The sequence below is a fragment of the Streptomyces sp. Ru62 genome (genome assembly GCF_002920615.1).
Taxonomy (GTDB): Bacteria; Actinomycetota; Actinomycetes; order Streptomycetales; family Streptomycetaceae; genus Streptomyces.
On sequence record NZ_PQSU01000019.1, the window covers coordinates 1 to 57,671 of the forward strand.

The window sequence follows — 57,671 nt, forward strand, 5'->3', positions numbered from 1 at the left end:
CGCGACCAGCCACGGACGCACCCGCGGACGCCGACGGACCCGACACCAGCCCCCCGGCACCGCGAACGGCCCCACACCCCGCACCGAGCGGGCCCGGCACCACGGAAACGGGGACTCATGGAGCGGGTGCTGCGCCGCGGGCTCTGACAGGTCGCCCTGGCCGACCCCGAAGGGGCGCGGGGAACTGCGCGACCAGCCACGACGCACCCGCGGACGCCGACGGACCCACACCAGCCCCCCGGCACCGCGAAGGGCCCCCACACCCCCGCACTCGGAGGCCCCTCCCGACCCCCCAGTAATATGCCAAGCCCGCACCCACCCCAAGCACCCCCCGGCGTGCGGCGCAGGAGGCATCATGCGACCGCGACCGCGACCCCCGGTCAACGGCCGAGGCATATTCAGCGGCACCGGCCTCATCGTCACCGCTCTGGCGGCGACGGTCGTCGCGCTGCTCGTCCCGCTGTGGTCGTACGCCGACCGGCAGGACGACCCGGCGAGCGCGAGCGTGCTCAGCGCGCAGACGGTGACGACGCCGTACGGCCCGCTGTCCGCGCAGGACCGGGACTTCGTCACCAAGGTCCGGCTGGCCGGGCTGTGGGAGCTGCCCGCCGGGGAGCTGGCGCAGCGGAAGGGGACCACGCCCACCGTCCGCACGGCCGGCCGGCACCTCGTCGACGGCCACACCTCCCTCGACGCGCACGTCCGGACGGTTGCCACCCAGCTCGGCATCGCCCTGCCCAACGAGCCGAACGAGCAGCAGAAGCAGTGGCTCGCCACCCTGGACACGGCCGGGGGCCAGGACTTCGACCGCCAGTTCGCCGGCCTGCTCCGGCTCGCCCACGGCCGGGTGTTCTCCCTGGTCGCGCAGATCCGGGCCGGCACCCAGAACTCCCTGGTCCGCGATCTCGCCGACGACGCCAACGCGACCGTCCTGGACCACATCAAGGTCCTGGAGGCGACCGGGTACGTCGACTTCGGCGCACTGGCCAGGGATCTGGCGGCCTCCGCCTCCCCGGTGCCGACACCGTCGGAGGTCGATCCGAGCGCGGCCGTACCGGTCCAGCCGTCACCGGCCGAGCCGACAGCCGGCCAGGCATCGCAGAGCCAGGCGTCACAGGACCAGGCACCGCAGGCCCAGGCGTCACAGGGCCGGACCTCGCCCGGCGAGACCGTCTCGCTTCCGCCGGCCACGAGCAGCCCGCCGCCGGCCACGCACAGCCCCTGACCAGCCCGGAAAGCGGAACGTCACAGACCGGCAACACTCCGTCCGGATCGTGGAAAGGGCATGGCGTCGGCCCAGTCCTCTGGCATAGAAACACGTCATGTTCTGGGTCCTTCTCCTGCTCCTGGCCTGGGGTTTCGCCGGTACGGCCTGCACCCGGCTGTGCCTGGCGGCCGTCCGCGCGGCAGCCGCGGACGGGCGTGACGCGCCGACGGACGGGGCGCGTGATCTGACGCTGTACGAGGCGGCCTTCCTCTCCGGCGGCCCCGCGCGGGTCGCCGATGTGACCCTGGTCTCCATGGCCCGGCAGCGCCGGCTGCTGCTCGCGCACACCGGCTGGGCCACCGTCGTGGACCCGCGCGGGCGCGATGAGATGGAGCGGTCCGTCATAGGGGCCATAGGGCCGGAGGGGCAGTCGCGACTCGCGCCGGTACGGGCCCGGGCGGCCGGCGCGGAGGCCGTGCGACGGCTGGCCGACGGCCTGGTCCGCGCGGGTCTCGCGGTGCCCGAGGGCACGGGGACGACCGTGGGGTCCGCCGTCCGCCAGGTGCGGGCCTCCGTGCTCGTCGCGGCCGCGCTGGGCGTGACCGCGCTGCTGCTGCCCGTCCAGACCGGGACGCCCCGGCTGCTGGTGGGCCTGTGGTTCACCCTGCCCGTCATCCTGGCGCTGAGCTGTCTGGCCATCGCCCGGTTCGAGGTGCACCCGTACTCGCGCTGGGCCTCGCCGGCCGGGCAGCGGCTGCTGAGCGCGCTGGCCGGGAAGCCGGCCGGTGACGAGCGGTCGTTCCTGACCTCCGTCGCCGTACGCGGCGTCCGCGCGATAGGCGAACCGGAGTTGCGCGCGGCCTTCACCCACCGCGACCAGCCCTGGCGGGAGTGAGGCACCGCGAAGGAACCCGCGGAGCGGGGGCGGCTTCCGGGGGCGCACAGGGGGCATTGGGGCCGACACCGGCCCGACGGTGCTTGCCTTCCCCTACGGCCGACCGAAATATCCCTTCTGTCGTCGCCGGGCCGTGGCAGCCGTGCCATCGCCGCCGCGCACCGAAGGGATACGCGATGAAAGCTGCCGCCCTCTACTCGGCCGCCGGTTCCTTGCTCCTGACCACCCTGGCCGCGGCCCCGGCGGGCGGCGCCCCCGGTGCTCCCGGCACGATGGGCGCCCCCGGCACGGCCGAACTGCGCGGTACCGCGGTGGCCGTGGCCCGCGCCCGGGCGGCCGGGATCGACTTCGGTCCGTGCTCCGCCGCCGACGTCCCGGAGGCGCCGGCCGGCGTGCGGTGCGGCACGGTGAGCGTCCCGCTGGACTACGCGCACCCGAACGGCAAGCAGATCCGACTGACCGTCAGCCGTGCCGAGGCCACCCACAAGGACCCGCGCAACAGCAAGCGGAGGGTTCCCCGGCAGGGCGCCCTGGTCTTCAACCCGGGCGGCCCCGGCGCCTCCGGCATGTACTTCCCGCTCATCGGCACGATCCCGGCGTGGCAGCGGATCGCCGCCGCCTACGACCTCGTCGGCTACGCCCCGCGCGGAGTGGGCCGGTCGGCGCCGCTGTCCTGCGAGGACCCGAAGCGCTTCTTCAAGGCGCCCACGGCGTCACCCACGCATCCGTCACAGGCGTACAAGCGGCAGCGCATCGCGCAGGCGAAGGCGTACGCGCGCGGCTGCGCCCAGCGGTCCGGGAGCGGGCTGCGGTTCTACAACTCGCTCAACAACGCCCGTGACCTGGACGTCCTGCGGGCCGCGCTGGGCGAGGACCGGCTGACCTTCATGGGGGCGTCGTACGGCACCTACTTCGGTGCGCTGTACGCGACGATGTTCCCCTCCCACGTGCGGCGCATGGTGCTGGACTCGGCGGTGAACCCGGACCCGCAGAAGATCTGGTACCGCAGCAACCTGGACCAGTCGGTGGCGTTCGAGGAGCGCTGGGCGGACTTCCGTGCCTGGATCGCCCGGCACGACGACGTCTACGGGCTCGGTGCCACGCCCGCGCGGGTGCAGCGCAGCTACGACACCGCGCGCGAACGGCTGGCCGGGAAGGCGGCTGGCGGGACGGTCGGTCCCGGCCAGTTGCAGAACGTCTTCCTGGCGGCCGGGTACTACGACGACTTCTGGCCGAGCCGCGCGGCGGCGCTCTCGGCGTACCTGCACGGTGACCCGAAGCCGCTGGTCCGGCTGGCCACGCCGAGCCGGGAGAGCGCCGCCGAGGCGGAGAACGGCAGCGCGGTGTACACGGCAGTGGAGTGCAACGACGCGCCCTGGCCGACGGACTGGGCGGTGTGGGACCGGGACAACACGCGGCTGGCCCGGGTCGCCCCGTTCGAGACCTGGGACAACGCGTGGATGAACCTGCCGTGCGCCTACTGGCCGGCACCCCGGCAACGGCCGCTGGACGTGCGGACCGGGCTCGGCGAACTGCCGCCGGTGCTGGTCCTGGCGGCCGAGCGGGACGCCGCCGCGCCGTACCAGGGCGCGCTGGAGATGAACCGGCGGCTGGCCGGCTCGGTGCTGGTGACCGAGCGGGACGCGGGCACGCACGGCGTCGGCGGCGGACCCAACAGGTGCGTCAACGGGTACCTGGAGGCGTACCTGCTGGAGGGCCGCGTCCCGGCGCGGCACGCGTCGTGCGCGCCGCGCCCTGAACCGGTTGCCTCCGGCGGTCCGGCCGACAAGGGGCTTCGGCGGGATGCCCTCAAGGGCAAGGGCATCCGGCGTTAGGCGCGACTGCCAGGGTGCCTGATCGGGTCGTCGGTCGGCCGCGGGCGCCTTGTGCCTGGTCGCGCGCACGCGGCGGAGCCGCATGTCGGCCCCGCGCCCCTGCGGGGCGTCTTACGCCAGGCCCGCCACCAGGTCCGCGACGCTCTTGCGGCGGCCCGTGAAGAACGGGACCTCCTCGCGGACGTGCATGCGGGCCTCGGAGGCGCGCAGGTGGCGCATGAGGTCGACGATGCGGTAGAGCTCGTCGGCCTCGAAGGCCAGGATCCACTCGTAGTCGCCGAGGGAGAACGAAGCGACCGTGTTGGCGCGGACGTCCGGGTAGCCACGGGCCATCTTGCCGTGGTCGGCGAGCATCCGGCGCCGGTCCTCGTCGGGCAGCAGGTACCAGTCGTAGGAGCGGACGAACGGGTAGACGCTGACGTAGTTGCGGGGCGTCTCGTCGGCGAGGAACGCCGGGATGTGCGAGCGGTTGAACTCGGCGGGGCGGTGCAGCGCCATGTTCGACCACACCGGCTCCAGCGCACGGCCCAGCCTGGTGCGGCGGAAGAGGTTGTACGCCTCCTGGAGCTGGTCGCTGGTCTCGGCGTGCCACCAGATCATGAGGTCGGCGTCGGCGCGCAGGCCGGAGACGTCGTAGGTGCCGCGGATCGTCACGTCCTTGGCGGCGAGCTGGTCGAACAGCTCCTGGACCTCGTCGGCGTATCCCGCGCGGTCCTCCGGGAGCACGTCCTTCAGCTTGAAGACGGACCAGAGGGTGTAGCGGATGACCTCGTTGAGGTCCTTGGCCAGCTTGCCCTTGTTCGGGATCCTGCCGGACTCGGTGGTGGGGGCGTCGTCACTCATGGTCCCTATTCTCCCGCTCCGCCGTGCAGGCTCTGCACCGGGTTGGCCGTGAGCTCCCGGACCCCGGTGAGGTCGCCGCCGAGCTGGTCCACCGCCGCGTACGCGCTCGCGATGCAGGCCGGGATGCCGACGCCGTCGTACTGCGCGCCGCACACCGCGAGCCCGGGGAGCTTGGCGATGTGCTCCCGGACGCGGGCCACGCGCGCGTGGTGCCCGACCGGGTACTGGGGCAGGCCGTCGGTCCAGCGGGTGACCCGGGTCCGCAGCGGTGCCGCGTCCAGGCCGGTGGCCTCCCGCAGGTCGTGCCGGGAGACCTCCACCAGGTCGGCGTCGTCCCGGCCGAGGACCTCCGTCTCGCCGTGGCGGCCCACGGACGTGCGCAGGACGATCACGTCCGGGTCCTCCTCGGCGATCCAGCCCCACTTCCGGGAGGCGAAGGTGGAGGCCTTGATGGTGCGGCCGTCGACGGGCGGCACCAGGAAGCCGCTGCCCTCGGGCAGGTCCAGGTCGGCGCGCCGGTAGGCGAGGGTGATCAGGGCCATCGAGGCGTACTCGACGGCGGCCAGCTCGGCGGCGGCCCCCGGGGACTCGGCGCGCAGCAGGGCGGCGGCGGCCGGGGCGGGTACGGCGACGATCACGGCGTCGGCGTGCAGCACGCGCTCCCCGGCGGTGATCCGCCAGCCGCCGGCCGCCTCCCGGCGCAGTTCACGCGCGGGCGTACCGGTCAGGATCTCGCCGCCCCGCGCGCGCACCGAGTCGGCGACCGCCAGCGGCAGCCGCCCGACCCCGCCGGCGATGCCCATGAAGACCGGCCCGGTCTGCTGCTGGGCGGCGGCCTTCGCCTGGATCTCCCGGACGCCCTCCGTGAGGGAGGCGTGGGTGCGGGCGGCCTGGAAGAGCTGCGGGACGGCGGAGCGCATCGAGATGCGGTAGGCGTCGCCCGCGTACACCCCGCCGAGCAGGGGTTCGACGAGCCGGTCGACGACCTCGCGGCCGAGCCGGGCCGCCACGTACTCCCCCACGGCCACGTCGTCGCCGATCTCGGTGCGGGGCAGGTCGGCGTCGCGCCCGATGCGGGCCAGGCCCTCGTCCGAGAGGACGCCGGCCAGGGCGGCGGCGGTGCCGGGCACGCCCATCACATGGCCCTTGGGCATGGGCCGCAGGGCGCCCCGGGTCCAGATGGAGGCGGTCGCGGTGGCGGGTGGCTGGAGCAGCTCGCCCAGTCCGGCCTCGCGCGCGAGGGCCACCGCTTCGGGGCGGCGGGCGAGCATGGACTCGGCGCCCAGGTCGACCCGCACGCCGGCGATCTCGCCGGGCAGCAGCTTGCCGCCGACCCGGTCGCCGGCCTCCAGCACGGTCACCCGCGCTCCGCGCCCCAGCAGCCGGTGCGCGGCGGCCAGTCCGGCGATGCCGGCCCCGATGACGACGACATGCCCCGGGCTGCCGCCCGGCGCGCTGCTACCCGTTGTGCTCATGTCCCCACTCTCTCAGACCCCGCTGACACTCCCGCCGGGAGGCGGTGTCCGGGACGAGTCCGGACCGTGACCGCATCGGGACCGGCGCCGTCGAACGTTCCCGCACGGTCCGCCGTCGAAGGACCGTCGCAGCCCACAGCCCTCGGGGGGTACCGCTCATGCGCACACCACACACCGCACGTCGCCACCGGGTCCTGGCCGGTGTCCTGCTCGCCGCCTGCCTCGCGCTCGCCGGGTGCGGCGGCGCCGACGACATGGGCGGCTCCTCGAAGGCCGCCTCGGACAGCAAGGCCGAGGCGGCCGGCGCCCCCGGCGGCAGGGCAGCGGAGAGCGGCAAGGCCGGCAACGGCACGGCCGCGCGCGGGACGCCGAAGCTCATCCCGGACGCGATCATCCGCACCGCGTCCCTCACCGTCGAGGTCAAGGACGTGCCGAGCGCCCTGGAGGCGGCCCGGGCGACCGCCGAGGACGCGGGCGGCTACGTCGGCAACGAGACGACGAGCCGGGACACCGACGGGCACGAGCGGACCCGGGTCGTGCTGCGCGTGCCCACCGGGAAGTACGACGAGGTCCTCACCGGCCTCCAGGGAACGGGCCGGGTGGTCGACCGCACGGCCAAGGCGGTCGACGTCACCGACCAGGTCGTGGACGTGGACAGCCGGGTGGCGTCGCAGCGGGCCGGCGTGGCCAGGATCCGCGCGCTGATGGGGAAGGCGGCCAAGCTGAGCGACGTCGTCGCCCTGGAGGGGGAGCTGAGCAGCCGCCAGGCCGACCTGGAGGCGCTGCTGGCCCGGCAGGCGTCCCTGAAGGACCGGACGAGCCTGGCCACCATCACCCTGTCGCTGTCCGAGACCCCGGTACGGCAGGCGGACGACTCGCCGGGCTTCACGGACGCGCTGGCGGGTGGCTGGCACGTGTTCGTCGACGTGCTGCGCTGGATCGCGCTGGCGCTCGGTGCGGCCCTGCCGTTCGTGGCCCTCGCCGGGCTGCTGGTGCTGCTGTGGCTGCGGGTCGTACGGCCCCGGCTGCCGCGCCGCGCGAAGCCCGCGCCCGCGACGACCGCGCTCGGCCCGCTGCCGTCGGCCCGCCCGGCACCGGACTCCGCCGAGGCGGCCGGGCGGGGTGACAGGGACTGAGCGGGACGGAGCGAGGGAGGGCGGCCGGGGCGGAAGGATCCGCGCCCCGTAGCGTGTTCCCATGAGCATGAGCGGTGGGCGGGGCAGCGGCGGCACGGAACGGCTGGTCGTGATCGGCGGCGACGCCGCGGGCATGTCCGCGGCGTCGCAGGCGCGACGGCTGAAGGGCCCCGAGGAGCTGGAGATCGTGGCCTTCGAACGGGGCCACTTCACCTCCTTCTCGGCGTGCGGCATCCCGTACTGGGTGGGCGGCGAGGTCCCCGAGCGGGACCAGCTCATCGCCCGGACGCCCGAGGAGCACCGGGCGCGCGGGATCGAACTGCGGCTGCGCACGGAGGTCACGGAGATCGACGTGCCGGGACAGCGGGTACGCGCGCGTGACGTCGATTCCGGCGCGGAGTCCTGGACGCCGTACGACCGGCTCGTCATCGCCACCGGGGCCCGCCCGGTCCGTCCGGACCTGCCCGGCGTGGACGCCCCCGGCGTGCACGGCGTGCAGACCCTGGACGACGGGCAGGCCCTGCTGGACACGCTGGCCGGCACGCGCGGTCGCAGGGCGGTGGTCGTCGGGGCCGGCTACATCGGCGTCGAGATGGCCGAGGCGCTGATCAACCGGGGCTTCGAGGTGACGGTCGTCAACCGCGGCAAGGAGCCCATGTCGACGCTCGACCCGGACATGGGCCGGATGGTGCACCGGGCCATGCAGGGCCTCGGCATCACCATGGTGAACAACGCGGAGGTCACCAAGATCCTCACCGGGGACGACGGCCGGGTGCGCGCGGTGGCCACCGAGCACGCCGAGTACCCGGCGGACCTGGTGGTCCTGGGCATCGGCGTCCGCCCGGAGACCTCCCTCGCCCGCGCGGCCGGCCTCCCGCTCGGCGCCCACGGCGGACTGCTCACCGACCTCGCGATGCGGGTGCGCGGGCACGAGAACATCTGGGCGGGCGGCGACTGTGTGGAGGTGCTGAACCTGGTCTCCGGGCAGGAGCAGTACGTCCCGCTCGGCACCCACGCCAACAAGCACGGCCAGGTCATCGGCACCAACGCCGGCGGCGGCTACGCCACGTTCCCCGGTGTCGTCGGCACGGCGGTCAGCAAGGTCTGCGACCTGGAGATCGCCCGCACCGGACTGCGGGAGAAGGACGCCCGCCGGGTGGGTCTGCGCTTCGAGACGGTCACCATCGAGTCCACCAGCCGCGCCGGCTACTACCCCGGTGCCGCCCCCATGACGGTCAAGATGCTCGCCGAGGTCCGCACGGGCCGGTTGCTGGGCGTGCAGATCGTCGGCAGGGAGGGGGCGGCGAAGCGGGTCGACATCGCGGCGGTCGCGCTGACCGCGCAGATGACGGTGGAACAGATGACGGCCCTGGACCTGGGCTACGCCCCGCCGTTCTCACCGGTGTGGGACCCGGTCCTGGTGGCGGCGAGGAAGGCCGCCTCGAAGGTTCGGGCGAGCTGACCGGCGCAAGGGGCGCGGGGAACCGCGGGAGCGGCCACGACGGCGCCGCACCCCCACGGCGCGCCTAGGCCGTGCCGGTGATCCGCGGCAGGGCCGAGACCGCCGCCGGCTGCTCCCCGGAGGGCTTCGCGTGGGACGCCGGCGGCCGGGTGGACCGCAGCCGGTAGCTCACCGCCTCGTCCAGCGTCACGGGCCGCTGCATCTGCGTGGCGAGCCGGCCCGCCTCCTGACCGAGCCGCGCGACGTCCTCCCAGGGGAGCCGTACCACCAGAGAGATCTCCGCCTCACCGTCGGGCAGAGCGTGCATCGCCGAAACCTGCGGAGCGTTCGTCATCGCCTGTTCCTCACGTCGGTTGGGAAGGGATACGCACACGCGCCCGGCGGCGTTCACCGATTCGTACGCCCGATCGCGGGCACTACTCCTGTGTGGTCATCCCCGTCCATGACGTGAATCCGGTGCGCCGCACCCCCTGGGTGACGTACGCCCTCATCGCCGCCAATGTGCTGGTGTTCATCACCACGCCCGGCATAGCCGGTTCCGTGGCCGGCAGCAGCGAGCTCGCGCAGCTCTGCCATCTACAGGCCTTCATGGACCAGTACGCGGCGGTCCCCCGGGAACTGATCCACCATCAGATGCCCCGGGTCGTCCCGACCGGGGACGTCGGCGTGGGCCCGGGCGGCCCGGGCTGCGTCGTCGGGCCGCCCGGCTACGACAAGTCCCCGCCGCTGTCGGTCTTCACGGCGATGTTCCTGCACGGCGGCTGGCTGCACCTGCTGGGCAACATGCTCTTCCTGCTGATCTTCGGCAACAACGTCGAGGACCGGATGGGCCACATCCGCTACTTCCTCTTCTACGTCGTCTGCGGCTACGCGGCCGGCTACGGCTTCGCGCTGCTCAACGACACCTCCTCGGACCCCCTGATCGGCGCGTCCGGCGCGATCGCCGGCGTCCTCGGTGCCTATCTGGTGCTCTATCCGAGGGCCAGGGTGTGGGTCCTGGTGCCGTTCCTGGTCTTCCTGCCGCTCAGGCTGCCCGCCTGGCTGGTGCTGGGCTTCTGGTTCGGGCTCCAGGCGGTGTACTCGTCCGGGCACGGGGTGTCCGGCGCCGGCACGGTGGCGTACGCGGCGCACGTGGTCGGCTTCGTGGCGGGCATGCTGCTGGCCTGGCCGCTCAAGCCCGGCACACCGCCCCCGCCGGAGCCGCCCGGCCTGCTGTTCGGCAGGCGCGCGCGGCCCCACTACTCGTGGTGAGCCCCCGGGGGTTCAGCGCGCGGTGGCGGTGTGGACGTACTCCACGAGCCGGGTCAGCGCGTCCGGGTCGGTGTTCGGCATGACGCCGTGGCCGAGGTTGAAGACGTGCCCCTCCAGGCCCGCGGCGGCGTCGAGCACCTCGCGGGCCTTGGCGGCGACGGTGTCCTTGTCGGTGAACAGCACGGTCGGGTCCAGGTTGCCCTGGAGCGCCTTGCCGGGGCCGACGCGGCGTGCGGCCTCGTCCAGCGGGACGCGCCAGTCGACGCCGACGACGTCCGCGCCGGCCTCGCCCATGAGCTGCAGCAGCTCGCCGGTGCCGACGCCGAAGTGGATGCGCGGGACGCCGTACCCGGCGACCGCGTCGAAGACCTTCGCGGAGGCCGGCATGACCGACTTCCGGTAGTCGGCGGGGGCCAGGGCGCCGGCCCAGGAGTCGAAGAGCTGGACGGCGCCGGCGCCGGCCTCGATCTGGACCTTCAGGAAGGCGGCCGTGATGTCGGCGAGCCGGTCCAGCAGGTCGGCCCACAGCTCGGGGTCGCCGTACATCATCGCCTTGGCGTTCTCGTACGTGCGCGAGGGACCGCCCTCGACCAGGTAGCTCGCGAGGGTGAAAGGCGCGCCCGCGAATCCGATCAGCGGGGTGGCGCCCAGCTCGCGGGTGAGCAGGCCGATGGCCTCGGTGACGTAGGGGACGTCCTCGGGGGTGAGGTCGCGCAGCCGGGCCAGGTCGGCGCGGGTGCGGACCGGCTGCTCGACGACCGGGCCGACGCCGGGCTTGATGTCCAGGTCGAGACCGATCGCCTTCAGCGGGACGACGATGTCGCTGAAGAAGATCGCCGCGTCCACGTCGTGCCGGCGCACCGGCTGGAGCGTGATCTCGGTGACCAGCTCGGGCCGCATGCAGGACTCCAGCATGGGAACGCCCTCGCGCACCTTGCGGTACTCCGGCAGGGACCGGCCTGCCTGGCGCATGAACCACACGGGGGTGTGCGGGACAGGCTCGCGCCTGCACGCCTTGAGGAAGGCACTGTCGTACGTCGCTGTCGGCTGCGGGGTGTCATTGGCGGTCACGAGGCAAGTTTCGCATGCCACCGGACAGGCCGGTGTCCCGCCGGCCGGGGGCAGCCGCGTAGGTCGCAGGGGGTGTCTTGCCCTGCACGACGCCCCGGTTCCCCTTACTCTTCCCCGCATGGCTGCGGCTCACGGACGAATGTCGGACAGCGCTGACGGAACGGACGACGTGAAGGACACCGAGGAGGCGGACGGGCACCCCGGTGCCTCGGGTCCGCCGGCTTTCCGCACCGCGGTCGAGGCCCTGCGCGGCAGCCGGCTGCGGCCGCAGGTCGAGGTGGAGCCGACGCCCGCCCCGCAGCGGCTCGCCCCCTACGCGTACGCGGTGGAGGCGGTGGTGGTCGACGGTGAGCAGGAGCTGGCCGACGGGCGGCTGGTGCTGCTGCACGACCCGGCCGGGCACGACGCCTGGCGGGGCACGTTCCGGCTGGTGACGCTGGTGCGCGCGGAGCTGGAGCCGGAGATGGCGGCCGATCCGCTGTTGCCGGAGGTGTGCTGGTCGTGGCTGACCGGGGCGCTGGCGGCGCGCGGGCTGGGCTACGGCGAACCGAGCGGCACGATCACGCGGGCCAGTTCGCACTACTTCGGCGGGCTGGCCGAGCGGCCGGCCGCCTCGCAGATCGAGATCCGGGCGTCCTGGACGCCCCGTGAGGGCCTGGGCGGGGTGCCGGACACGGCGGCCCACCTGGCCTCCTGGTGCGATCTGCTGGCACAGGTGGCGGGCCTGCCGCCGGCCGGGCCGGGGGACGCCTCGGTGGTGACCCTGCCGCAGCGCAGGGGTCCGCAGTCCCGGTGACCGGTCGCCGCCGGACCCTTCATTGACCGTCTCTTTGTCGATACGGCCATTTTCCGTACTCGAATCGCACCCGCTCGAACCGACTTGATCTTCGGATGATCGATCGCGTGTCCGAATTGCACAGATTGTTACTCACTAGATCGTGATCATTCTCTAAAGGCGGACGAGTTTGCTGCCGAAGACGACTGTGACCTTGAAAGCACGGTTCGTCCCGGCTTCATCCCCACAAGCCGGCCCCGTCCCCCCACCCAGGAGGCCTGGTGTCCGTTCTCCTTGAGCAACCCGCAAGCCTGGTCGCCTACCGCCCGAACAAGCCGACCGCCATGGTGGTCGTGGCCGACCCGCGCGTCCGCTCCACCGTCACCCGCCATCTGTGGGCGCTCGGCGTGCGCGATGTCATCGAGGCCTCGTCCATCGCGGAGGCTCGTCCCCGCATCGGCAACCCGCGCGACATCTGCGTCGCCGACGTCCACCTCCCCGACGGCTCCGGCCTCACCCTGCTGTCCGAGACCCGCGCCGCGGGCTGGCCCAACGGACTCGCCCTCTCCGCCGCCGACGACATCGGCGCCGTCCGCAACGCGCTGGCCGGCGGCGTCAAGGGCTACGTCGTCACCGGCACCCGCACCAACATCGGGCTGCCCGCCCGGCCCGGCGCCGCCCCCCTCGGCGCCGCCGCCCGTATGCACCGCCGTCCCCCGGGTGCCCCGAGCCACCCGGGCGGCTACCGGGAGCTGTCCGGACGCGAGGTCGAGGTGCTGCGGCTGGTCGCGGAGGGCCAGTCGAACAAGGCGATCGGCGTGTCCATGGGCCTGTCCGCCCTGACCGTGAAGAGCCACCTCGCCCGCATCGCCCGCAAGCTGGGCACGGGTGACCGGGCCGGCATGGTGGCCGTGGCCCTGCGCACCGGGATCATCCACTGAGCCCACCGGACGCCCCCCTTCGGCGGATCCGGCCTTCACTCGTGTGAACCAGCCCTTGCCCCGAGCTGACTGGTTTACGCCCCTCTCGCGCCCGTCGACGGAACGTTCCGTCGACGGGCGCGGTCCACACACGGATACCCTTGACAGGTGACCGACGCCCAAGACACCGCAGCAGACAGTTCCCTGCGCACCACCGGGGGCACCCCTCCGGACGACGCAGGTTCTTCTGTGATGGGGGCGCCGACTCCTTTGCTCGAACCCCGCGAGGGCATTCCGCCGGTGATCGCCGACGAGGCGGCCCTCGACCGGGTGATCGCCGCCTTCGCCGCCGGCACCGGCCCGGTCGCCGTGGACGCCGAGCGCGCCTCCGGCTACCGCTACGGGCAGCGCGCCTACCTGGTGCAGCTGCGGCGCGAGGGCGCCGGGACCGCGCTGATCGACCCCGTCGCCTGCCCCGACCTCTCCGGTCTCGGCGAGGCGCTGTCCGGCGTCGAGTGGGTGCTGCACGCGGCCACCCAGGACCTGCCGTGCCTGCGCGAGATAGGCATGGTCCCGAGCCGCCTGTTCGACACCGAGCTGGCAGGCCGGCTCGCGGGCTTCCCCCGGGTCGGTCTCGGCGCCATGGTGGAGGGCGTCCTCGGCTTCGTCCTGGAGAAGGGCCACTCCGCCGTCGACTGGTCGACCCGCCCGCTGCCCGAGCCCTGGCTGCGGTACGCGGCGCTCGACGTCGAACTGCTCGTCGACCTGCGGGACGCCCTGGAGAAGGAGCTGGACCGGCAGGGGAAGCTGGAGTGGGCCCTCCAGGAGTTCGACGCGATCGCGTCGGCGCCGCCGGCCGAGCCGCGCAAGGACCCCTGGCGGCGCACGTCCGGGATGCACAAGGTGCGCCGGCGCCGGCAGCTCGCGGTCGTGCGCGAGCTGTGGCAGACGCGGGACCGGATCGCGCAGCGGCGGGACGTGTCGCCGGGGAAGGTGCTGAGCGACACGGCCATCGTGGAGGCGGCGCTGGCCCTGCCGGGCAATGTGCACGTCCTCGCCGGGCTGAACGGGTTCGGGCACCGGATGGGGCGGCGGCAGCTTGAGCAGTGGCAGGCCGCGGTGGACCGGGCCAAGGCCCTTCCCGACAGTGCGCTGCCGCAGCCGGGCCAGCCGGTGACGGGGCCTCCGCCGCCGCGTGCCTGGGCCGACAAGGATCCGGCCGCCGCGGCCCGGCTGTCCGCCGCCCGGGCGGGGGTGACCGCGCTGGCCGAGCGGCTCACCATGCCTCAGGAGAACGTGATCTCCCCGGACACGGTGCGGCGGATCTGCTGGGAGCCGCCGGCGTCCGTCGACGAGGATTCGGTGGGTGCCGCGCTGGCCGGGTACGGCGCGCGGCCCTGGCAGATCGAACTGGTCACGCCGGTGCTGGTCGACGCGCTCTCGGCGAAGGCCTGAGTCGCCGGGAGCGACGTCGAGATCGCGCCAAGATCCTGGGAAGGCCTGGACCAAGATCCTGGGAAGGCCTGGAGAGGAAGGCGAACGATCGGCGACCGGCGGTTGCGAGGGCCCGACGCCTGTCCGTCAGGAGGATCCACAGCGGCGTCCCGCTTGACCGCCATAAGGGGGTGCGGGGCCGTCGTGGCTGGTCGCGCGGTTCCCCATGCCCGTTGCGGGGCGCTCGACGGGCCGGTGTCGAGGATGTGACCTTCGCCGCTCCGTCCTTCCGGGGTGTGCAGCTACGTTACTCATAAGTAGCATGGTCCTGAGCGCGCGCTCAGCGCAACGCAGCAGTGCCATCCCGCACAGGAGGAGAGCCATCGTGCCTCGTACCGTCAGGGACGTCGTCTTCGTCGACGGCGTCCGTACCCCGTTCGGCAAGGCGGGCCCGAAGGGCATCTACCACGAGACCCGCGCCGACGACCTCGTCGTGAAGGCGATCCGGGAGCTGCTGCGCCGCAACCCCGGCCTGGACCCGAAGAAGATCGACGAGGTCGCCATCGCGGCGACCACCCAGATCGGTGACCAGGGTCTGACCCTGGGGCGTACCGCCGGCATCCTCGCGGGTCTGCCGCAGTCCGTGCCCGGTTACTCCATCGACCGCATGTGCGCCGGCGCGCTGACCGCCGTGACGACCACCGCCGGTTCGATCGCCTTCGGCGCCTACGACGCCGTCATCGCCGGTGGTGTCGAGCACATGGGCCGCCACCCCATGGGCGAGGGCGTCGACCCGAACCCGCGGTTCGTGAGCGAGAAGCTGGTGGACGAGTCGGCCCTGTTCATGGGCATGACCGCGGAGAACCTGCACGACCGCTACCCGCAGATCACCAAGCTGCGCGCCGACGAGTACGCGGTGCGCTCGCAGGAGAAGGCCGCCAAGGCGTACGCCAACGGCAAGATCCAGCAGGACCTGGTGCCGATCTCGGTGCGCCGGACCAACCCGGAGGCCGGTGAGACCGGCTGGGGCCTGGTCACCGCCGACGAGCCGATGCGCCCGGGGACCACGCTGGAGAACCTGGCGAACCTCAAGACGCCGTTCCGTGTGCACGGCCGGGTCACCGCCGGCAACGCGGCCGGTCTGAACGACGGCGCCACCGCATCGATCATCGCGAGCGAGGACTTCGCCCGCGAGAACGGCCTGCCGGTCAAGATGCGCCTGGTGTCGTACGCCTTCGCGGGCGTCGAGCCGGAGGTCATGGGCTACGGCCCGATCCCGGCCACGGAGAAGGCCCTCGCCAAGGCGGGCCTGTCCATCTCCGACATCGGCCTGTTCGAGATCAACGAGGCCTTCGCCGTGCAGGTGCTGGCCTTCCTCGACCACTACGGCATCGCGGACGACGACGAGCGCGTCAACCAGTACGGCGGCGCCATCGCCTTCGGCCACCCGCTGGCCTCCTCCGGCGTCCGCCTGATGACGCAGCTGGCCCGCCAGTTCGAGGAGCAGCCGCACGTCCGCTACGGCCTGACCACCATGTGCGTCGGCTTCGGCATGGGCGCGACGGTCATCTGGGAGAACCCGCACTTCGAGGGGGACAAGTGAGCACCACCGCCGAGCTTCTGAAGCAGGCCTCGGACCTGTTCCCCGACGAGGTCGTCACCAGTGCGCACGTACGCCACTTCGACCTCCCCTTCGGCGCGGGCCGCTTCGCGCTGATCACGCTGGACAACGGCCTGGACCACACCAAGCCGACCACCTTCGGCCCCGCCTCGCTCGCGAACCTCAACACCGCGATCGACCAGGTGGAGAAGGAGGCCGCGGACGGCGGCATCGTCGGTGTCGGCATCACCGGCAAGCCGTTCATCTTCGCGGTCGGCGCCGACCTCAAGGGCGTCGAGCTGCTGAAGGAGCACGAGCACGCGCTCGCCATCGGCAAGGGCGGCCACGAGGTCTTCAAGCGCCTCGCGGGCCTGGCCGTGCCGACCTTCGCCTACTACAACGGTGCCGCCATGGGCGGTGGCGTCGAAGTCGGCCTGCACTGCACCTACCGCACCGTCTCCAAGGCGATCCCGGCGTTCTCGCTGCCCGAGGTCTTCCTCGGCCTGGTGCCCGGCTGGGGCGGCTGCACCCTGCTGCCGAACCTGATCGGCGCCGAGAAGGCCATCTCGGTCGTCATCGAGAACTCGCTCAACCAGAACAAGCAGCTCAAGGGCCAGCAGGTCTTCGACCTCGGGATCGCGGACGCGATCTTCGAGGGCGCCGACTTCCTGGAGCAGTCGCTGATCTGGACCGCGCAGGTGCTCAAGGGCGACGTCAAGGTGGAGCGCCCGGTGATCGACCGCGGCGAGGCCTGGGACCAGGCCGTCGCCAAGGGCCGGTTCATCGCGGACTCCAAGGTGCACGGCGCAGCCCCGGCCGCCTACCGCGCCCTCGACATCATCGCCGCCGCGAAGAACGAGGACCTCCAGCAGGGCTTCGACGCCGAGGACCAGGCCCTCGCCGACCTGATCATGGGCGGTGAACTGCGCGCCGGCATCTACGCGTTCAACCTGGTGCAGAAGCGCGGCAAGCGTCCCGCCGGCGCCCCGGACAAGAACCTGGCGCGCCCGGTCACCAAGGTGGGCGTGGTCGGCGCGGGCCTCATGGCCTCGCAGCTGGCGCTCCTGTTCCTGCGCCGCCTTGAGGTGCCGGTCGTGCTGACCGACATCGACCAGGAGCGGGTCGACAAGGGCGTGGGCTACGTCCACGCCGAGATCGACAAGCTGCTCGGCAAGGGCCGGATCAACCAGGACAAGGCCAACCGCCTCAAGGCGCTGGTGACCGGTGTCCTGGACAAGGCCGAGGGCTTCTCCGACGCGGACTTCGTCATCGAGGCCGTGTTCGAGGAGATCGGTGTCAAGCAGCAGGTGTTCGCGGAGGTCGAGGCGGTCGCCCCGGCGCACGCGATCCTCGCCACCAACACCTCGTCCCTGTCGGTGACGGAGATGGCGTCGAAGCTCAAGCACCCCGAGCGGGTCGTGGGCTTCCACTTCTTCAACCCGGTGGCCGTCCTGCCGCTGCTGGAGATCGTCCGCGGCGAGAAGACCGACGACGCGTCCCTCGCGACCGCGTTCGCCGTCGCCAAGAAGCTGAAGAAGACCGCGGTGCTGGTCAAGGACGCCCCGGCGTTCGTCGTGAACCGCATCCTGACCCGCTTCATGGGCGAGATCCAGAACGTCATCGACGAGGGCACCCCGGTCGAGGTCGCCGAGAAGGCCGTCGAGCCGCTCGGTCTGCCGATGTCCCCGCTGGTGCTGCTGGAACTGGTCGGCCCCGCCATCGGTCTGCACGTCTCCGAGACGCTGCACGGCGCGTTCCCGGACCGCTTCACCGTCTCCCCGAACCTCAAGGCGGTCGTGGAGGCGGGCAAGCGCGGCTTCTACGTCTACGACAGCGGCAAGCCGGAGCTGGACCCGGAGGTCGCCGCGCTGCTGAAGCAGGGCGATGTCGTGCTGACCGAGGAGCAGGTGCGGGCGCGGGTGCTGGACGCGGTGGCGCAGGAGATCGGGCTCATGCTCGACGAGGGCGTCGTCGCGGAGGCCCAGGACATCGACCTGTGCCTGATCACGGGCGCCGGCTGGCCCTTCCACCTGGGCGGCATCACGCCGTACCTGGACCGTGAGGGTGTCAGCGAGCGCGTCAACGGCAAGCGGTTCCTGGCTCCGGGCGTGGCGAGCGTCCCGGCGTGACGCCCCACCGGTGAACGCCGGGTGCCCGCACTCCTGCCGGGGTGCGGGCACCCGGCGTTTCCGGGGGCCGTCCGGGCTAGGTCCTGTCGTCAAACTCCCGTCGTCCGCCCGGAGGGCGGGCCGTGCGGCGTCAGGTGCGTGCTCTCGCCGTGCCGGCCACAGGCCCTCGTACTGGGCGTACTCGGGTCTGGGGCCGGTGCGGCGAGAGTGCGTGCATGGCGTCGCGCGGCAGACGGGAGTTTGACGACAGGGCCTAGGCCCCGGCGGGGCGGCCGTCCTCGACGTGGACGACGTGGAGGTCCCTGCCGTCCCGGTCGCGGCGGGAGCGCCCGAGCATGCCCACGGCCAGGTGCGAGGGGTCCTCGGAGTCCTCCAGGGCGACGAAGGTGACGACGTCCGGATGGTGGCCCGTCACCAGCCAGCCCTCGCCGTTCTTCAGTTCGAGCACCCGGAAGTCGCCCGCCGGACCGCCCACGCTCACGGGGCCGTACGCGCGCAGGATCTCGGTGGCCCGGTCGGCGAGCCCTCCCCCGGGCTCCTCCAGCACCACGCACGTGCCGTGCTCGAACAGCACCCACGGCTTTCCGGATCCGGCGAGGAGACGCCGCCAGGCGTCGATGAGTGTCTCGGTGTCCACGACGGCCATCATGGCGCACTCAGACCTCCCGCCACGCCTCCAGGGCCAGTCCCGGCTCGTCCTTGCGCCGGGTCAGCAGGAGCCGTCCGGTCGACGGGGACAACGTTGCCGCCACCACCCGGCCCTCCTCGTCCGCCGCCAGGGACACCAGCGCGTCCAGCGGGAGTTCGGGGCCCGACTCGGTCCACCAGGCGCCCGCCGACTCCAGCTCGGTCGGATACGCGGCGAAGGCGACACGGCGGCTCTCGGTCCGCTGGACCAGCAGGGTGCAGTCATGGCCGTCCAGGTCGCAGCGGACCGCAGAGACCGGGCCGGGGCCGGCCGCGGGCAGCACGGCGACCGGCTCGTCGCCCGGACGCCAGGCGCACAGGTCGCCGGAGGTGCCGGTGTAGAAGACGGTCGTACGCTCCGGAGAGGTGGCCAGGGCGCGCAGGGTGCCCGGCCGGACCGGTGCCTGCAGCGCCTCCTGGAGCACGGGCTGGGCGCCCGGCTCCTCCTGACGCCAGTACAGCAGGCCCTGCGGGACCGCCGCGTACAGCTCGACCCGGCCGGACTCCCCCGTGACCGCCGCGAGTCCGTCCTGGACCTCCTTGCCCTTCAGGTCCCGCCAGGGGTCCCAGCCGCCCTTCTCCTTCTGGGCGAGCATGCTGACCCCGCCGCCCCTGTTGCGGACGAAGACGTGGGCGCGGCCCTGGGCGTCCACCGCGACGGCGGGCGTGCCGGTGCGGTCGCCCTTCTTGTCCGGGTGACCGACCGGGTGCCAGTCCAGGGCCGCCAGGTGCGGGCGGAAGTGCGTGGAGTGCACCAGCCCGGACTCGCCCTTCACGGTGGGCCGCCAGGAGACCAGGTGGGCGTAGCCGTCGGCGCCCTGGCCGACGGCCAGGACGGTGTGCAGTTTCTGTTCGCCGCCCACCTTGCGCGGGGCGGACCAGGGGCCGCGGGTGCCGCGCTCCGCCCGGCACAGGACGGCGTCGCCCGACAGCTGGTAGACACTGAGGCGGCCGTCTCGGCCGCGGAGGAGCCAGTCGCCGTTCACCGGTTCACTTTAAGCCGCTCGGTACCGGCCCCGGGGCCCGGCCCCCGGCCACGGTCATGGGACCCTGGGCTCCATGACCGACCCCCGCGACCCCGTTTCCCCCGCCCCCTCCCCCCTGCTCGTCGTGGTGGACGGCGCGAACGTCGTCGGGTCGCGGCCCGACGGCTGGTGGCGGGACCGCAAGGGGGCGGCCGAGCGGCTGCGGGACCGGCTGGCGGGTGAGGGCCTGCCCGGGCAACCGGGGCCCGTGGAGATCGTGCTCGTGGTCGAGGGCGCGGCCCGGGGCGTGGCATCCGTACCGGGTGTGCGGGTGGAGTCGGCGCCGGGCAGCGGGGACGACCTGATCGTGGAGCTGACCGCGGGGCACGCCGGCCGGCCCCGCCTGGTGGTGACCGCCGACCGCGAACTGCGCCGCCGCGTGACGGCCCTGGGCGCGGAGGTGGCGGGTCCCCGTACGATCCTCGGCTGAGCGGCGCCCTCCGTTCATGGGGCCAGGGAGGTCCCCCGCCGGCACCTGGCCACCGCCGTCCGACGGCACCGGGCCCGGAGCCGGGAGGGCCCGTCGCGGTCCGCGGGCAGCCCACGGCGCTCGGGAGGCCACCACCGACCCGCCCGCCGCGGCCGACGCACCTCCGCCCAGCCGCGCCCCGCTGTCCCGGGCCCAGCACACGGTACGACTCCGGAGTACGCCCGCCGACGCCCCCGCCGTCAACCTTCCGGGACCCGGGCGTACAGGACCGCGCCGTCCACCCTGGCCACCTCCGTGTAACGCGCCGTCAGCAGGCGGTGGAGGGTGGGGAGGCGGGCGGGGGCGTACGGCTTGCCGCGGGAGTCGTCGACGACCAGGGCGGGGGCGTGCGCGGTCATCTCGCGCCGGAAGACCGGCCAGGCACCGGCGACGGCGTACTTCTCGCCGACCTGGGGGCCGTCCCGGCCGCCGCTGTAGTTGGTGAGCAGACCCGCGGTGAGGTACCGGGTGGCGGGGGTGCGGCCGGCCAGCCAGTACGCCTCCGGGTGTATCCCCCAGACGAGGACCCGGTCGGCGGGTGCCGTGCGGTGCGTGAGGGCCGCCGCCAGCCGTTCGGCGTGCGCGAGTTCGGGGCGCGGGGCGAACAGGCCCCAGCCGACGAAGAGGGCGCAGCAGCAGGCCGAGGTGAGCACGGCGGCCGGGTGCCCGTCCCGGGGCAGGACGTGCAGCGCGGCGGTGGCCAGCAGGGCGAGCGGCGGGATGAGTTGCAGGTAGTAGTGGCCGAAGAAGTGGCAGCCGAGGGCCACCGCGACCGCCGAGGAGGCCAGCCACAGCCACAGCCACACCTCGGCCGCTCCGGCGCGGGCGCCCCGCAGCGCCCGTACGACCGGCGGGAGCAGCCCCGCCGACGCCACCGCCAGGATCGCGGTGTTGGTCAGCGCGCGGGCCAGGACGTGGAGTTCGGAGCCGGTGACGGAGGCGTAGGCGGCGGAGCCGGTCACCGTCCAGAACAGGAAGCCGGCCGGGTCGGTCGCCAGGGCCGCGCCGAGCACGGGCGCGGCGCAGCCGGCCGCGAGCCGTGGCAGGCCCGCGCGGCTGCCGCCCCGCTGGTGCAGCAGCCAGGCCACCGGCAGCAGCACCGCGCCGCCGGTCTGCTTGGTGAGGAACGCGGCGGCGACGGCGACCCCGGCGGCGCCCCAGCGCCCCCGGTCGGCGCACCACAGGGCGGCGACCGTCCAGGGCAGTATGAACACCTCGAAGGTGGCGGCCTGCGCGTCCTCGGGATTGAGCCCGACGGAGACCAGCAGGTACAGCACCCCTGCGGTGCGCCCGGCGCGCTCGCCCCAGCGGCGGCGGGCCAGGGAGGCCAGCAGCACGGCGGTGAGCAGCTGGGCGAGGACGGCGAGCACCCGCAGCGGGGTCAGGGAGCCGGAGCCGCAGAGCGCGAACGCGGCCTGGTAGAGCCAGGGCAGCAGCGGCGGCTTGCGGTCCACGACGGTGTCGTACAGCTCCCCGCCCTGGGCGAGCAGCCTCGCCTGTACGGCGAGGAAGCCCTCGTCCGGGTTCCACAGCGGCCGGCGGAAGGACGGGATCCGGGTGACGCAGGCCAGGGTCGCCAGGAGGGGCAGCAGCCGCGCCCAGTACGCCGTCCGGGTGACCGTGGTCCGTGCGGGGGCGAGCGGGGCGGCGAGCATGGTCCGCACGCTATCCGGCCCCGCCGTCCCAGCCGAAGCGGGACATACGGGGCCGGGGCGCGAGTGTGCGGTTACTCGGTCGCCTTCGGCGGGCGCGCGGCTTCGGCGGCCGCGGTCTCCTCGCGCCGGGCGAGGCGGCTGTGCGAGCGGCCGTAGAGGAAGTAGACGAAGAAGCCGATGACCATCCAGATGGCGAACCGGATCCAGGTCTCGGCGGGCAGGTTGAGCATCAGCCACAGCGAGGCGCACACGGAGAGGATCGGGACGACCGGGACCCACGGGGTGCGGAAGGCGCGGTGCAGGTCCGGGCGGGACTTGCGCAGGATGATGACGCTGAGGGCGACGACGACGAACGCGAACAGCGTGCCGATGTTCACCAGTTCGGCGAGTTCGCTGAGGCTGGTGAAGCCCGCGACGATCGCGATGACGCCGCCGAGCAGGATGGTGGACCGGTACGGGGTGCGGAACCGCGGGTGGGTGTGGGAGAAGAAGCGGGGCAGCAGCCCGTCACGGCTCATGGCGAAGAAGACCCGGGACTGGCCGAGCAGCAGGATCATGCACACCGTGGTCAGGCCGACGGCGGCGCCGAAGCTGATCAGGCCCGCGTACCAGGGATGCCCGGTGGCCTTGAACGCGTCGGCGAGGGGCGCCTTGATGGACAGCGCGCTGTACTTCTGCATGCCGGTGACGACGATCGACACGGCGACGTACAGGGCGGTGCAGATGATCAGGGAGCCGAGGATGCCGCGCGGGACGTCACGCTGCGGGTTGCGGGTCTCCTCGGCGGCGGTGGCGACGACGTCGAAGCCGATGAACGCGAAGAAGACCACGGAGGCCGCGGTGAAGATGCCCATGACGCCGAAGTCCGAGGGCGCCCAGCCGAACATCAGCTGGATCAGGGGGGCCTTGAGGTTCCCGCCCGCCTCGGCGGGCTGCGCCTTCGGGATGAAGGGGTCGTAGTTGCCGCTCTTCACGAAGAAGGCACCCGCGATGATCACGACGAGGACGACGGCCACCTTGATCGCGACGACCACGGAGGTGACCCGTGCGGACAGCTTCATCCCGATGACGAGGATGGCGGTGAGCACCACGACGAGGGCCGCGGCGAGGATGTCGAAGCCGAAGCCGGTGGCACCGTCCCGGCCGGAGAGGGCCTGGGGCAGGTGCCAGCCCGCGTTGTCGAGCAGCGAGGCTATGTAGCCGGACCATCCGACCGCGACCACGGCCGTGCCGAGGGCCAGTTCCAGTACGAGGTCCCAGCCGATGATCCAGGCGGGGAGTTCGCCGAGCGAGGCGTAGGAGAAGGTGTAGGCGGAGCCCGCCACGGGGACGGTGGAGGCGAACTCGGCGTAGCAGAGGGCGGCGAGCGCGCAGACGACACCGGCCACGACGAAGGACAGCGACACGGCGGGGCCGGCGGTGTTCTTCGCCGCCGTGCCGGTGAGGACGAAGATGCCGGTGCCGATGATGACACCGACGCCGAACACGGTCAGGTCAAGGGCGGTCAGCGACTTCTTGAGCGAGTGTTCGGGTTCCTCGGTGTCCAGGATGGACTGCTCGACGTTCTTCGTCCGGAACAGCGCGTTGCTCACGTACCTACCTCCCACGCTTGTCGTCCTCGACATGATCGAGAGGGCCTGGGTCCGTATTCCCCGGCACAGGCAGGTTCACGCAAACGGGCCGGTTCCGCCACCGGGAGAAGCGGCGGAACCGGCCCGTGGAGGCGTTTTCTAGTCGCGCGCGGGCTCCACCGAGTCCACGGCACCCGCCGTACGGTCGAACCGCCCGTCCAGCTTGGAGACGAGCCCCGTGACCTGGCGGGCGATGTCGGGCGCGGTCAGCCCGATCTCGGCCATGACCTCGGCGCGGGAGGCGTGGTCGAGGAACCGCGGCGGGATGCCGAAGTCGCGCAGCGGCACGTCCACGCCCGCGTCCCTGAGGGCCTGGGCGACGGCGGAGCCGACACCGCCGACGCGGCTGTTGTCCTCGACGGTGACGACGACCCGGTGCCGTTCGGCCAGCGGGGCCATGGCCTCGTCGACCGGCTTGACCCAGCGGGGGTCGACCACGGTGGTGGAGATGCCCTGCTTGTTCAGCGACTCCGCGATCTCCAGGCACATCGGGGCGAGCGCGCCGACGGAGACCAGCAGCACGTCCGGCCGGTCGGTGCCCGGCTCCCGGAGCACGTCCATGCCCCCGATCCGGCCCACGGCGGGTACGGCGGGGCCGACGGCGCCCTTGGAGAAGCGCACCACGGTCGGCGCGTCCTCGACGGCGACGGCCTCGCGCAGCTGGGCCCGCACCTGGTCGGCGTCGCGCGGCGCGGCGAGCCGCAGCCCCGGCACCACCTGGAGGATCGACATGTCCCACATGCCGTTGTGCGAGGCGCCGTCGGTGCCGGTGACGCCGGCCCGGTCGAGCACGAAGGTGACGCCGCACTTGTGCAGGGCCACGTCCATGAGGACCTGGTCGAAGGCGCGGTTGAGGAAGGTGGCGTACACGGCGAAGACCGGGTGGAGCCCGGCGTACGCGAGGCCCGCGGCGGAGACGGCGCCGTGCTGCTCGGCGATCCCGACGTCGTACACCCGCTCGGGGAAACGCTTGGCGAACTTGTCGAGACCCACGGGCTGGAGCATGGCCGCCGTGATGGCGACGACGTCCTCGCGCTCCTCGCCGAGCTTGACCATCTCCTCGCCGAAGACCGAGGTCCAGTCGGCGCCGGAGGACGCGATCGGCAGCCCGGTGTCGGGGTGGATCTTGCCGACGGCGTGGAACCGGTCGGCCTCGTCCTGAAGGGCGGGCTGGTAGCCGCGGCCCTTCTCGGTCAGGCAGTGCACGATGACCGGCCCGCCGAACCGCTTGGCCCGGGCCAGCGCCGACTCCAGCGCCTCGATGTCGTGGCCGTCGATCGGGCCGACGTACTTCAGGCCGAGGTCCTCGAACATGCCCTGGGGGGCGATGAAGTCCTTCAGCCCCTTCTTGGCGCCGTGCAGGGTCTCGTACAGCGGTTTGCCGACGACCGGGGTGCGGTCGAGGATGTCCTTCGTCCGCGCCAGGAAGCGTTCGTAGCCGTCGGTGGTGCGCAGGGTGGCCAGGTGGTTGGCGAGGCCGCCGATGGTGGGGGCGTAGGAGCGCTCGTTGTCGTTGACGACGATGACCAGCGGCCGGTCCTTGGCCTCGGCGATGTTGTTGAGCGCCTCCCAGGCCATACCGCCTGTCAGGGCCCCGTCACCGATGACGGCGACGACATGGCTGTCCCGCCGGCGCAGCTGGTTGGCCTTGGCGATGCCGTCGGCCCAGCCGAGCACGGTGGAGGCGTGGCTGTTCTCGATGACGTCGTGCTCGGACTCGGCCTGCGAGGGGTAGCCCGACAGGCCGCCCTTCATCTTCAGCCGGGAGAAGTCCTGCCGGCCGGTGAGCAGCTTGTGCACGTAGGACTGGTGGCCGGTGTCCCACAGCACCTTGTCCTTCGGGGACTCGAACACCCGGTGCAGGGCGATGGTCAGCTCCACCACACCGAGGTTGGGGCCCAGGTGCCCGCCGGTCTTGGAGACCTCCTGGACGAGGAAGGTCCGGATCTCCTCCGCCAGCTGGTCCAGCTCCTCCAGGCTGAGCCGGTCCAGATCGCGCGGTCCCCTGATGCGGGTCAGCAGCGGCACCCGTGCCTCCTTGCAGTAGAGCTGATCGAGCTGTTGCCGGGCTTGGACGAGTCTAGTGTTCCGTCCGTACGCCCGATGGCCGGGCGGGGGGTCATGACTCACGCGAACGGCTGTACCCGCGCGACCGGCCCGGACACGCCCTTGCCCGGCACCGTGGACGGTGCCGGGCAAGGGCGTGGTGCGTCGGGCGCGCTCAGGCGCGGCCGGCCGACTTCTGGGTCTTGCGGGTGATCGAGTCGATGACGACCGTGGCGAGCAGCACACCACCGGTGATCATGTACTGGATCGGGGTGGCGATGCCCTGGAGGGCGAGGCCGTACTGGATCGACGTGATCACGAGGACACCGAGCAGCGCGTTCCAGGTGCGGCCCCGGCCGCCGAAGAGGCTGGTGCCGCCGATGACGGCCGCGGCGATGACGTTCATCAGCAGGTCGCCGGAGCCGGCGCTCTGGTTGGCGGCAGCGATCTTGGAGGCCCAGAACAGGCCGCCGACCGAGGCGAAGAAGCCCGCGATGGCGAAGACCGAGACGCGCACCAGGGTGACGTTGATACCGGCGCGGCGGGACGCCTCCACGCTGCCGCCGAGCGCGAAGACCTTGCGGCCGTAGGCGGTGCGGCGCAGCACGAAGTCGCTGCCGACCAGGACGACCGCGAAGAGCAGCACCGCGAGCGGCAGGCCCTTGTACTGGTTGAACATGACCGCGACGGCGAACGCGGCGACCGCGAGCAGCACGGTGCGCAGGATGATGTCGCTGAGCGGGCGGGACGGGATGCCCGCGAGCGCGCGGCGGCGGTTGCCGAGGAAGGCCGACAGGAAGTATCCGGCGACCGCGACGAAGGCCAGGAGGTAGGCGGCGGCCACGTCCGAGAAGTAGTACGTGGTGAGCTTGCCGACCACGCCGTCGCCGTCGAGGTTGATCGTGCCGTTCGAGCCCAGGATCTGGAGCATGAAGCCGTTCCAGAACAGCAGACCGGCCAGGGTCACCGCGAAGGCGGGCGCGCCGATCCGGGCGAAGAAGAAGCCGTGCAGGGCACCGATGACCGCACCGGCGGCGAGGGCGGCGAGGACGGCGAGCCACTCGTTGACGCCGTGCGTGACGCTCATCACGGCGGTGATCGCCGAGGAGACACCGGAGACGGAGCCGACGGATAGGTCGATCTCGCCGAGCAGCAGCACGAAGATGATGCCGACCGACATCATGCCGGTGGCCACCATGGCGACGAAGATGTTGTTGAGGTTCTCCGCGCCGAGGAAGGCGGAGTTCAGGCTCTGGAAGATCGCGCAGATGACGATGAGGCCGACCACGACCGGCAGGGCGCCGAGGTCGCCGGCGCGCATCTTGCGCTTGAACTCGGTGACGTAGCCCGCGAAGCCCTGTTCGCGCACGAGCAGGCGTGGGTCGACGGCGGGGGCGGCGTCGGCCGCGACGGCGGGCGCGTCGACGGGCTCGGCCTGGGTCTTGTCGATGCTCACTTCTGAGCCTCCGCGGTGGTGCGCGCCGCACGACGGGTCACGGCGTTGTCCGTGGCGCCGGTGATGGCGGAGATGATCTCTTCCTGCGAGGTCGTCTTGACCTCGAACACGCCGTTGTTGCGACCGAGCCGCAGGACGGCGACCTTGTCGGCGACGGCCTTCACGTCGGCCATGTTGTGGCTGATGAGGATGACCGCGAGTCCGCGCTCGCGCAGCCGCTCGACGAGGTCGAGGACCTGGGCGGTCTGCTCGACGCCGAGGGCGGCGGTCGGCTCGTCCAGGATGACCAGCTTGGGCTCGCCGAGCATGGAGCGGGCGATGGCCACGACCTGGCGCTGACCGCCGGAGAGCGAAGCGATCGGGATGCGGACGCTGGGGATGCGGATGGAGAGCGTCTGGAGCAGCTCGCGCGAGCGGCGCTCCATCTCGACCTCGTCCAGGACACCGCGCCGCTTGATCTCACGGCCGAGGAACAGGTTGCCGACGACGTCGATGTTGTCGCACAGGGCGAGGTCCTGGTAGACCGTCGCGATGCCCAGGTTCTGGGCGTCGTGCGGCCGGTTGACCGTGACGGGGTTGCCCTCCCACTCGATGACACCGTCATCGATGGGGTGCACACCCGCGATCGTCTTGACAAGGGTGGACTTGCCGGCGCCGTTGTCGCCGACGAGGGCAACCACCTCTCCGGCGTGGACCTCAAGCTCTACGTCGGTGAGCGCCTGAACGGCACCGAATCGCTTGGAGACCCCGCGCAACGCCAGCACAGGCGTAGCGGACACGTGAACCATCTCCTTCGCCGCCCGAGCCTGACCCCGGCGGGAGGTTGAACATGAAGAGTGAGGGGCGTTCCGTCCGGCGCCCCGCCGTTGTGCTGCGGGGCTGTCGGCGGCGGGGCGCCGGACGTGCCGGCACGGGGCGCGCGGACAGTGGGCGCGCGCCTCCCGTGCAGGCCGGTGGGACCGCCGCCGAGGCGGCCCCTGGGGTGTCAGCTCAGGCCGAGCTTGTCGCAGGCGGCCTTGTACTTGGCCGTGCAGATCTCGTTGACCGTGTAGTAACCCTGCTTGATGACCGTGTCCTTGATGTTGTCCTTCGTCAGCGAGACTACCGGGACGATGACGGACGGAATGCCCTTCTCGGTACCGCTGTCGACGGTGGTGGTGCCGAGCGAGCTGTCGACCTTGCCGGTCTTGGCGATCGAGACGGCCATCTTGGCGACGGTCTCGGCCTCCTGCGGGTACGACTTGAAGACGCTCATGTACTGCTCGCCCGTCACGATGCGCTGCACGCCCGCGAGCTCGGCGTCCTGGCCGGTGACCGGGGGAAGCTTCTTGAGGCCCGCGCCCTTGAGCGCGGTGATGACGCCGCCCGCCATGCCGTCGTTGGCGGAGTAGACGCCGATGATCTTGTCCTTGCCGAGGGCGGAAATGGCGCCCTCCATGTTGGCGTTGGCGTTCTCCGGCTTCCACTCCTTGGTGTCGTACTCCTTGCCGACGTTCACCTTGCCGTCGAGGACGTCGTGCGCGCCCTTCTTGAACTGCGCGGCGTTCGGGTCGGTCACGGAGCCGTTCATCATGACGATCTTGCCGGACTTGGCCTTGCCGCCCAGGGCCTTCAGCAGGGCCTCACCCTGCGTCTTGCCGACCTCGACGTTGTCGAACGAGGTGTAGGCGGAGATGGGGCCCTCGGCGAGGCGGTCGTAGGCGACGACCGGGATGCCCGCCTCCTTGGCCTTCTTGACGCCCTGCGCGACCGCCTTGTAGTCGACCGCGTCCAGGATCAGCACGTCGACCTTCTTGGTGATCATCGTGTCGATCTGCTGCGACTGGAGGGTCGCGTCCTGCTTGGCGTTGAGGTAGTCGACCTTGCCCTTGCCGTTGGTCAGATCCTTGATCTGCTTCTCGATGATGGGCTTGTCGAACTTCTCGTAGCGGGCGGTCTGGTTCTCCGGCAGGAGCAGACCGACGGTGATGTCGTCACCCTTGTGGGTGGTCGTCTTCCCGCTGTCACCGTTGCCGCCGGACTCCTTCGCGCTGCCGCAGGCGGCGAGCGAGACGGTCATTGCGGTGGCACAGAAAGCAAAGGCAGCACGACGCATGCGCTTGTTCACTCTTCAAACCTCCCTGACGAGGCCGCGTCGTTGCGGCCGAGGTGGCTGGAAGTCAACTCGGCCACACGTGCGACGTCAAGAAGTAAATCCTTAACGAGATGGCAACGGTGCCATCCGTTCTCTAAGTGAAGGCGGGCGCCGCCACGGGCAGCGCACCCTCCAAAAGGGTCGAATCGCCCATCTCGCTGAGGGCGAGGGCGAGCGCTCCGAGCACCTCCGCGCGGCCACCAAGTGCCCCCGGAAGAACGGACAGTTGGCGCGCCGCGCTGGGAATGGCGTAGCGGCCGACGGACTCCCTGATCGGCCCGAGCACCAGCTCACCGGCCTCGGCGAGATCACCGCCGAGGACCACCCTGCTCGGGTTCAGCAGATTGCAGAGATTGGCCACTCCACTTCCGATGTGGCGGCCGACGTCGGCGATCACCCGACGACAGCCCGGGTCACCGTCCCTGGCCAGCCGTACGACGCCCTCCATCGTCAGGCTGGAGCCGTGGCTGGGCTGGAGCAGCGGGAGCACATAGCGCGCCGACGCGAACGTCTCCAGGCAGCCGCGGTTCCCGCAGCGGCAGACCGGGCCGGATTCATCGAGTGTAATATGCCCGATTTCGCCCGCAGTGCCGCCGGGGCCGCGATAGATCTTCCCGTCGATCACCAGACCGGCGCCGACACCGCTCGCGACCTTGATGTAGGCCAGGTCCCGGACGCCCTTGCCACTGCCCCAGACCAGCTCGCCCAGGGCGCCGAGGTTGGCGTCGTTGTCCACGTGGACCGGCACGCCGAGCCGTTCGCGCAGCTCCTCGGCGGGCTTGGTGCCGCCCCAGCCGGGCAGGATCGCGGTCGAGCCGAGCGTGCCCGACTCCACGTCGATGGGACCCGGCACGCCGAGCCCCACGCCGGCCACCTTGGCCCGGTCCACGCCGGTCGCCGCGATCAGCCGGTTGACCAGCTGTTCCGCCCGGTCGAAGCCCTGGTCGGCGGAGGCGTCGACGTCCAGCGGTTCGGCCTCCTCGGCCAGCACCTGGTGGGCGAGGTTACCGACCGCGACCCGTAGGTGGGTGTGCCCGAAGTCGACCCCGATCACGATGCCGGCGTCCCCGCTCAGGCTGACGCTGCGGGCCCGCCGCCCGCCTGCCGAGGTGGGCGTGACCTCGACGGTTCCCCCGTCCTTCAGCTCCCGCACGATGTTGGAGACGGTCGCGGCGGACAGCCCGGTCGTCCGCGCGATCTCCGCCTGTGTGAGGGACCCGGCCAGCCGTACGGCCCGGACCACCCGCTCCAGGTTGGCTCGGTGCAGTGATGACTGCGACCCTGGAGTCTCCACGACGACCTCCTGAGCGCGGGGCCGCTTCGGCGGGGCCCCGTGTATGTCCAACTAGTGAACTCTAAGCTGAGCCGTTCGGGGCGACTCCCGTCAAGAGGTTGAACCGTTTCCGGGTACATGGACACGCCGACGCACACCTCCCCCGAGGAGGGGACGGTGTGCGTTTCCGGGACGACCGCGGGGCCCGGCCCCGCCGGGTCGAGCCCCTATTTGAGCGCCCCCGCGGTCAGTCCCTGCACCACCTGGCGCTGGAAGACGATGTACGCCGCGAGCACCGGCAGCATCGCCATGACCAGGCCCGCGAAGAGTCCCGACCAGTCGCCCTTGTAGCCCTGGCTGGCCGCCAGCTGGACCAGTCCCTGGGTGAGGACCTTCTTGTCGGGGTCGGTGTTGAGCACCGTGGGCAGCATGTACTGGTTCCACTGGCCCAGGAAGTTGAAGATGCCGACGCTGATCAGGCCCGGCTTCGCCATGGGCAGCATGATCTGGAAGAACGTACGCGAGTGCGAGGCGCCGTCGACGAAGGCCGCCTCCGCCACCGAGGTGGGCAGGGTGCGGAAGAACGCCGTGAGGAAGAAGACCGTGAACGGCAGCGAGTAGGCGATGTAGACCAGGATGAGGCCGTGGATCGTGTTCAGCAGCCCCATGTTGTTGACCACGTAGAACAGCGGGACCAGCGCGAGCATGATCGGGAAGCTCATGCCGCCGACGAACAGGTAGTAGACGAAGCGGTTGCCCGGGAAGTCGAAGCGGGCCAGCACGTACGCCGCCATGGAGCCGAGCACCAGGGTGCCGATCAGTGAGCCGCCGACCACCAGGACGGTGTTCAGGAAGTAGTCGCTCATGTTGGCGTCGGTCCACGCCCGCGCCCAGTTGTCGAAGTGCAGCCTGTCGGGCAGGGACCAGGGTGAACCGAAGATGGAGCTGTCGTCCTTGAAGGACGTCATCACGGCCCACACCAGCGGCAGGACCACCATGATCGCCCAGATGACCAGGATGCCGTGGGAGAAGACGTTGAGGACGTTGCCCTCCCTCTTCCGCCCGGGGGACGGCACGGCCGGCGGCACGTCCACCTTGGTCACGCCGGCGCCGGGCTCGGCCGGCAGCGGTGCGGGGGTCTCGGTCGTCTTCATCGCTTCAGTACTCCAGCCGCTCGCGACGGCCCAGCCTCATCACGATCGCCGCGAACGCGAGCGTGACGACGAGCAGGGCGACGCCGATGGTGGTGGCGTAGGCGGCCTGACCGTCCCGGAACGCCTTCTGGTACACGTACAGGACCATCACCGTGGTCGAGTAGTCGGGACCGCCCGGTCCGGTCGTCATGATCTGTACGACCGCGAACGACTCGGCGCCGAGGGCGAGGATGCCCATGTACACCCAGCCGGACTGCACGGTGTCCCACAGCAGCGGCAGGGTGACGCGGAAGAAGGTGGTGAAGCGGCTGGCGCCGTCCAGCAGCGCCGCCTCGTACAGCTCTGCCGGGATCGAGGCCATGCCCGCGGAGAACAGCACCACGAAGAAGCCGACCGTGGACCACACGAGCACCGCCATCACGCACCACAGGGCGAGGCTCGGATCGCCCAGCCACAGCGGCTGCACGCCGTCGAGGCCGATGCCGCGCAGGAGCGAGTTGATCGCGCCGCTGTCCGGGTTGTAGGCCAAGGCGAACAGCAGCGCGACGATCGCGATCGACAGCACCTGCGGGAAGAAATAGACGATCTTGTAGAAGGACGAGCCCCGGACCCCGGAGATCACGGGGCCGCCCCTTCTGCGCCGTCCGCCCACGTTGATCATGAAAGCGAGGAACAGCGCGAGACCGATCGTCACCACCGGCAGCACCAGAGCGAACAGCAGGCTGTGCTGTAGCGACTTCCAGAAGATGTCGTCGTCGAGCATCCTCTTGTAGTTGTCGAAGCCGACCATTTCGAATTCGGGGCTGAGGCCCGTCCAGTCCGTGAACGAGTAGTAGATGGACTGGATGAACGGCCACACCACGAAGAGCGCGTACAGTCCGAGGGGCAGTGCCAGAAACCCCACGATGAACCGGTACTTGCCGTGCTGCATCGCCACTCCGGTGCTGTCAGGGTGCTGGATTACTGGTGCTTGTAGTGCTTGATGGAGGTGTCCTTGGCAGCCTCGTCGGCAAAGCCCTGGATCTTCTTGATGGCCTCGGCCGGGGTGAGCCGTCCGGCCATCATCTCGCCGAGACCGGCCACACCGATCTTCTCCTTCTGCAACTGCACGTACCAGTCCTGCAGACGCGGATTCATCACGTTGGACCCCGCCTTGTCCAGCGCCGCCACGCCCGACTTCAGACCCGGCGTGAGGCTGATGCCGCTGGTGCCTCCGTTGTACGCGGTCAGCGACTTCACCTTGGCGGTGAAGTTCTTCGAGGACGCCTCGGAGAGCAGGATGCGCAGCTGCTCCATGCCGCCCTCGGCGTTCTTCGCCTTGGCCGGCACGATGAAGGGCTCACCGCCGGAGGCCCAGATGGTGCCGAACGGCAGCTTGTCGGAGGAGTCCAGGCCGCTGGGCGCGGACACGGCGAGGTCGAAGTCGGCCGGGATGACGTTGGCCGACTCGTTCTCCACCCAGGAGCCGTTCGGGATGAACAGCGCCTCGCCCTTGGCCCAGGCGGTCTGGGACTGGATGTGGTCCAGACCCGGGGTGCCCTTGAGGACGTAGCCCTTCTTGTAGAGCTCGTAGTAGGCCTCGAAGCAGGCCTTGACCGCGGGGTGCTTCCAGGCGTTCGGCTCCAGGTTGTCGATGGCGTCGAGGACCTCGCGGCCGCCCACCTTGCCGATCATCGGGTAGAGCGAGAAGGGGATGTAGTACGGGTACTTGCCCGCGTACGTCCAGCCCGCCATGCCCTTCTTCTTGGCCTTCTCGCAGACCGCCAGCATCTCGTCCCAGGTCTGCGGGTATTCCGCGTCCAGCGAGTCCAGGGCCTTCTGCGAGTACCAGACGCCGTAGACCGTGTAGGCGTAGTACAGGACCCAGACCGGCTTGCCGTCGAACTGGCCCATCTCGACGATGCCGGGGCGCAGTGTGTCGCGGACCTTCTTGGCCGGGTCGTCGTACGACGGCGCGTCCAGCAGCGGGGTGAGGTCCGCCAGCTGGTTCTTGCCGACGAGCACCCCCATGTCCATCTGCTCGGCCCCGGAGTTGTCGATGAGGTCCGGCGGGTTGCCCTGGTTGAAGCGGGGCTGCAGGGTGGACTGGATCTTCTGGGTGGCGGCGAACTTCACCTTGGCCTTGGGGAAGTCCTTCCCGTAGACCTTCACCGCGTCCTCGGCGTATTCCTTGCCGAAGCCGCCGTCGAAGAGGACGAACTCCATGCCCGCGGTGTCGTTGACGCCGAGGGGGTTCTTCGCGGTCTTCTTGCCCGCCTTCGCCTTGTCCTGTCCGTCACCGCCCCCGCTGGCACAGGCGGACAACAGGCCCATTCCCGGTGCCGCGACCAGGCCGAGCGCCGCGGAACGCTTGATCAGATCGCGACGGCCTACACCTTCGACGCCGTGGTGCACAGTGGATCCCATGCTCAAGTCCTCGCCTTCTCCAGGACTCAGGCGGTGAACCGGATCCTCCCCGGCACCGCTGTCGGGTAGTGCTGGGTCGTGCTGGAAACGCCGACAGGTATAGTCCACTTCCCGCCAACTGAGCAAGATCGAATGCAGGGTTCGCGTTGGGTCTTTTCCGAGTTGAGACCTCGCGGAAATATGAAGGCCCGCGGAAGGGCCCGCCGGAAAAAGTCGCGACATAACTCCCTGAATGCCGCAGCCAACACCCTTGACATCACGGGCCACTTGACCACCTACTGGTTCCTGCGCCCCGCAGCTGACAACGTTGTCCGAGGGGGCGCAGGAGGGGAAATCGGTAGATGCAGCGGAGAACGCGGCACAGATGGGGTCCGGCGGTCGTCCTCACGGCCGCCTTTGTCATGGCCGTCGGCGCGCAGGGCGCGGCGGTCGCCCTGCCCGCCAAGGCTCCGGCGCCCGACCGGGAGTTCGCATCCTCGTTCGAGGCGGGCGACCCGGCGCCGGACTGGCTGAACACCGTCGACACCGGACGGGACGGCACCAAGCGCGCCTCGGGCGTCGACGGCGGCTACAGCACGGGCATCCCGGGCAATGTCACCGACCATGTCACCGAGGTCCGGGCCAGCGGCGAGAACACGGGCGCCGGCGAGGTCAAGGAGAACCTCGTCGACGGTGAGCCCGGCACCAAGTGGCTGACCTTCGAGCCCACCGGCTGGGTGGAGTTCGACCTGGACAAGCCCGTGAAGATAACGACGTACGCGCTCACCTCGGCCAATGACTTCGGCGAGCGCGACCCCGCGGACTGGACCCTGAAGGGCTCCACCGACGGCAAGGACTGGAAGACGCTCGACACCCGCTCGGGCGAGAACTTCGCCGAGCGGTTCCAGACGAAGTCGTACGACCTCGCCGAGCCGGCCGAGTACCAGCACTTCCGGCTGGAGGTGACGAAGAACGCCGGCGCCCCGGACATCCTCCAGCTCGCCGACGTGCAGTTCTCCACCGGCAGCGGAGGCGGTCCGGTCCCGCAGGACATGCTGACCCTGGTCGACAAGGGCCCGAGCGGCTCCCCGACCGCCAAGGCGCGCGCCGGGTTCACCGGAAAGCGTGCCCTGCGCTACGCCGGCCGGCACACGGCGGCCGGCCGGGCCTACTCGTACAACAAGGTCTTCGACGTGAACGTCAAGGTCGGCGGCGACACCCAGCTGTCGTACCGCGTCTTCCCGTCGATGGCCGACGGCGACCGCGACTACGACGCCACGAACGTCTCCGTCGACCTCGCCTTCACCGACGGCACCTATCTGAGCGGCCTGGGCGCGCTGGACAGCCACGGCTTCCCGCTCACCCCGCGCGGGCAGGGCGCGTCGAAGGCCCTGTACGTCAACCAGTGGAACAACGTGGCCGCGCGGATCGGCTCGGTCGCGGCCGGCAAGACCGTCGACCGCATCCTGGTGGCGTACGACTCCCCCGACGGCCCGGCGAAGTTCCGCGGCTGGCTGGACGACGTGACCCTGAAGCCGGTGGCGCCCGAGAAGCCGAAGGCGCATCTGTCGGACTACGCGCTGACCACCCGCGGCACCAACTCCAGCGGCAGCTTCTCGCGCGGCAACAACTTCCCGGCGACGGCCCTGCCGCACGGCTTCAACTTCTGGACCCCGGTGACCAACGCGTCCTCGCTGAGCTGGCTGTACGAGTACGCGCGGGCGAACAACGCGGACAACCTGCCGACGATCCAGGCGTTCAGCGCGAGCCATGAGCCGAGCCCGTGGATGGGCGACCGGCAGACCTTCCAGCTGATGCCGTCGGCCGCGTCCGGCACCCCGGACACCGGCCGCGAGGCGCGGGAGCTGCCCTTCCGGCACGAGAACGAGACCGCGCGGCCGTACTACTACGGCGTCCGGTTCGAGAACGGCCTCAAGGCCGAGATGGCCCCGACCGACCACGCGGCCGCCCTCCGCTTCACGTATCCCGGCGACGACGCGAGCGTGGTGTTCGACAACGTCACCGAGCAGGCCGGTCTCACGCTCGACAAGGAGCACGGGACCGTCACCGGCTACTCGGACGTGAAGTCGGGCCTGTCGACGGGTGCGACCCGGCTGTTCGTGTACGGCGAGTTCGACAAGCCGGTCACCGACGGCGGCTCCAGCGGGGTGAAGGGCTTCCTGCGCTTCGACGCGGGCGCCGACCGCACCGTGACCCTGCGCCTGGCGACCTCGCTCATCAGCGTGGACCAGGCGAAGGACAACCTGCGCCAGGAGATCCCGGACGGCGCCTCCTTCGACACGGTCAAGGACCACGCCCGGCAGGTCTGGGACAAGTTGCTCGGCAAGGTCGAGGTGGAGGGTGCGACCCCGGACCAGCTCACCACGCTGTACTCCGGCATGTACCGGCTGTACCTGTACCCCAACTCGGGCTTCGAGCGGGTCGACGGCAAGGACCGGTACGCCTCGCCGTTCTCCGCCATGCCGGGCCCGGACACCCCGACGCACACCGGCGCGAAGATCGTCGATGGCAAGGTGTACGTCAACAACGGCTTCTGGGACACCTACCGGACCACCTGGCCGGCGTACTCGTTCCTCACGCCGTCCCAGGCCGGCGAGATGGTCGACGGGTTCGTGCAGCAGTACAAGGACGGCGGCTGGACCTCCCGCTGGTCCTCCCCCGGCTACGCCGACCTGATGACCGGTACCTCCTCGGACGTGGCGTTCGCCGACGCCTACGTCAAGGGCGTGAAGTTCGACGCGAAGGCGGCGTACGACGCGGCCGTGAAGAACGCGACCGTCGTCCCGCCGATGTCGGGCGTGGGCCGCAAGGGCATGTCCACCTCGCCCTTCCTCGGCTACACCTCGACCGACACGCACGAGGGCCTGTCGTGGGCGATGGAGGGCTACGTCAACGACTACGGCATCGCGAAGATGGGCGAGGCGCTCTACAAGAAGACCGGCGAGAAGCGCTACAAGGAGGAATCGGAGTACTTCCTCAACCGGGCCCGCGACTACGTGAACCTGTTCGACGCCAAGGCCGGCTTCTTCCAGGGCCGCGACGACAAGGGCGACTGGCGCGTGGACTCCGCGAAGTACGACCCGCGCGTGTGGGGTTACGACTACACGGAGACCAACGGCTGGGGCTACGCCTTCACCGCCCCGCAGGACAGCCGGGGCCTGGCCAACCTGTACGGCGGCCGGCAGGGCCTGGCCGACAAGCTGGACGAGTACTTCGCCACCCCGGAGACGGCCTCCCCCGACCACGTCGGCTCCTACGGCGGTGTCATCCACGAGATGACCGAGGCGCGGGACGTCCGGATGGGCATGTACGGCCACTCCAACCAGGTCGCCCACCACGTCATCTACATGTACGACGCGGCCGGGCAGCCGTGGAAGGCGCAGGCGTACGTCCGCGAGGCGCTGTCCCGGCTCTACACCGGCAGCGAGATCGGGCAGGGCTACCACGGCGACGAGGACAACGGCGAGCAGTCGGCCTGGTACCTCTTCTCCGCCCTCGGTTTCTACCCGCTCGTGATGGGCAGCGGCGAGTACTCCATCGGCTCCCCGCTGTTCAAGAAGGTCACCGTGCACCTGGAGAACGGCCGGGACCTGGTGGTGCGGGCGCCGGGGAACAGCGCGAAGAACGTCTACGTCCAGGGCGTCATGTTCAACGGCCGCCCCTGGAAGTCGACCTCGCTCCCGCACTCGCTGCTGTCCAAGGGCGGTGTGCTGGACTTCTTCATGGGCTCCAAGCCGTCGGCGTGGGGCACCGGGAAGGACGCGGCGCCGGTCTCGGTCACCCAGGACGACAAGGTGCCGACGCCCCGCGCGGACGTGCTGAAGGGTGACGGCCCGCTCTTCGACGACACCTCGGCGACGAGCGCGACGCTCACCTCGGCGGACCTTCCGGCCGAGGACGGTGCACGGCCGGTCCAGTACACGCTGACCTCGGGAGCCGACCGCACCAAGGCACCGACCGGCTGGACCCTGGAGGGCTCCACCGACGGCACGACCTGGCGGACCCTGGACCACCGCTCCGGGGAGACGTTCACCTGGGACCGCCAGACCCGCGCCTTCACCATCGCCGAACCGGGCACCTACACCAAGTACCGCCTGGTCCTGGACGGCGAGTCGACCCTGGCGGAGGTGGAACTGCTGGGCTGACCGGCCGGGTGTGTGCGACAGTCGGCCCATGGAAGAGGTGCTCGCCGTTCACCGGCTCCTCGCCCAGTGGGCCGGCTTCGTCGCGGGCGTGGAGGACGGCTACTGCTGGTGCGCGCCGGAGTACCACAACGACATGGCGTGCCGTGACGGTCTGGCAGAGGTGTGGTCCGCGTTGCCCGCGGAGCCGGCCGCCGCGCTGCGCCCGGTACTCGACCGCTGGGACGCCCGGTTCCGCGCCGCCACCGTCCCGTGGCCGGGCCACGAGGAGGACGTCCGATGGTGGCGCGGGCGCATCCCGCGGCTGCTGGAGGCGGAGCCCGGCGAGCCGCTGTCCCGGGGCTGGCCTCACGGCTGGGACATGATGCCGTTCCCACGGCCGGACGGCGTGCGCGTCGAGCGATGAGGAAGCGGCCCGCACCCGGATCCCGGGTGGGGGCCGCTTCGGTGTGCCTCGGTGTGCGGGGGTCAGCCCGTGGCGAGGGTGAAGACGTGCAGGTCCGTGTTGCGCGGGAGCGTGACGGACTTGATCTGCTTGCCCGCCGGGGCCCGGTACGGCTTGGTGGCGAAGACGTACGTCGCCACCGGGTCCTTGTCCGCGCCGGCGACGTTGCGGTACGCGGTCTTGGCGACGACCTCGTTGCCGTACTGGACGGAGCCGCCACCGCCGCCCACGGTCCAGTCGGTGAAGGACAGGTCGACGGTGTCGGTGGTGCCGTCGGTGTAGGTGACGGTCGCCTTCGTCTGCTGGTTGCCGTTGACGGCGCTGCCGATGAAGGACAGGGCGCCCGCCGGGCTCGCGAGCTGGACGGTCTGGCCGGACGCCGAGGCGTTGTCGGGGCGGCCGGCGGGCGAGGCGGGCCAGGTGAAGGCGAGACCGCCGACCGTGCCCTGCTTGCCCGGGGCCAGGCCGGCCGCCGCGAGGGCCTGCCGGGAGTAGCTCCAGCCTCCGCCGTCGTAGTCGGCCTCGTCGTGGTCGCCGTCGTCGTCGGAGACGCCGGTGCTGTTGTAGGCGGCGAGGAGGGTGCCCGGGGCGGCCACGGTGAGCGCCACCGGCTGCTCGTAGGAGGAGTCGCCCGAGGTCACCGTGACCCGGACGTCGGCGAAGCCCTGTTCGGCGTCCCGGGCCGCCGTGAGCGTGATCTCCTGGGCGCCGTCGGTGACCGTGCCCGCGGCGGGCGTGGCCGTCACCCCGGCCGGGGTCTCCACCCGGAAGCGCACTTCGGGACCGGTGCCGCCGGTCAGCGACAGCGCGCGGATGCCGATCTTCGTGCTGTCACCGGGGGCGAGGGTGGCCGTGGTGGGGCCGACGCCGATCTGGTACGGCTGCTCGCCCTCCCGGAAGGACGGCGGCGGGCTGCTCGCGCCCCACTCGCGGTCCGGGGTGGCGGACAGGGTGTAGTCGAGCCGGCCGCCGTCGCGGACGAAGGACGCGGGCAGCCAGGGCCGGTCGCTGCCGCGGCCGTTCACCTTCAGGGACCGGACGTACGGCGCGTCGGCCGCCGCTCCGGTGGCGTGGACGGAGATGTCGTTGCCGTGCGGCCGGTCGATCTCGATCCGCTCGAACAGCGGTGAGGCGAGGACCAGTTCGGCGCGGGACGGCACCTGCGGGTACATGCCGAGGGCGGAGAAGACGTACCAGGCGGACATCGCGCCGAGGTCGTCGTTGCCCGGGATGCCGCCGGGTTCGGTGGACCACAGCTGCCGCATCGCCGCGCGGACGGTCTCCTGCGTCTTGTAGGGGGCGCCGGCGTAGTCGTACAGGTAGGGGACGTTGATCGACGGCTCGTTGTCCAGTTCCGACTTGGTGCCGCCGTTGCCGGTGAAGGCCCAGCCGCCGTCGGCGTCGTGGAAGAAGTCGTCCAGCCGGGCGAGCGCCGCCTCCCGGCCGCCCAGCGCGGCGAAGAGGCCCGCCGGGTCGTGCGGGACCATCCAGGTGTACTGGGCGGCCGTGCCCTCGACGAAGCCGTTGCCGGTGTCCGGGGTGAAGCCGGTGACCCAGCTGCCGTCGGCCTTGCGGTTGGCGATGTAGCCGCCGTCCGGCGCGGCGGCGATGTTGAAGTTGTTCTGCCACCACTGGGCGCGGTGGGCGAAGGTGTCCGCCGTGTCCTTCTCCCCCGCCGCGCGGGCGAGTTGGGAGATCGCGAAGTCCGCGGTGGACATCTCCAGGGTCTCGGCGGCCCCGCCCCAGGCGTTGGACACGCTCGGCATGTAGTGCAGTTTGAGGTACTTGTCGAGGGAGGGGCGCTGGCCCGCCGACAGCACGGGCTTGCCGGCCGGGGACAGGTCCTGCGGTGTGGGGACGGTCGCCGCCCGCACGAGGGACGTCAGGGCGCCCTTGAGGTCGAAGTCCGTGCCGCCGCAGGCGCGGATGCCGGCGAGCGCGGCCGGCGAGGGGTCGCCGTTCATGACGTGGGTGCCGCTCGCGCCGTGCAGCCAGCGGTCCCAGACGCCGCCGTTCTGCCGGGCCAGCTCGTACAGGGACTGCGCGATGTCCGAGCCCGTGCGCGGGTCGAGCAGCGTCAGCAACTGGACCTGGTCGCGGTAGACGTCCCAGCCGGAGAAGGTGCCGTACTGGGCGTGCCGGCGACGGTCGACCCTGTGCACGCGGCCGTCGGCGCCCCGGTACCTGCCGTCGGCGTCGCTGATGACGTTGGGGTGCAGCAGCGCGTGGTAGAGCGCGGTGTAGAAGGTGGTGCGCTCGGTGTCCGTGCCGCCCCCGATCCGGACGGCGCCCAGCCGCTCCCGCCAGGCGCGCCGGGCCGCTTCCCGGACGGTGTCGAAGGACCGCCCCGGCGGGTTCTCGGCGGCCAGGTTGGCCTCGGCGGCCTCCCGGCTGACGTAGGAGATGCCGACCTTGACGTTGACCGGGCCGTCGCCGGGCGCGAACCGCACGTACCCGCCCGCGCCCTTCCCGGCGACCGGCCGCCCGCCGTGCGAGAAGCCGCCGGTGCCGCCGGACGCCTCGCGGGAGCCGGGGTCCAGCCGGTCGTCGTGCCAGGTGCCGACGGCCTGGAAGGCGCGGTCGAAGCGGGCGGTGAAGTAGAGGGTGTAGTAGGCGCGCTGGCCCTCGGGGTCGAGGTAGCCGCAGAAGTTCCCGGAGGTGACCGAGCCGGAGATGGTGCGGGTGTCCGGGTCGATCGTGACCGTCGAGTCCTCCGAGCCCACCTCGGAGTTGGCGGTGCGCACGAGCAGGGAGGCGGGCTTGCCTGCCGGGTAGGTGAAGCGGGCCGAGCCGGTGCGCGCGGTGGCGGTGAGGTCGGCGGTGACGCCGGAGGCGAGGCCGACCTTGTAGTGGCCGGGCTCGGCGGTCTCGTCCGCGTGGCGGAAGTCCGAGGCGTAGACGGCGTCCTTGGTGTCGCTCGCCGGGGAGGAGGTGACCTCGCCGGCGTAGGGGAAGAACGGGATGTCCCCGCTGCCGCCGGCGCAGCCGGTGCCGGACATGTGGGTGAGGCTGAAGCCGCGGATGCGGGTGGCGTCGTACTGGTAGCCGCCGGGGGCGGCGGTTCTCGTGGCGTCGCCGCGCGTGTTCTCCGGGCTGAAGGAGAGCATGCCGAAGGGCACGACGGCGCCCGGGAAGACGTCGCCGCCGTTCTTCGTCCCGATCAGCGGATCGACGTACGGGGTCGGGTCCTTGACCAGACCGGGGGGCGCGGCGGTCTCCGCCAGGGCGGGAGTTGCGGGGCCGGCGGTCGCGAGGAGCGCGGCCAGCAGCAGGGAAGCGGGTCTGAAACGCATGACGCGGCCCTTCCTCCTAACGGACGGGTCGCGCACCACAGGTCGCACAAGCCGCAGGGACAGTAACGTGCGCCACCGGTACCACGGAAGACCGCGTGCGCGCCGGGAGGCGCACGCCCTCGTCACCCGGCCGGGCCGGCCAAGTGGCTTGACATCGTTGTCCGTTCAGGGGGTAGAGTCATGTGCACGACGATTGACAACGATGTCGCCTCCATTCGCCGCACAAGCCACGCGGTTCCAGGCCATTTCCCTCCGGACAGGCAGTCCACCCCCCTCGCCTGCCCGGCTCGCGGACCCGGTGCGACGCCACCGGGTCCGCCCAGAGCGACCCGGCCGGGCGGAAGGGGTTCCATCGGCTGAGTACGACCCGCGCCCCGTGCCGCACCGCTGCACAGCAGCATCGAGGAGACCGCCGCCGGCGGAGCCGTGATCAAGTCGACGGTCCGGCGTCGTGATCGCCGCGCGGTTCGACGCCTCCGTCGTGCGCGGGGGCCCTCACCCGGCCGTCCGGCCCTGTGGGGGGAACGGGCCCGGCGGGTGCCGTCCCGGCCGGCGGGATCCAGCCCGAGGTCGACGCCGAGCAAGACACGCCGGAGCAAGACACACTGACCCGTTCGGTCCGCCGGGCGCCCGCAGCGACGAGCCCGAGGCGGATGAGCCGGCCCGCGCCCGGGCCGCCGGGACCGGCGGCCTCTCCCCCACCTCGGACAGCGACCCGGAACGGGGAACACGACCGGGAGGAAAGTCGGAGTTCCACTGTCGGGAGGTCTTCCGTGGCACGGCTGCTGATCGACGGCGACGACCTCGTGGTGCGGCTGTCCTGGCGCGAGCGGTTCCGGGCGCGCCGCCGGGAGGTCCGGCTGCCGGACGCGGTGATCAAGGACGCGTGGATCGAGCCCGACTGGTGGCGCGCGCTGCGCGGGGTGCCGGAGCGCGGCCTGCGACGGCCCGCCCGCCCTCTGGGCGAGTGGCGGCATCCGCGCGGACGGGACTTCGTCGCGCTGCGCAGTGGGTACCCGTCCGTTCTCGTCGACCTGTGGCCCGTTCCCTCCACCGCACCCCTCTCACGGGTCGCGGTCTCGGTGCCGCCCGAGGAGGCCGGCGAGCTGCTCGGGACGCTGCGGCGACGGAGGGTGCCGGAGCGGCCGGCCCCGGCGACCGGTCTCACTTGACACCAGTCCACTCAAGTTTTATTCCGATTGATAGGCAATTCGGTTCGAACGCGCAGCTCGCGGTGGGTGAGGAGGTGACCCGCACGGTGGAGCCGGACCTGTACGCGGTGCTCGGTGTGGCGCGCTCCGCCACGGCCGAGGTGATCACCTCCGCCTTCCGCCGCAGGGCGTGGGAACTACGGCCGGACACACGGGTGGACGCGGTCACCGCGGCCCGGTTCGACGAGGTGCGCACGGCGTACGAGACGCTCCGGGACCCGGTGCGGCGCGCGGCCTACGACCGGGCGTACGACCGCTCGTCCCGGCGGCGGCACCACGCCCCGTCCGGCGCCGCCGCGGCGGGCCCGCTGTCCCGCCTCCGGTACCTCTTCGTGCCGGGCGGCACGGCTCCGGAGCCGCCGCTGCGCGCGGGACCGGTGCACTGGGAACCCGGTGAGCGGCCGTAGGGCACACGGGCCGACGAGGAAGAGGGAGCACGCAGATGGCGCGTCCGGTCGGAATCGATCTCGGTACGACGAACTCGGTGGTCTCCGTCCTGGAGGGCGGCGAGCCCACCGTCATCACCAACACGGAGGGCGCTCGGACCACTCCGTCGGTCGTCGCGTTCGCCAAGAACGGCGAGGTGCTGGTCGGCGAGGTCGCCAAGCGGCAGGCCGTGACGAACGTGGAGCGCACCGCGCGCTCGGTCAAGCGGCACATGGGGGACCACGCGTGGCGGTTCCCCGACCAGGGGGACGTCGACGGCAAGCGGTACACCGCGCAGGAGATCTCCGCGCGCGTGCTGCAGAAGCTGAAGCGGGACGCGGAGGCGTACCTCGGCGAGGACGTCACCGACGCGGTGATCACCGTGCCCGCGTACTTCGACGACGCCCAGCGGCAGGCCACCAAGGAGGCGGGTGAGATCGCGGGCCTGAACGTCCTGCGGATCATCAACGAGCCGACGGCGGCGGCGCTGGCGTACGGGCTGGACAAGGGAAACGAGCAGACGGTCCTCGTGTTCGACCTCGGCGGCGGCACCTTCGACGTGTCGCTGCTGGAGATGGGCGAGGGCGTCATCGAGGTGAAGGCCACCAACGGCGACACGCGCCTCGGTGGCGACGACTGGGACCAGCGGGTCGTGGACCACCTGGTCACGCAGTTCAGGAACAACTACGGCGTCGACCTGGCCAAGGACAAGATGGCCGTGCAGCGGCTGCGGGAGGCGGCGGAGCGGGCGAAGATCGAGCTGTCGTCGTCCAGCGAGACCTCGATCAACCTGCCGTACATCACCGCGTCCGCCGAGGGCCCGCTGCACCTGGACGAGAAGCTGACGCGCGCGCAGTTCCAGCAGCTCACCGCGGATCTGCTGGAGCGCTGCAAGGCGCCGTTCCACAACGCGATCAAGGACGCCGGGATCAAGGTGTCCGACATCGACCACGTGGTGCTGGTGGGCGGTTCGACGCGGATGCCGGCCGTCACGGAGCTGGTGAAGGAGCTGACCGGCAAGGAGCCGCACAAGGGCGTGAACCCGGACGAGGTGGTGGCCGTAGGCGCCAGCCTCCAGGCCGGTGTGCTCAAGGGCGAGGTCAAGGACGTCCTGCTGCTCGACGTCACGCCGCTGTCCCTCGGCATCGAGACCAAGGGCGGCATCATGACCAAGCTCATCGAGCGCAACACGACGATCCCGACCCGGCGCGCGGAGATCTTCACGACGGCCGAGGACAACCAGGCCTCGGTGACCGTGCAGGTCTACCAGGGCGAGCGGGAGATCGCCGCGTACAACAAGAAGCTCGGCATGTTCGAGCTGACCGGCATCGCGCCCGCTCCGCGCGGGGTGCCGCAGATCGAGGTGGCGTTCGACATCGACGCCAACGGCATCATGCACGTCTCGGCGAAGGACCTCGGTACCGGCAAGGAGCAGAAGATGACGGTGACCGGCGGTTCGGCGCTGCCCCGCGACGACATCGACCGGATGGTCCGGGAGGCGGAGCAGTACGCGGAGGAGGACCACAAGCGGCGGGAGGCCGCTGAGACGCGGAACCAGGCCGAGCAGCTCGTCTACTCCACCGAGAAGCTGATCAGGGAGAACGGTGACAAGATCCCGGCCGACGCGAAGTCCGAGACGGAGACGGCGCTGGCCGAGCTGAAGGAGAAGCTGAAGTCGGAGGACACGGCGGCGATCCGGCAGGCCCTGGACCGTGCCGCGCAGGCCGCGCAGAAGATCGGTACGGCGTTGTACGAGCGGGCGCGGACCGAGCAGGCCGGGCAGACCGGTCAGCCGGGCCAGACGGGCCAGACCGGAGCCGGCGGTACGGCGGGCTCCGGCGGGGACGACGAGGTGGTGGACGCCGAGATCGTCGACGACGACAAGCCGGAGGCGGGCTGATGATGGACGGGGCGCGGACGCCAAGCTCGGACGAGGCGGAACGCCTGCTGCGGGAGCGCACCGCCGATCTCCAGCGGGTGAAGGCGGAGTACGACAACTACCGCAAGCGGGTGCGGCGGGACCGCATGGCCGTGCGGGAGATCGCCGTCGCCAACGTGCTGACGGCCCTGCTCCCGGTGGTGGACGCCGTGGACCGGGCGTGCGCGCACGAGCCGCTGACCCCGGGCCTGAAGGACATCGCCGACACGCTGCGCACCCAGCTGGGCTCGCTGGGGCTGCAGGCGTTCGGGGAGGAGGGCGAGCCGTTCGACCCGGCGTGCCACGAGGCGATCGTGCACCGTACGGCGCCGGGCGCGCAACGGCTGGTCTGCGCGGAGATCCTGCGCCCCGGCTACCGCATCGGCGACCGCCTCCTGCGCCCCGCCCACGTGACCGTGACCGGACCGCCGTGACCCTGGGGGCGGGGCGGGGTGGTCCGGACGCGGGGGCTTCGCGGGGCCCGGAAGCGCGGGTGCCGGCCGGGCCTGGAGCGGGAGCCGGACGGTGGGCCGGGGACCTGCCGCACGTCCCTCGCCCGTGGACCCGCTACGGCCGACAGGCCGGAGGTCCCGTGTCCATCCCGTGGACGGACCATAGCCACCCGGCGGAATGCGGTGCTACAAATGCCGCATGTCGGACGAGTATGTCCGACACAGGCGCCCTTCCCGGCGCCCTGTGATCGGCAAGAGCCCCCGCAGCGTCGCCGGACAGGTCTTCCTGCTCCAGGTGGCGCTGGTGGTGCTGCTCGTGCTCTGCGCCGTCGTCGCGCTCCTCCTGCAGTCGAAGCGGGACACCAGCACGGAGGCCAGGCGTCGGTCCATAGCCGTCGCGCAGACCTTCGCCCACGCCCCGGGCCTGCTGCGCGCCCTGGAGAGCCCCGACCCGTCCCGTGTCCTCCAGCCGCTGACCGAGGCGGGGCGCAGATCGGCGGGCGTGGACTTCATCGTGGTCATGGACACCCACGGCACCCGCTACACCCACCCCATACCCAGCAAGATCGGCGAGCGGTTCGTCGGCACCATCGGGCCGTCGCTGGCCGGGAAGGTCTACACCGAGAGCGTCCACGGCCCGCTGGGCCACGAGGTACAGGCCACCGTGCCCGTGGACGACAGCCACGGGAAGGTGGTCGCTCTCGTCTCCGCCGGACTGAAGGTCAAGAACGTCACCAGCGAACTGCACCGGCAGCTTCCGATCATCCTCGCGGCCGGGGGCGGCGCGCTCGTGGTGTCGACCGGCGGCACGGCCCTGGTGGGCCGCAGGCTGCGGCGGCAGACCCACGGCCTGGGCCCGGACGAGATGACTCGCATGTACGAGCACCACGACGCGGTCCTGCACTCGGTGCGGGAGGGCGTCCTCATCATCGGTGCCGACGGCCGGCTGCTGCTCGCCAACGACGAGGCCCGGCGCCTGCTGGAACTGCCCCCCGACGCCGAGGGGCGCACGGCGCGGGAGCTGCCGGAACTGGACCCGGCGACGGTGGAGCTGCTCGCCTCCGGGCGCGAGGCAAGCGACGAGGTGCACTTCGCCAAGGGGCGTCTGCTGGCGGTCAACCAGCGGCCCACGGAGTACGCGGGCGGTCCCCAGGGCACCGTCGTGACGCTCCGCGACTCCACCGAGCTCCAGGCGGTGTCCGGCCGTGCCGAGGCCGCCCGCGAGCGGCTGGAGCTGCTGTACGACGCCGGGCTGTGCATCGGCAGCACCCTGGACGTGGTCCGCACGGCCGACGAACTGGCGCGGGTCGCCGTACCCCGGTTCGCCGACTTCGTCACCGTCGACCTGGCCGACGCCGTCCTGCACGGCGAGGAACCGGCGCCGACGGCGCAGGACATCCGCCGGGTCGCCATGAACGGCATCGAGGACGACCACCCCCTGTACGAGCTGGGCCGGCTGATCGACTTCCTGCCCTCCACCCCGCAGGCACGCGGCTACGGCGCCGGACACCCCGAGCTGGTGACCGACCTGTCGAAGGCCGAGGGCTGGAAGGCACAGGACCCCGAGCGGACCCGACGGATCCTGGACTACGGCATCCACTCGCTCATCGCCGCTCCCATCCGGGCGCGCGGTGTCGTCCTGGGCATGGCCAACTTCTGGCGGTCCAAGCGGGAGCCCTTCGACGCGGAGGAGCTGGCCCTGGCGGAGGAGCTGGTGACCCGGGCCGCGGTCAGCATCGACAACGCCCGCCGGTACACCCGCGAGCACGCCCTCGCGGTCACCCTGCAGCGCAGTCTGCTGCCCCGGGCCCTGCCCGAGCAGAGCGCCCTCGACGTCGGCTACCGCTATCTGCCCGCGCAGTCCGGGGTGAGCGGGGACTGGTTCGACGTGATCCCGCTGCCGGGCGGCCGGGTGGCGCTGGCCGTCGGGGACGTGGTGGGGCACGGGCTGCACGCCGCCGCGACGATGGGCCGGCTGCGGACCGCGGTGCACAACTTCTCGACGCTCGACCTGCCGCCCGACGAGCTGCTCCAGCACGTGGACGACCTGGTCGGCCGCCTCGACCAGGACGAGCCCTGCCCGGACAAGTCCGACGAGATCGTCGGCGCCACCTGCCTGTACGCGATCTACGACCCGGTGACGCGCCGCTGCGTGATGGCCCGGGCCGGGCATCTCGCGCCCGCGCTGGTCGATCCCGACGGCAGCGTCACCTTCCCCGAGGTGCCGGCCGGGCCCCCGCTGGGCCTGGGCGGCCTGCCGTTCCAGACGGCCGAGCTGGAGCTGGCCGAGGGCAGCCAGCTCGTCCTGTACACCGACGGTCTGATCGAGGACCGCAGGCGCGACCTGGACGAGGGCATGGAGCTGCTGCGCCGGGCCCTGGCGGGTCACCCCGGCCGGTCGCCGGAGGAGAGCTGCCGGGCGGTGCTGGAGCAACTGCTGCCCGAGCGTCCCAGGGACGACGTCGCCCTGCTCATCGCGCGCACCCGGGCCCTGCCGGCCGACCGGGTCGCCGACTGGGACGTGCCGCGCGACCCGGCCGCCGTGTCGGGGATGCGCGGGGCGGTCTCGGCCAGGCTGGCCGAGTGGGGGCTGTCCGAGCTGGGCTTCGGGATGGAGCTGGTGCTGAGCGAGCTGATCACCAACGCCATCCGGTACGGCTCCGACCCGATCCATGTGCGGCTCATCCATGACCGCACGCTGATCTGCGAGGTGGCCGACGGCAGCAGCACCTCGCCGCATCTGCGGTACGCGGCGACGACCGACGAGGGGGGCCGGGGTCTGTTCTTGGTCTCGCAGCTGGCCGAGCGCTGGGGCACCCGGTACACGCCCCAGGGGAAGGTGATCTGGGCGGAGCTGGCGGCGCCGGATTCCACGCGGCTGCTCGCGGGCTTCGCGGACCTGGAAGACCTCGGGGACCTGGAAGACCTCGGGGACCTGGGGGACCTCGGGGACTGACGGCTCAGCCCGAGCCCCGCCGGGCACCCCCGAGACCGCACGGCCCGCCCCAGCCGCCCCCGCCCGGACGACCAAGGGTCCTGTAGGCGCCGACACGACCCGCCCGGACGCCGGTGACCGTCCCCGCCCGCCCCGGCCCCTGACGAGGCCCACGAGGGCGCGAGAGGGGCTGGCGCGGGCGGAAGCGGCGCCACGCCGTACCCCCGCGCCGAGGCCGCCACGGACACGGCGAAGGGCCGTGCCGTGACCTGGCGCACCGGCTCGGGTGAAGCGCCGCCGTACCCCCGGCGGGGAGCCGTGTCGATCGGCGGCGAGGGTGCGCGGCGCGCCACCTCCCGGCCACCGTCTCCTCCCCGCCGCCGCGCCGCCCTGCCGCCTTGCCGTCCCCGCGCCGAAGGTGCCAAGGGCACGGCGAAGGACCGTGCCCCCGGTGCCGGGGACACGACCCTGAACGGCTGTGCCGTGACCTGCCGCCTACTTGCGGATCAGGCTGCGCAGCACGTACTGCATGATGCCGCCGTTGCGGTAGTAGTCGGCCTCACCGGGGGTGTCGATGCGGACGACCGCGTCGAACTCGACACCGGTGTCGGTGGTGACCTTCACCGTGCGCGGCGTACGGCCCTCGTTCAGCTCGGTGACGCCGGAGATGGAGAAGGTCTCCTCACCGGTCAGACCGAGGGACTGGGCCGAGGCGCCCTCCGGGAACTGGAGCGGGAGCACGCCCATGCCGATGAGGTTCGAGCGGTGGATGCGCTCGTAGGACTCGGCGATGACGGCCTTGACGCCGAGCAGCGCGGTGCCCTTGGCCGCCCAGTCGCGGGACGAACCGGAGCCGTACTCCTTGCCGGCCAGGACGACCAGCGGGATACCGGCGGCCTGGTAGTTCTGCGAGGCGTCGTAGATGAAGGCGACCGGGCCGCCCTCCTGCGTGAAGTCACGCGTGTAGCCGCCCTCGGTGCCCGGCGCGATCTGGTTGCGCAGGCGGATGTTGGCGAACGTACCGCGGATCATGACCTCGTGGTTGCCGCGGCGGGAGCCGTAGCTGTTGAAGTCGCGGCGCTCGACGCCGTGCTCCGTGAGGTACTTGCCGGCCGGGGTGTCGGCCTTGATGGCACCGGCCGGGGAGATGTGGTCGGTGGTGACCGAGTCGCCCAGCTTGGCGAGGACGCGGGCGCCGGAGATGTCCTCGACCGGGGCCGGCTCCATGCCCATGCCCTCGAAGTACGGGGGCTTGCGGACGTAGGTGGACTCCGGGTCCCACTCGAAGGTGTTGCCCGTCGGGACCGGCAGCGACTGCCACTGGGCGTCGCCGGCGAAGACGTCCTCGTAGGACTTGGCGAACATGTCCTCGCCGATGGCGTTGGCGACGACGTCGTTGACCTCGGCCTCGGTGGGCCAGATGTCCTTCAGGTAGACCGGGTTGCCGTCCTGGTCGGTGCCGAGGGCGTCCCGGGTGATGTCCACCTTCATGGAGCCCGCGATGGCGTAGGCGACGACCAGCGGCGGGGACGCCAGGTAGTTCATCTTGACGTCGGGGTTGATGCGGCCCTCGAAGTTCCGGTTGCCGGAGAGGACCGAGGTGACCGCGAGGTCGTGGTCGTTGACGGCCTTGGAGACCTCCTCCGGCAGCGGGCCGGAGTTGCCGATGCAGGTGGTGCAGCCGTAGCCGACGAGGTTGAAGCCCAGCTTGTCCAGGTACGGGGTGAGGCCGGCCTTCTCGAAGTAGTCGGTGACGACCTTCGAACCCGGGGCGAGGGTGGACTTGACCCACGGCTTGCGGGTGAGGCCCTTCTCGACCGCCTTCTTGGCGACCAGGGCGGCGCCGATCATGACGTACGGGTTGGAGGTGTTGGTGCAGGAGGTGATGGCCGCGACCGTCACCGCACCGTGGTCCAGCTCGTAGGTGGTGCCGTCGGGGGCGGTCACCGGGACCGGGTTGCTCGGGAAGCCGTTCGGGGCGACGGCCGGGGCGTCGGAGGCCGGGAAGGACTCCTTGCCCGCCTCGTCGACGTCGTCCACGTAGTTGCGGACGTCCAGCTTGAACTGCTCGGCGGCGTTCGCGAGGACAATGCGGTCCTGCGGGCGCTTCGGGCCGGCGATGGAGGGGACGACGGTGGAGAGGTCCAGCTCCAGCTTCTCGGAGAAGTCGGGCTCGGCGGCCGGGTCCAGCCAGAGGCCCTGCTCCTTGGCGTAGGCCTCCACCAGGGCGACCTGCTGCGCGGAGCGGCCGGTCAGGCGCAGGTAGTTCAGGGTCTCGTCGTCGATCGGGAAGATCGCGGCGGTGGAGCCGAACTCCGGCGACATGTTGCCGATGGTGGCGCGGTTGGCGAGCGAGGTGGCGGCCACGCCCTCGCCGTAGAACTCGACGAACTTGCCGACGACACCGTGCTTGCGCAGCATCTCGGTGATGGTGAGCACGAGGTCGGTGGCGGTGGTGCCGGGCTGGAGCTCACCGGTGAGCTTGAAGCCGACGACGCGCGGGATCAGCATGGAGACCGGCTGGCCGAGCATGGCGGCCTCGGCCTCGATGCCGCCGACGCCCCAGCCGAGGACGCCGAGGCCGTTGACCATGGTGGTGTGCGAGTCGGTGCCGACCAGGGTGTCCGGGTAGGCCTTGCCGTCGCGGACCATCACGACACGGGCCAGGTGCTCGATGTTCACCTGGTGGACGATGCCGGTGCCCGGCGGGACGACCTTGAACTCGTCGAAGGCGGTCTGGCCCCAGCGCAGGAACTGGTAGCGCTCCTTGTTGCGGCCGTACTCCAGCTCGACGTTCTGCTTGAAGGCGTCGTTCGTGCCGAACTTGTCGGCGATGACGGAGTGGTCGATGACCAGCTCGGCCGGCGCCAGCGGGTTGATCTTGGCCGGGTCGCCGCCCAGCTCCTTCACGGCCTCACGCATCGTGGCGAGGTCCACGACACAGGGCACGCCGGTGAAGTCCTGCATGATCACGCGGGCCGGCGTGAACTGGATCTCCTGGGAGGGCTGGGCCTGGGAGTCCCAGGTGCCGAGGGCGCGGATGTGGTCGGCGGTGATGTTCGCGCCGTCCTCCGTGCGGAGCAGGTTCTCCAGCAGGACCTTGAGGCTGTACGGCAGGCGGGCCGAGCCCTCCACCTTGTCCAGCCGGAAGATCTCGTACGACTCGTCGCCCACCTGCAGCGTGCTGCGGGCGTCGAAGCTGTTCGCCGACACGACAGTCTCCTTCATTGATGTGCGCGTACCACCGTCAATCGTGCCGCCACGCCGGCTTGGCCGAACCAGTAAGGTCAGGCTAAGTTAGGCCTGCCTTACTGGAGTGGCGACCACGGTGCGCCTCGGCAGATATCTCGATGTCGAGATAACTCTAGTACATGGGCGCGGCTCGGTCATGCCCGACCCGGCCCCGGGGCGCCCGCACGCCACCCGCCGCACCGCGATCGCGGACCGTGCGATCGCGGACCCCCGGCCGGCGAGCCCCCGCCGACCGGGGCGCACACCCCGCGAAGGCCATCCGCGCCGGCGCCCATCCGGACTGACACCCATCAGCACCGGCGCCCATCCGGGCTGACCCCATCCGCGCCGGCGCCCATCCGGGCTGACCCCCATCCGGGCTGACCCCCCTCCGCACCGACCCCCCTCCGCACCGGCCTCCACTCGGGCGACATCATCTGATTTGTCCTGACCTTTCCGGGTACACAGGATGCGTTCAGCCAAGCGGTCCTGACGGTCCGTCACCGTCGTCACCCGAATGGACCCCCCGACAGGCGCCATCTCATATCTGAGATAGCCTCAACCTCATGTCAGACGACTACCTCGTACGCATCGGCAAGCTCATCCGTGACGCCCGGCAACACCGGGGCTGGACACAGGCGCAGCTCGCGGAGGCGCTCGGCACCAGCCAGAGCGCCGTCAATCGCATCGAGCGCGGCAACCAGAACATCAGCCTTGAGATGATCGCCCGAATCGGCGAAGCCCTGGACAGCGAGATCGTGTCGCTGGGCTACGCGGGTCCGATGCATCTGCGCGTGGTCGGTGGCCGCCGTCTGTCCGGGGCCATCGACGTCAAGACCAGCAAGAACGCGTGCGTGGCGCTGCTGTGCGCCTCGCTGCTGAACAAGGGGCGCACGGTACTGCGCCGGGTGGCGCGGATCGAGGAGGTGTACCGCCTGCTGGAGGTGCTCAACTCCATCGGCGTGCGCACCCGCTGGATCAACGACGGCGTCGACCTCGAACTCGTCCCGCCCGCCGAGCTGGACATGGACGCGATCGACGCGGAGGCCGCCGTCCGCACCCGCTCGATCATCATGTTCCTGGGCCCCCTGCTGCACCGCATGGACGGCTTCAAGCTGCCGTACGCCGGCGGCTGCGACCTGGGTACGCGGACCATCGAGCCGCACATGATCGCGCTGCGCCGGTTCGGCCTGGACATCGCGGCCACCGAGGGCCAGTACCACGCCCGGGTGGACCGCTCGGTGCGCCCCGACCGCCCGATCGTCCTGACCGAGCGCGGCGACACCGTGACCGAGAACGCGCTCCTCGCGGCCGCCCGGCACGACGGCGTCACGGTCATCCGCAACGCCTCCTCCAACTACATGGTCCAGGACCTGTGTTTCTTCCTGGAGGCGCTGGGCGTCAAGGTGGAGGGCATCGGCACCACCACGCTGACCGTGCACGGTGTGCCGAACATCGACGTGGACGTCGACTACTCCCCCTCCGAGGACCCGGTCGAGGCGATGAGCCTGCTGGCCGCCGCCGTCGTCACCGAGTCGGAGCTGACGGTGCGCCGGGTGCCCATCGAGTTCCTGGAGATCGAGCTGGCGGTCCTGGAGGAGATGGGCCTCGACCACGACCGGTCCCCGGAGTACTCCGCGGACAACGGCCGCACCCGCCTGGTCGACCTCACGGTCCGCCCCTCCAAGCTGGAGGCGCCGATCGACAAGATCCACCCGATGCCCTTCCCCGGCCTGAACATCGACAACGTCCCGTTCTTCGCGGCCATCGCCGCGTCGGCACAGGGTCAGACCCTCATCCACGACTGGGTGTACGACAACCGCGCGATCTACCTGACCGACCTCAACCGCCTCGGCGGCCGGCTCCAGTTGCTGGACCCGCACCGGGTGCTGGTCGAGGGCCCGACCCGCTGGCGCGCCGCCGAGATGATGTGCCCACCGGCCCTGCGCCCCGCGGTGGTCGTACTGCTGGCGATGATGGCGGCCGAGGGCACGTCGGTGCTGCGCAACGTATACGTCATCAACCGCGGCTACGAGGACCTGGCGGAGCGGCTGAACTCGATCGGGGCACAGATCGAGATCTTCCGGGACATCTGAGAGCTCCGAGAAGGCAGCGCGAAACCCCTCCTGACCTGCACGAGTGCGAGGCCGGGAGGGGCCTCGTGAAGGACAGGCGCGACCCCATGAGGCCGGTGTGGACCGGCTGGACCGAACGGGGTGTCGCGCATGGCTCCGGCCTGGGGAAGACACGGCGGGTGGCCGGGCGCACCCTTGCGTCCTTTGCTGATGCCCCGCATCGAAGAGCTGATCACGGCCCATGCGACCGAGGACCGCGGCAGCAAGGGCCTGGTTCTGGAGGGATCGGCACTCTGGCCCGTCCGTGTGGCGAGGCTGCGGGTCCCGCGCACGGCCGCCGTGTGGCTCACCGCCGACGGCTCCGTGGTACACGCGCGCGTTCACGCGGCAGGCTGCTACGAAGCGGCCACGGACGAGGAACGAGTCCTGATGGACAAGTTCCTGGCCCGCGCTGAGCGCTATCAGACACTCATGATCGATGCCGTCGACAGGCTGGGCCTGGCTCGTATCGACGCGGGTGGCGGACAGTCCGCCACAGAACTGGCCGACACCGTGCTCGCCGCAGCCGACGCGCAGACCGCGGTGGGACGCTCAGCCGGTGGTCGGTGACCACTCATGGTGGTTCACCTACGACACCTCCCGACGCCAAGCGCCCCACCAGCTCGTATGGAAACGATCAGGTGGCGGAGCTGCGTGTCGTGGGCGACCGGGGCGCGGCCGGGGCAGCCACGTCCGCCGGCACCGAGTCCCTGGAACAGTCGGGCAGGGCAGGGCACTTCCGGCTCGACACAGCACAGCCATGCTGGGCCTCCCTCCCGGGGTGCGACAAGCGGCGCGAAGTTCACGGAGGGATTGCCCAGCTGCTCAGCAGCTGCAACCACAACTAGGGCCCCCAGAAGAGGAATCAGCGTGTTATTGGTCTGCAAGCCGTAAGTCCCCGCACCAAATGCGCGCTTACTGGCACAGTGAGCATCGTGCCCGTCGAGAACACCGAAGACCAGAAGCCCCTGCAGTATCCCGACGCTATCGACATACCTGTGCTGTTCCGTGACGGGCCAGGCGGACGGACCAGGAGTGAGTGGCGCCGCAAAAACCACGCCGCTTGGATCGGCACCGCCTTCCCCTCAAGTGACGGCTGGTATCTGCCTACTACGACGTGGCGGAACATCCTCCAGGCTGCGGTCAGCGTGGGACGTGATATCTCCCCCTGGCTCGACCGGCCGTACTACGCCGTGCGCGAGATCGGGGCGCGAATCGCGCCCCTGAACGCGTACCTGGACCTACACGACGGGGACCGTCTGCACGAGTACAACGCCGGAAGGCGGCTGACCGCGAACGTCGTGCTGGAACACGGCACTGAAGCCAGCGCCTTCGGTGCCTTCAGTTACCGGCTGGGCATGACGCTCGCGGAATGGGCCTGCCGCTCATTGATGGGTCTCGGCGAGACATGGCACATCGAGAACAGCTGGCCCCTGGGCATCCAGGACCCGGCCGCCGGAACGAAGCCCGTCAAGGGGCAGAAGAACCTTCGGCCCGACCTGTGGGGCCGCCACCATCCCGAGGACCGTTACTGGCTGATCGAGGCCAAGGGCGGAGACATCACGCCCGGCAAGCTCGACCACGGCTGGAACCAGCTCCTCGGAGGATGCACGGTTCTCCATCCTCATGGCCTGGATCACCGTATCGTGCTCTGCGGCACTGCCATCAAACGAGGTGTCGGTCCCAGGAACGACCTGTTCGTCATCATCCGCCATGACCACCACCTCGGAACGCAGAGCGGCTCCCTCACCCCCACAGGCGGCACGGGCCCGTCCCCTCGTGAACCGCAATCGGCTGAGGAGGCTCTCGACGAGGACGACACCGGCAGCGCCCTGCTCGATGTCGCCCGCTCCCACATGCTCACCTACCTGGCCCTGCGTGCCCTGCATGACTCAGCTCTCTCCCGTCTCCAGCTGGTGCCGGTGGCCCGGGACCGCGGTGAGCGACGTCCCGCAGCGGGACCGCTCACCCTCATTGAGGACGACGAGGCCACCCGCGAACGACGTGCGGCCCTGGCCGGACGCGAAACGTCCCCCAACGACGCGAACGCCCGAGCGGTGGGACTGGACAGCTTCCTCGCCGGCCGTATCCCGCACACGGAAGTCACCCTCGGCATCTCCCGGCAGCTCTACGCGGCCTGCGCCGAGCTCTTCCGGGCCGACCGGCAGATCGCCGAGCGCACCCCGGGGCTGCGCGCGGAACACCTGCCCATCGACGCGGCGGAGGACGAACGAGAACAGTGGTCGACGGCCGCGCGCCGCGAGTACCGCGAGCGCCAGGAGGAAGCCAGGCCCCTCGTCCAACGCCGTCTCCGTGAAGTCTTCACGACCGCCCGTGACCAGCCGTGGGAGCACCGCCTGGCGGACACGCCGCGTTTCGCCCTCGCTCCGGCGGCTCTGGAAGCCACCACGCCCGAGACCTACCTGGCAGTCGAGGCGGACGATCTGTTCCGACCCTGACCGGCGCCCCTGGCCGCCATCGCCGCTGGGAGCGTCCTGGGACTGCGGGCTGCGCCAAAGGGCATGAACACGAAGCAGCTCAAAGGCATTGGCAGGGGTCAGCAAGCCGAAGCGACTCAACCCGGCAGGCCACGGGTCTGGTTGGTCCATGATCGGAGCGGCCTCCCAACTCAGGATGCTCAGTCCTTTGCGCGAAGGCGCTGCCCGAGGCCCACGCCGGGCGGCAGCCGGCTCCTGAGCGACCCGCTCTCGATATCCGCCTGGTCCGGTCCCGGCCGGTCCGAGAGGAGAACGGCGTCGATGACCACCAAGCTGCTCCGCTGTACGCGCAACGCTGACGAGAGTGCACTTTCGGCCGGTCCTCCGCGCCGTGCGGCGTCGCCGCATCCGCCGAGCATGGCGCAAGCCGTCTCTTCCGGGACTTCTGAACAGTTCGAGAGAGCATGCCTGTTGACGCCGTCAACAGAAAGATGTGATGCTCATCAACAGGTCAAGGTGTACGCTCCTCACGGGACGTACCCACCTTGTGTGTGTCGGGTGAAGCGGGGAGGGCCAGTGGGCCAGGAGACGGTCGACGGACGGTTCCGGATCTCGGGGGTTCTGGGGCGCGGGAACATGGGTGAGGTGCACCGGGCCAGGGACCTCCAGGCGGCCGCGGACTCCCCGCATCAGGAGGTCGCGGTCAAGACCGTGCTGCGCGCCCGGACCGGGATCGCCGTCGACGCGTCGGGGCCGAGCAAGGAGATCGACCGTTTCCGCCGCGAAGTGCGGATCATGCGCATGCTCTCGCAGGGCCACCCCAACCTCACCCTGCTGATCGACGGTGGCGTGGACCGGACCCCGGGCGGCAGCGGCCTGCCCTATCTGGCCATGGAGCTGCTGGACGGCCATCCACTCGCGGACCTCATCGACGAGGAACCCCAGCTGCCCGTCTCGTGGGCCGCGGCCATCGGGGCGCAGATCGCCGCGGGTCTCGCCGCCGCGCACACCGCCGGGGTCGTGCACCGCGACCTGAAGCCGGCCAATGCGATGCTGACCCGCGACGGCACCGTCAAGATCCTCGACTTCGGCATGGG

General features: G+C 71.3%; 40 protein-coding genes and 1 pseudogene (1 of these 41 running past the window's edge). 23 read left to right on the forward strand and 18 right to left on the reverse strand.

Annotated features, from left to right (window positions below; genetic code table 11):
• Nucleotides 1-355 precede the first annotated feature (355 nt).
• The 3 genes from C3492_RS25210 (at nucleotide 356) to C3492_RS25220 (ending at nucleotide 3,937) form a co-directional block, all read left to right on the forward strand.
• Nucleotides 356-1,225, forward strand: a complete 870-nt coding sequence (locus C3492_RS25210) for a DUF4142 domain-containing protein (RefSeq protein WP_103814306.1) — start codon at nucleotides 356-358, stop codon at nucleotides 1,223-1,225.
• A 97-nt stretch (nucleotides 1,226-1,322) separates the two neighbouring features.
• Nucleotides 1,323-2,102 (forward strand): TIGR04222 domain-containing membrane protein, encoded by a 780-nt coding sequence (locus tag C3492_RS25215; protein ID WP_103814308.1) that lies wholly within the window; start codon nucleotides 1,323-1,325, stop codon nucleotides 2,100-2,102.
• A gap of 176 nt (nucleotides 2,103-2,278) precedes the next feature.
• Nucleotides 2,279-3,937 carry an alpha/beta hydrolase gene (locus tag C3492_RS25220; protein ID WP_103814310.1) on the forward strand — a complete coding sequence of 553 codons (1,659 nt, stop codon included), beginning with the start codon at nucleotides 2,279-2,281 and terminating at the stop codon, nucleotides 3,935-3,937.
• A 111-nt stretch (nucleotides 3,938-4,048) separates the two neighbouring features.
• Here the strand turns inward: C3492_RS25220 and hemQ are convergent, their stop codons facing one another.
• Together hemQ and hemG are read right to left on the reverse strand one after the other, a co-directional pair.
• Complete coding sequence (gene hemQ, locus C3492_RS25225; protein WP_103814312.1) at nucleotides 4,049-4,780, reverse strand: hydrogen peroxide-dependent heme synthase; 732 nt, start codon at nucleotides 4,778-4,780, stop codon at nucleotides 4,049-4,051.
• A gap of 5 nt (nucleotides 4,781-4,785) precedes the next feature.
• The gene (gene hemG / locus C3492_RS25230; RefSeq protein ID WP_103814314.1) at nucleotides 4,786-6,255 is read right to left on the reverse strand and encodes a protoporphyrinogen oxidase; all 1,470 of its coding nucleotides are present in this window, start codon (nucleotides 6,253-6,255) and stop codon (nucleotides 4,786-4,788) included.
• A gap of 158 nt (nucleotides 6,256-6,413) precedes the next feature.
• On the opposite strand from hemG, the gene C3492_RS25235 reads away from it, so the two are divergent.
• On the forward strand, nucleotides 6,414-7,391 hold the full coding sequence (locus tag C3492_RS25235; RefSeq protein WP_103814316.1) for a DUF4349 domain-containing protein: 978 nt from the start codon (nucleotides 6,414-6,416) through the stop codon (nucleotides 7,389-7,391).
• Nucleotides 7,392-7,452: 61 nt separating this feature from the next.
• Entirely contained in the window at nucleotides 7,453-8,853 is a 1,401-nt protein-coding gene (locus tag C3492_RS25240; protein WP_103814318.1) for an FAD-dependent oxidoreductase, read from the forward strand.
• A 64-nt stretch (nucleotides 8,854-8,917) separates the two neighbouring features.
• Here the strand turns inward: C3492_RS25240 and C3492_RS25245 are convergent, their stop codons facing one another.
• A complete protein-coding gene (locus tag C3492_RS25245) occupies nucleotides 8,918-9,160 on the reverse strand; it encodes a hypothetical protein (protein WP_175252444.1) in 243 nt (80 codons plus the stop codon).
• 119 nt (nucleotides 9,161-9,279) lie between these two features.
• On the opposite strand from C3492_RS25245, the gene C3492_RS25250 reads away from it, so the two are divergent.
• Complete coding sequence (locus C3492_RS25250) at nucleotides 9,280-10,104, forward strand: rhomboid family intramembrane serine protease (protein WP_103814320.1); 825 nt, start codon at nucleotides 9,280-9,282, stop codon at nucleotides 10,102-10,104.
• A gap of 12 nt (nucleotides 10,105-10,116) precedes the next feature.
• On the opposite strand, the gene hemE is transcribed toward C3492_RS25250, so the two are convergent.
• Complete coding sequence (gene hemE / locus C3492_RS25255; RefSeq protein ID WP_103814322.1) at nucleotides 10,117-11,175, reverse strand: uroporphyrinogen decarboxylase; 1,059 nt, start codon at nucleotides 11,173-11,175, stop codon at nucleotides 10,117-10,119.
• Between the two features lie 118 nt (nucleotides 11,176-11,293).
• Here hemE and C3492_RS25260 point away from each other — a divergent pair, with 118 nt between their 5' ends.
• The 5 genes from C3492_RS25260 to C3492_RS25280 all read left to right on the forward strand — a co-directional run bounded on the left by C3492_RS25260 (nucleotide 11,294) and on the right by C3492_RS25280 (nucleotide 18,033).
• The gene (locus C3492_RS25260; RefSeq protein ID WP_103814324.1) at nucleotides 11,294-11,971 is read left to right on the forward strand and encodes a DUF3000 domain-containing protein; all 678 of its coding nucleotides are present in this window, start codon (nucleotides 11,294-11,296) and stop codon (nucleotides 11,969-11,971) included.
• Between the two features lie 260 nt (nucleotides 11,972-12,231).
• Nucleotides 12,232-12,891: a response regulator transcription factor gene (locus C3492_RS25265; protein WP_014675646.1), complete on the forward strand. Its 660-nt coding sequence runs from the start codon at nucleotides 12,232-12,234 to the stop codon at nucleotides 12,889-12,891.
• Between the two features lie 147 nt (nucleotides 12,892-13,038).
• Nucleotides 13,039-14,325: a ribonuclease D gene (locus tag C3492_RS25270; protein ID WP_181140542.1), complete on the forward strand. Its 1,287-nt coding sequence runs from the start codon at nucleotides 13,039-13,041 to the stop codon at nucleotides 14,323-14,325.
• Nucleotides 14,326-14,689: 364 nt separating this feature from the next.
• Nucleotides 14,690-15,907, forward strand: coding sequence for an acetyl-CoA C-acyltransferase (locus tag C3492_RS25275; protein WP_030645080.1), 1,218 nt, complete (start codon nucleotides 14,690-14,692; stop codon nucleotides 15,905-15,907).
• Nucleotides 15,904-18,033 carry a 3-hydroxyacyl-CoA dehydrogenase NAD-binding domain-containing protein gene (locus C3492_RS25280; protein WP_103814326.1) on the forward strand — a complete coding sequence of 710 codons (2,130 nt, stop codon included), beginning with the start codon at nucleotides 15,904-15,906 and terminating at the stop codon, nucleotides 18,031-18,033. The genes C3492_RS25275 and C3492_RS25280 overlap by 4 nt, the downstream gene beginning before the upstream one ends.
• Nucleotides 18,034-18,286: 253 nt before the next feature.
• Here C3492_RS25280 and C3492_RS25290 read toward each other — a convergent pair whose 3' ends face one another.
• Nucleotides 18,287-18,679, reverse strand: coding sequence for a hypothetical protein (locus tag C3492_RS25290; RefSeq protein WP_103814520.1), 393 nt, complete (start codon nucleotides 18,677-18,679; stop codon nucleotides 18,287-18,289).
• A 10-nt stretch (nucleotides 18,680-18,689) separates the two neighbouring features.
• On the reverse strand, nucleotides 18,690-19,706 hold the full coding sequence (locus tag C3492_RS25295; RefSeq protein WP_103814328.1) for a hypothetical protein: 1,017 nt from the start codon (nucleotides 19,704-19,706) through the stop codon (nucleotides 18,690-18,692).
• A gap of 73 nt (nucleotides 19,707-19,779) precedes the next feature.
• Here C3492_RS25295 and C3492_RS25300 point away from each other — a divergent pair, with 73 nt between their 5' ends.
• Entirely contained in the window at nucleotides 19,780-20,175 is a 396-nt protein-coding gene (locus C3492_RS25300; RefSeq protein ID WP_103814330.1) for an NTP pyrophosphohydrolase, read from the forward strand.
• Between the two features lie 239 nt (nucleotides 20,176-20,414).
• On the opposite strand, the gene C3492_RS25305 is transcribed toward C3492_RS25300, so the two are convergent.
• From C3492_RS25305 to ngcE, 10 genes are all read right to left on the reverse strand, one after another.
• On the reverse strand, nucleotides 20,415-21,869 hold the full coding sequence (locus tag C3492_RS25305; protein WP_103814332.1) for a glycosyltransferase family 39 protein: 1,455 nt from the start codon (nucleotides 21,867-21,869) through the stop codon (nucleotides 20,415-20,417).
• A gap of 71 nt (nucleotides 21,870-21,940) precedes the next feature.
• Nucleotides 21,941-23,461, reverse strand: coding sequence for an amino acid permease (locus C3492_RS25310; protein ID WP_103814334.1), 1,521 nt, complete (start codon nucleotides 23,459-23,461; stop codon nucleotides 21,941-21,943).
• Between the two features lie 138 nt (nucleotides 23,462-23,599).
• Nucleotides 23,600-25,528: a 1-deoxy-D-xylulose-5-phosphate synthase gene (gene dxs, locus C3492_RS25315; protein WP_103814336.1), complete on the reverse strand. Its 1,929-nt coding sequence runs from the start codon at nucleotides 25,526-25,528 to the stop codon at nucleotides 23,600-23,602.
• Nucleotides 25,529-25,721: 193 nt separating this feature from the next.
• The gene (locus tag C3492_RS25320) at nucleotides 25,722-27,002 is read right to left on the reverse strand and encodes a sugar ABC transporter permease (protein ID WP_103814338.1); all 1,281 of its coding nucleotides are present in this window, start codon (nucleotides 27,000-27,002) and stop codon (nucleotides 25,722-25,724) included.
• Entirely contained in the window at nucleotides 26,999-27,790 is a 792-nt protein-coding gene (locus C3492_RS25325; protein ID WP_031095404.1) for an ATP-binding cassette domain-containing protein, read from the reverse strand. Before C3492_RS25325 ends, C3492_RS25320 begins: the two co-directional genes overlap by 4 nt.
• 197 nt (nucleotides 27,791-27,987) lie before the next feature.
• A complete protein-coding gene (locus tag C3492_RS25330) occupies nucleotides 27,988-29,061 on the reverse strand; it encodes a sugar ABC transporter substrate-binding protein (protein WP_258055877.1) in 1,074 nt (357 codons plus the stop codon).
• A 169-nt stretch (nucleotides 29,062-29,230) separates the two neighbouring features.
• Entirely contained in the window at nucleotides 29,231-30,430 is a 1,200-nt protein-coding gene (locus C3492_RS25335) for an ROK family transcriptional regulator (RefSeq protein WP_103814344.1), read from the reverse strand.
• Nucleotides 30,431-30,636: 206 nt separating this feature from the next.
• Complete coding sequence (locus C3492_RS25340) at nucleotides 30,637-31,563, reverse strand: carbohydrate ABC transporter permease (RefSeq protein ID WP_103814346.1); 927 nt, start codon at nucleotides 31,561-31,563, stop codon at nucleotides 30,637-30,639.
• A 4-nt stretch (nucleotides 31,564-31,567) separates the two neighbouring features.
• Nucleotides 31,568-32,494, reverse strand: a complete 927-nt coding sequence (locus C3492_RS25345; RefSeq protein WP_103814348.1) for a carbohydrate ABC transporter permease — start codon at nucleotides 32,492-32,494, stop codon at nucleotides 31,568-31,570.
• A 29-nt stretch (nucleotides 32,495-32,523) separates the two neighbouring features.
• Nucleotides 32,524-33,969, reverse strand: a complete 1,446-nt coding sequence (ngcE, locus tag C3492_RS25350) for an N-acetylglucosamine/diacetylchitobiose ABC transporter substrate-binding protein (protein WP_103814349.1) — start codon at nucleotides 33,967-33,969, stop codon at nucleotides 32,524-32,526.
• A 341-nt stretch (nucleotides 33,970-34,310) separates the two neighbouring features.
• Here ngcE and C3492_RS25355 point away from each other — a divergent pair, with 341 nt between their 5' ends.
• Complete coding sequence (locus C3492_RS25355) at nucleotides 34,311-38,114, forward strand: GH92 family glycosyl hydrolase (RefSeq protein WP_258055878.1); 3,804 nt, start codon at nucleotides 34,311-34,313, stop codon at nucleotides 38,112-38,114.
• A 28-nt stretch (nucleotides 38,115-38,142) separates the two neighbouring features.
• Entirely contained in the window at nucleotides 38,143-38,517 is a 375-nt protein-coding gene (locus C3492_RS25360; RefSeq protein ID WP_146075711.1) for a hypothetical protein, read from the forward strand.
• A gap of 62 nt (nucleotides 38,518-38,579) precedes the next feature.
• Here C3492_RS25360 and C3492_RS25365 read toward each other — a convergent pair whose 3' ends face one another.
• Nucleotides 38,580-41,849 (reverse strand): GH92 family glycosyl hydrolase, encoded by a 3,270-nt coding sequence (locus C3492_RS25365; RefSeq protein ID WP_103814353.1) that lies wholly within the window; start codon nucleotides 41,847-41,849, stop codon nucleotides 38,580-38,582.
• 773 nt (nucleotides 41,850-42,622) lie between these two features.
• Here C3492_RS25365 and C3492_RS25370 point away from each other — a divergent pair.
• From C3492_RS25370 to C3492_RS25390, 5 genes are all read left to right on the forward strand, one after another.
• Entirely contained in the window at nucleotides 42,623-43,021 is a 399-nt protein-coding gene (locus C3492_RS25370) for a hypothetical protein (protein ID WP_103814355.1), read from the forward strand.
• Nucleotides 43,022-43,095: 74 nt separating this feature from the next.
• Complete coding sequence (locus C3492_RS25375) at nucleotides 43,096-43,467, forward strand: J domain-containing protein (RefSeq protein WP_258055879.1); 372 nt, start codon at nucleotides 43,096-43,098, stop codon at nucleotides 43,465-43,467.
• A gap of 35 nt (nucleotides 43,468-43,502) precedes the next feature.
• Entirely contained in the window at nucleotides 43,503-45,386 is a 1,884-nt protein-coding gene (gene dnaK / locus C3492_RS25380; RefSeq protein WP_103814359.1) for a molecular chaperone DnaK, read from the forward strand.
• A complete protein-coding gene (grpE, locus tag C3492_RS25385) occupies nucleotides 45,386-45,838 on the forward strand; it encodes a nucleotide exchange factor GrpE (protein ID WP_258055880.1) in 453 nt (150 codons plus the stop codon). Before dnaK ends, grpE begins: the two co-directional genes overlap by 1 nt.
• A 217-nt stretch (nucleotides 45,839-46,055) precedes the next feature.
• Nucleotides 46,056-48,812 carry a SpoIIE family protein phosphatase gene (locus C3492_RS25390; protein WP_258055881.1) on the forward strand — a complete coding sequence of 919 codons (2,757 nt, stop codon included), beginning with the start codon at nucleotides 46,056-46,058 and terminating at the stop codon, nucleotides 48,810-48,812.
• Nucleotides 48,813-49,286: 474 nt separating this feature from the next.
• On the opposite strand, the gene acnA is transcribed toward C3492_RS25390, so the two are convergent.
• Entirely contained in the window at nucleotides 49,287-52,004 is a 2,718-nt protein-coding gene (gene acnA, locus C3492_RS25395) for an aconitate hydratase AcnA (protein ID WP_103814363.1), read from the reverse strand.
• 584 nt (nucleotides 52,005-52,588) lie between these two features.
• Here acnA and C3492_RS25400 point away from each other — a divergent pair.
• From C3492_RS25400 to C3492_RS25415, 4 genes and pseudogenes are all read left to right on the forward strand, one after another.
• Nucleotides 52,589-54,118, forward strand: a complete 1,530-nt coding sequence (locus tag C3492_RS25400; RefSeq protein ID WP_103814364.1) for a UDP-N-acetylglucosamine 1-carboxyvinyltransferase — start codon at nucleotides 52,589-52,591, stop codon at nucleotides 54,116-54,118.
• A 186-nt stretch (nucleotides 54,119-54,304) separates the two neighbouring features.
• Nucleotides 54,305-54,706: pseudogene (locus C3492_RS25405) on the forward strand (hypothetical protein); the annotation flags it as partial.
• Nucleotides 54,707-55,071: 365 nt separating this feature from the next.
• Nucleotides 55,072-56,595, forward strand: coding sequence for a gamma-glutamyltransferase (locus tag C3492_RS25410; RefSeq protein ID WP_146075712.1), 1,524 nt, complete (start codon nucleotides 55,072-55,074; stop codon nucleotides 56,593-56,595).
• A 555-nt stretch (nucleotides 56,596-57,150) separates the two neighbouring features.
• On the forward strand, nucleotides 57,151-57,671 hold the 5' end (the start) of the coding sequence (locus tag C3492_RS25415; RefSeq protein WP_103814368.1) for a protein kinase. 5,821 nt of this gene lie beyond the right edge of the window; 521 of the gene's 6,342 nt are visible here — the first part of the coding sequence; the start codon lies at nucleotides 57,151-57,153; its stop codon lies beyond the right edge, outside the window.

What these genes read in the sequence shown, in the direction of transcription:
- C3492_RS25390 (WP_258055881.1), top strand. Translation starts at nt 46,056, where the DNA reads ATGTCGGACGAGTATGTCCGACACAGGCGCCCTTCCCGGCGCCCTGTG.
- C3492_RS25215 (WP_103814308.1), top strand. Translation starts at nt 1,323, where the DNA reads ATGTTCTGGGTCCTTCTCCTGCTCCTGGCCTGGGGTTTCGCCGGTACG.
- hemG (WP_103814314.1), bottom strand. Translation starts at nt 6,255, where the DNA reads ATGAGCACAACGGGTAGCAGCGCGCCGGGCGGCAGCCCGGGGCATGTC.
- C3492_RS25360 (WP_146075711.1), top strand. Translation starts at nt 38,143, where the DNA reads ATGGAAGAGGTGCTCGCCGTTCACCGGCTCCTCGCCCAGTGGGCCGGC.
- C3492_RS25300 (WP_103814330.1), top strand. Translation starts at nt 19,780, where the DNA reads ATGACCGACCCCCGCGACCCCGTTTCCCCCGCCCCCTCCCCCCTGCTC.
- hemQ (WP_103814312.1), bottom strand. Translation starts at nt 4,780, where the DNA reads ATGAGTGACGACGCCCCCACCACCGAGTCCGGCAGGATCCCGAACAAG.
- C3492_RS25220 (WP_103814310.1), top strand. Translation starts at nt 2,279, where the DNA reads ATGAAAGCTGCCGCCCTCTACTCGGCCGCCGGTTCCTTGCTCCTGACC.
- C3492_RS25345 (WP_103814348.1), bottom strand. Translation starts at nt 32,494, where the DNA reads ATGCAGCACGGCAAGTACCGGTTCATCGTGGGGTTTCTGGCACTGCCC.
- C3492_RS25325 (WP_031095404.1), bottom strand. Translation starts at nt 27,790, where the DNA reads ATGGTTCACGTGTCCGCTACGCCTGTGCTGGCGTTGCGCGGGGTCTCC.
- C3492_RS25305 (WP_103814332.1), bottom strand. Translation starts at nt 21,869, where the DNA reads ATGCTCGCCGCCCCGCTCGCCCCCGCACGGACCACGGTCACCCGGACG.
- C3492_RS25260 (WP_103814324.1), top strand. Translation starts at nt 11,294, where the DNA reads ATGGCTGCGGCTCACGGACGAATGTCGGACAGCGCTGACGGAACGGAC.
- C3492_RS25330 (WP_258055877.1), bottom strand. Translation starts at nt 29,061, where the DNA reads ATGACCGTCTCGCTCGCCGCCTGCGGCAGCGCGAAGGAGTCCGGCGGC.
- C3492_RS25210 (WP_103814306.1), top strand. Translation starts at nt 356, where the DNA reads ATGCGACCGCGACCGCGACCCCCGGTCAACGGCCGAGGCATATTCAGC.
- C3492_RS25400 (WP_103814364.1), top strand. Translation starts at nt 52,589, where the DNA reads ATGTCAGACGACTACCTCGTACGCATCGGCAAGCTCATCCGTGACGCC.
- C3492_RS25365 (WP_103814353.1), bottom strand. Translation starts at nt 41,849, where the DNA reads ATGCGTTTCAGACCCGCTTCCCTGCTGCTGGCCGCGCTCCTCGCGACC.
- grpE (WP_258055880.1), top strand. Translation starts at nt 45,386, where the DNA reads ATGATGGACGGGGCGCGGACGCCAAGCTCGGACGAGGCGGAACGCCTG.
- dnaK (WP_103814359.1), top strand. Translation starts at nt 43,503, where the DNA reads ATGGCGCGTCCGGTCGGAATCGATCTCGGTACGACGAACTCGGTGGTC.
- C3492_RS25355 (WP_258055878.1), top strand. Translation starts at nt 34,311, where the DNA reads ATGCAGCGGAGAACGCGGCACAGATGGGGTCCGGCGGTCGTCCTCACG.
- ngcE (WP_103814349.1), bottom strand. Translation starts at nt 33,969, where the DNA reads ATGGGATCCACTGTGCACCACGGCGTCGAAGGTGTAGGCCGTCGCGAT.
- C3492_RS25340 (WP_103814346.1), bottom strand. Translation starts at nt 31,563, where the DNA reads ATGAAGACGACCGAGACCCCCGCACCGCTGCCGGCCGAGCCCGGCGCC.
- C3492_RS25240 (WP_103814318.1), top strand. Translation starts at nt 7,453, where the DNA reads ATGAGCATGAGCGGTGGGCGGGGCAGCGGCGGCACGGAACGGCTGGTC.
- C3492_RS25235 (WP_103814316.1), top strand. Translation starts at nt 6,414, where the DNA reads ATGCGCACACCACACACCGCACGTCGCCACCGGGTCCTGGCCGGTGTC.
- C3492_RS25290 (WP_103814520.1), bottom strand. Translation starts at nt 18,679, where the DNA reads ATGGCCGTCGTGGACACCGAGACACTCATCGACGCCTGGCGGCGTCTC.
- C3492_RS25245 (WP_175252444.1), bottom strand. Translation starts at nt 9,160, where the DNA reads ATGCACGCTCTGCCCGACGGTGAGGCGGAGATCTCTCTGGTGGTACGG.